The 48,393-nt window shown below is 73.4% G+C and carries 37 protein-coding genes; 29 read left to right on the top strand and 8 right to left on the bottom strand.

Translation table 11 applies throughout. From position 1 onward, the window contains the following. Window positions 1-131: 131 nt before the first annotated feature. Both ACIA5F_RS21095 and ACIA5F_RS21090 read right to left on the bottom strand, forming a co-directional pair. A complete protein-coding gene (locus ACIA5F_RS21095; RefSeq protein WP_399355144.1) occupies window positions 132-986 on the bottom strand; it encodes a glutamate ABC transporter substrate-binding protein in 855 nt (284 codons plus the stop codon). Between the two features lie 127 nt (window positions 987-1,113). After that, window positions 1,114-1,899: an amino acid ABC transporter ATP-binding protein gene (locus tag ACIA5F_RS21090; RefSeq protein WP_399355142.1), complete on the bottom strand. Its 786-nt coding sequence runs from the start codon at window positions 1,897-1,899 to the stop codon at window positions 1,114-1,116. A gap of 379 nt (window positions 1,900-2,278) precedes the next feature. Between ACIA5F_RS21090 and ACIA5F_RS21085 the strand changes: the two genes are divergently transcribed. The 3 genes from ACIA5F_RS21085 (at window position 2,279) to ACIA5F_RS21075 (ending at window position 5,502) form a co-directional block, all read left to right on the top strand. Then, the gene (locus ACIA5F_RS21085; protein ID WP_399355140.1) at window positions 2,279-2,983 is read left to right on the top strand and encodes a response regulator transcription factor; all 705 of its coding nucleotides are present in this window, start codon (window positions 2,279-2,281) and stop codon (window positions 2,981-2,983) included. Window positions 2,984-2,993: 10 nt separating this feature from the next. Then, entirely contained in the window at window positions 2,994-4,406 is a 1,413-nt protein-coding gene (locus ACIA5F_RS21080; RefSeq protein ID WP_399355138.1) for an ATP-binding protein, read from the top strand. A gap of 112 nt (window positions 4,407-4,518) precedes the next feature. Next, a complete protein-coding gene (locus ACIA5F_RS21075) occupies window positions 4,519-5,502 on the top strand; it encodes an ROK family protein (RefSeq protein ID WP_399355136.1) in 984 nt (327 codons plus the stop codon). 40 nt (window positions 5,503-5,542) lie between these two features. Here ACIA5F_RS21075 and ACIA5F_RS21070 read toward each other — a convergent pair whose 3' ends face one another. Continuing rightward, window positions 5,543-6,535 (bottom strand): TAXI family TRAP transporter solute-binding subunit, encoded by a 993-nt coding sequence (locus tag ACIA5F_RS21070; protein WP_399355134.1) that lies wholly within the window; start codon window positions 6,533-6,535, stop codon window positions 5,543-5,545. 129 nt (window positions 6,536-6,664) lie between these two features. Here ACIA5F_RS21070 and miaB point away from each other — a divergent pair, with 129 nt between their 5' ends. After that, window positions 6,665-8,188 (top strand): tRNA (N6-isopentenyl adenosine(37)-C2)-methylthiotransferase MiaB, encoded by a 1,524-nt coding sequence (gene miaB / locus ACIA5F_RS21065; protein ID WP_399355132.1) that lies wholly within the window; start codon window positions 6,665-6,667, stop codon window positions 8,186-8,188. A gap of 255 nt (window positions 8,189-8,443) precedes the next feature. After that, window positions 8,444-9,175, top strand: a complete 732-nt coding sequence (locus tag ACIA5F_RS21060; protein ID WP_399355130.1) for a hypothetical protein — start codon at window positions 8,444-8,446, stop codon at window positions 9,173-9,175. Between the two features lie 223 nt (window positions 9,176-9,398). Here the strand turns inward: ACIA5F_RS21060 and ACIA5F_RS21055 are convergent, their stop codons facing one another. After that, the gene (locus ACIA5F_RS21055) at window positions 9,399-9,644 is read right to left on the bottom strand and encodes an antitoxin (RefSeq protein WP_399355128.1); all 246 of its coding nucleotides are present in this window, start codon (window positions 9,642-9,644) and stop codon (window positions 9,399-9,401) included. A gap of 23 nt (window positions 9,645-9,667) precedes the next feature. After that, window positions 9,668-9,826, bottom strand: a complete 159-nt coding sequence (locus tag ACIA5F_RS21050) for a hypothetical protein (protein WP_399355126.1) — start codon at window positions 9,824-9,826, stop codon at window positions 9,668-9,670. Window positions 9,827-10,047: 221 nt separating this feature from the next. On the opposite strand from ACIA5F_RS21050, the gene miaA reads away from it, so the two are divergent. The 5 genes from miaA to hflX all read left to right on the top strand — a co-directional run bounded on the left by miaA (window position 10,048) and on the right by hflX (window position 17,272). After that, window positions 10,048-10,986: a tRNA (adenosine(37)-N6)-dimethylallyltransferase MiaA gene (miaA, locus tag ACIA5F_RS21045; RefSeq protein WP_399355124.1), complete on the top strand. Its 939-nt coding sequence runs from the start codon at window positions 10,048-10,050 to the stop codon at window positions 10,984-10,986. Window positions 10,987-11,111: 125 nt separating this feature from the next. Next, window positions 11,112-11,723: a hypothetical protein gene (locus ACIA5F_RS21040; RefSeq protein WP_399355122.1), complete on the top strand. Its 612-nt coding sequence runs from the start codon at window positions 11,112-11,114 to the stop codon at window positions 11,721-11,723. A 179-nt stretch (window positions 11,724-11,902) separates the two neighbouring features. Next, window positions 11,903-13,993: a RelA/SpoT family protein gene (locus ACIA5F_RS21035; RefSeq protein WP_399355120.1), complete on the top strand. Its 2,091-nt coding sequence runs from the start codon at window positions 11,903-11,905 to the stop codon at window positions 13,991-13,993. Window positions 13,994-14,113: 120 nt separating this feature from the next. After that, window positions 14,114-15,556 (top strand): M1 family metallopeptidase, encoded by a 1,443-nt coding sequence (locus ACIA5F_RS21030; RefSeq protein ID WP_399355118.1) that lies wholly within the window; start codon window positions 14,114-14,116, stop codon window positions 15,554-15,556. Window positions 15,557-15,766: 210 nt separating this feature from the next. Beyond that, window positions 15,767-17,272, top strand: coding sequence for a GTPase HflX (hflX, locus tag ACIA5F_RS21025; RefSeq protein ID WP_399355116.1), 1,506 nt, complete (start codon window positions 15,767-15,769; stop codon window positions 17,270-17,272). Between the two features lie 101 nt (window positions 17,273-17,373). Here hflX and ACIA5F_RS21020 read toward each other — a convergent pair whose 3' ends face one another. Next, complete coding sequence (locus ACIA5F_RS21020; RefSeq protein WP_399355114.1) at window positions 17,374-18,543, bottom strand: trypsin-like serine peptidase; 1,170 nt, start codon at window positions 18,541-18,543, stop codon at window positions 17,374-17,376. A gap of 534 nt (window positions 18,544-19,077) precedes the next feature. Between ACIA5F_RS21020 and ACIA5F_RS21015 the strand changes: the two genes are divergently transcribed. The 4 genes from ACIA5F_RS21015 (at window position 19,078) to ACIA5F_RS21000 (ending at window position 25,280) form a co-directional block, all read left to right on the top strand. Next, window positions 19,078-20,355: a diaminobutyrate--2-oxoglutarate transaminase family protein gene (locus ACIA5F_RS21015; protein ID WP_399355188.1), complete on the top strand. Its 1,278-nt coding sequence runs from the start codon at window positions 19,078-19,080 to the stop codon at window positions 20,353-20,355. 20 nt (window positions 20,356-20,375) lie between these two features. Beyond that, entirely contained in the window at window positions 20,376-22,562 is a 2,187-nt protein-coding gene (locus tag ACIA5F_RS21010; protein WP_399355112.1) for an IucA/IucC family protein, read from the top strand. A 32-nt stretch (window positions 22,563-22,594) separates the two neighbouring features. Beyond that, entirely contained in the window at window positions 22,595-23,233 is a 639-nt protein-coding gene (locus tag ACIA5F_RS21005; RefSeq protein ID WP_399355110.1) for a GNAT family N-acetyltransferase, read from the top strand. 76 nt (window positions 23,234-23,309) lie between these two features. Continuing rightward, complete coding sequence (locus tag ACIA5F_RS21000) at window positions 23,310-25,280, top strand: ATP-dependent DNA helicase (RefSeq protein WP_399355108.1); 1,971 nt, start codon at window positions 23,310-23,312, stop codon at window positions 25,278-25,280. Between the two features lie 173 nt (window positions 25,281-25,453). Here the strand turns inward: ACIA5F_RS21000 and lexA are convergent, their stop codons facing one another. Beyond that, window positions 25,454-26,245 carry a transcriptional repressor LexA gene (gene lexA / locus ACIA5F_RS20995; protein WP_399355106.1) on the bottom strand — a complete coding sequence of 264 codons (792 nt, stop codon included), beginning with the start codon at window positions 26,243-26,245 and terminating at the stop codon, window positions 25,454-25,456. A gap of 466 nt (window positions 26,246-26,711) precedes the next feature. Between lexA and nrdR the strand changes: the two genes are divergently transcribed. The 7 genes from nrdR (at window position 26,712) to ACIA5F_RS20960 (ending at window position 34,637) form a co-directional block, all read left to right on the top strand. After that, on the top strand, window positions 26,712-27,221 hold the full coding sequence (gene nrdR / locus ACIA5F_RS20990) for a transcriptional regulator NrdR (RefSeq protein ID WP_399355104.1): 510 nt from the start codon (window positions 26,712-26,714) through the stop codon (window positions 27,219-27,221). Between the two features lie 136 nt (window positions 27,222-27,357). Further along, window positions 27,358-30,249, top strand: a complete 2,892-nt coding sequence (locus ACIA5F_RS20985) for a vitamin B12-dependent ribonucleotide reductase (protein WP_399355102.1) — start codon at window positions 27,358-27,360, stop codon at window positions 30,247-30,249. Window positions 30,250-30,443: 194 nt separating this feature from the next. Beyond that, window positions 30,444-31,049: a YdbC family protein gene (locus tag ACIA5F_RS20980; protein WP_399355186.1), complete on the top strand. Its 606-nt coding sequence runs from the start codon at window positions 30,444-30,446 to the stop codon at window positions 31,047-31,049. Window positions 31,050-31,121: 72 nt separating this feature from the next. Then, window positions 31,122-31,781, top strand: coding sequence for a histidine phosphatase family protein (locus ACIA5F_RS20975; protein ID WP_399355100.1), 660 nt, complete (start codon window positions 31,122-31,124; stop codon window positions 31,779-31,781). A gap of 176 nt (window positions 31,782-31,957) precedes the next feature. After that, window positions 31,958-32,875: an ADP-ribosylglycohydrolase family protein gene (locus tag ACIA5F_RS20970; RefSeq protein WP_399355098.1), complete on the top strand. Its 918-nt coding sequence runs from the start codon at window positions 31,958-31,960 to the stop codon at window positions 32,873-32,875. A 343-nt stretch (window positions 32,876-33,218) separates the two neighbouring features. After that, the gene (locus ACIA5F_RS20965) at window positions 33,219-33,929 is read left to right on the top strand and encodes a ribonuclease HII (RefSeq protein WP_399355096.1); all 711 of its coding nucleotides are present in this window, start codon (window positions 33,219-33,221) and stop codon (window positions 33,927-33,929) included. 51 nt (window positions 33,930-33,980) lie between these two features. Beyond that, complete coding sequence (locus ACIA5F_RS20960) at window positions 33,981-34,637, top strand: hypothetical protein (RefSeq protein ID WP_399355185.1); 657 nt, start codon at window positions 33,981-33,983, stop codon at window positions 34,635-34,637. A gap of 124 nt (window positions 34,638-34,761) precedes the next feature. Here the strand turns inward: ACIA5F_RS20960 and ACIA5F_RS20955 are convergent, their stop codons facing one another. Next, a complete protein-coding gene (locus ACIA5F_RS20955; protein WP_399355094.1) occupies window positions 34,762-35,388 on the bottom strand; it encodes a hypothetical protein in 627 nt (208 codons plus the stop codon). A gap of 558 nt (window positions 35,389-35,946) precedes the next feature. On the opposite strand from ACIA5F_RS20955, the gene ACIA5F_RS20950 reads away from it, so the two are divergent. From ACIA5F_RS20950 to ACIA5F_RS20915, 8 genes are all read left to right on the top strand, one after another. Beyond that, complete coding sequence (locus ACIA5F_RS20950) at window positions 35,947-38,106, top strand: RecQ family ATP-dependent DNA helicase (protein ID WP_399355092.1); 2,160 nt, start codon at window positions 35,947-35,949, stop codon at window positions 38,104-38,106. 238 nt (window positions 38,107-38,344) lie between these two features. Beyond that, window positions 38,345-38,899, top strand: a complete 555-nt coding sequence (locus tag ACIA5F_RS20945) for a DUF2087 domain-containing protein (RefSeq protein WP_399355090.1) — start codon at window positions 38,345-38,347, stop codon at window positions 38,897-38,899. A gap of 989 nt (window positions 38,900-39,888) precedes the next feature. Continuing rightward, a complete protein-coding gene (locus ACIA5F_RS20940) occupies window positions 39,889-41,151 on the top strand; it encodes a DUF4192 domain-containing protein (RefSeq protein ID WP_399355088.1) in 1,263 nt (420 codons plus the stop codon). Window positions 41,152-41,293: 142 nt separating this feature from the next. After that, entirely contained in the window at window positions 41,294-42,040 is a 747-nt protein-coding gene (locus tag ACIA5F_RS20935; RefSeq protein WP_399355086.1) for an NUDIX domain-containing protein, read from the top strand. Window positions 42,041-42,368: 328 nt separating this feature from the next. Beyond that, window positions 42,369-44,174 (top strand): ATP-binding cassette domain-containing protein, encoded by a 1,806-nt coding sequence (locus tag ACIA5F_RS20930; protein WP_399355084.1) that lies wholly within the window; start codon window positions 42,369-42,371, stop codon window positions 44,172-44,174. Between the two features lie 190 nt (window positions 44,175-44,364). Next, window positions 44,365-45,252 (top strand): FadR/GntR family transcriptional regulator, encoded by an 888-nt coding sequence (locus ACIA5F_RS20925; RefSeq protein WP_399355082.1) that lies wholly within the window; start codon window positions 44,365-44,367, stop codon window positions 45,250-45,252. A 394-nt stretch (window positions 45,253-45,646) separates the two neighbouring features. Continuing rightward, window positions 45,647-47,218: an RNA polymerase sigma factor gene (locus tag ACIA5F_RS20920; RefSeq protein WP_399355080.1), complete on the top strand. Its 1,572-nt coding sequence runs from the start codon at window positions 45,647-45,649 to the stop codon at window positions 47,216-47,218. A gap of 112 nt (window positions 47,219-47,330) precedes the next feature. Then, complete coding sequence (locus ACIA5F_RS20915; RefSeq protein ID WP_399355078.1) at window positions 47,331-48,257, top strand: S1 family peptidase; 927 nt, start codon at window positions 47,331-47,333, stop codon at window positions 48,255-48,257. Window positions 48,258-48,393 lie beyond the last annotated feature (136 nt).

The raw sequence follows: 48,393 nt of genomic DNA, 5'->3' as shown, positions 1-48,393 counted from the left end.
GAGCCCGCCTCCCTGCCCCCACCCCAAAAACACAAAAACCAACAACCCGCCCCCCGCCCCCCCCCCCGGGGGGGGGGGGGGGGGGCCCCCCCGCCCCCCCGGGGGGGGGGGCCCCCCACCTCACCGGGGAATCAGCTGCCTTCGGTGATCTGCGGGGCGGGCTCGCTCTTGTAGCCGGCCGGGCCGAAGTTCTTCGTCACGGCCGCCTCCCAGGCGCCGTCCGAGGCCATCTTCTTGAGCGCGGCGTTGATCTTGGTCTGGAGTTCCTTGTCGCCCTTCTTCAGACCGATGCCGTAGTTCTCGTTGCTCAGGCTCAGCCCGGTCAGCTTGAACTTGCCCTTGTTCTTCTCCTGCGCGGCGAAACCGGCCAGGATCGAGTTGTCCGTGGTCAGCGCGTCGACGGTCTTGTTCTCCAGACCGGTCAGGCACTCCGAGTAGCCCTGGAGCTCCAGGAGGTCCGCCTCGGGGGCCAGCGTCTTCTTGACGTTCTGCGCCGAGGTGGAGCCGGTGACCGAGCAGAGCTTCTTCTTGTTCAGGTCCTCGGCCTTGGTGATGGTGCTCTCGTCGGCGCGGACCAGCAGGTCCTGGTGGGCGAGGAAGTACGGGCCGGCGAAGTCGACCTTCTCCTTGCGCTTGTCGGTGATCGAGTAGCTCGCGACGATGAACTTCACGTCACCGTTGGCGATGAGGGTCTCGCGCTGGGCGCTGATCGCCTGCTTGAACTCGATCTGGTCCGGCTGGTAGCCGAGCTCCTTGGCCACGTACGTCGCGACGTCGACGTCGAAACCGGTGAACGTGCCCTCGGGGGTCTTCAGGCCCACGCCCGGCTGGTCGAACTTGATGCCGATGACGACCTTGTCCTTCTTGGCGCCACCGGTCTCGCCGCCCTCGGCCTTGCCGCTGGTGCTGCTACCGCCACAGGCGGTCGCGGTCAGGGCCAGGGCGACGACGGCGGCCGCGACCGCACCGGTCTTGAAAACCTTCATGGTGAACTTCCCTCGGATGAGACGGTGTGGGACGACGAGCGACGAATGCGGCGAGACGCACCGCCTACGGGAACGGCCCCGGCGGTCGTCCGTCCTGTGGAACGGGAGCGACCGCCGGGCCGGGCCCTCAGTGGTGCAGGATCTTCGACAGGAAGTCCTTGGCGCGGTCACTGCGCGGGTTGCTGAAGAACTGCTCGGGCGTGGCCTGTTCGACGATCTTCCCGTCGGCCATGAAGACGACCCGGTTGGCCGCGGAGCGGGCGAAGCCCATCTCGTGCGTGACCACGACCATCGTCATGCCCTCCCGGGCGAGCTGCTGCATGACCTCCAGCACCTCGTTGATCATCTCCGGGTCGAGCGCCGAGGTGGGCTCGTCGAAGAGCATCACCTTCGGGTCCATGGCCAGCGCGCGGGCGATGGCCACGCGCTGCTGCTGGCCGCCCGAGAGCTGCGCCGGGTACTTGTCGGCCTGCGAGCCCACGCCCACCCGGTCCAGCAGCGACCGCGCCTTCTCCAGCGCCGCCGCCTGCTCCGTCCTGCGGACCTTGAGCTGGCCCAGCATCACGTTCTGCAGCACCGTCTTGTGCGCGAACAGGTTGAACGACTGGAAGACCATGCCGACATCGGCGCGCAGCCGGGCCAGCTCCTTGCCCTCCGAGGGCAGCTCCCGGCCGTCGACCGTGATGGTGCCCGAGTCGATCGTCTCCAGGCGGTTGATGGTCCGGCACAGCGTGGACTTGCCCGATCCCGAGGGACCGATCACGACGACGACCTCACCGCGGGCAATGCTCAGATCGATGTCCTGAAGCACGTGCAGCGCGCCGAAGTGCTTGTTGACGTCGCTCAGTACGACCAGGCCGTCCGCGGCACCGGCCGCGTCCTGCACGTCCTTGGTCACTGATACTCCGCTCATCGGCTTCTTGCTCCGTCCTCCTCGGTTGGGAGGACAGTAGTGACGAGGTGGGGACACCGTCACCACATCTGAGGGAGAATTGAGGATAACGATCCGGCCTCGCCCGGATACGTTCCGTACCTGCGACCCCTGTGCTCGTACCGGGTGGATAACGGAAGCCGCACCGGGCCCCGACCCCCTTGACGTGGGAGTCCGTATCGGCGTGGATGCAAGGTGGCCGGGAACGAACGGGCCGCAGGACGCCCGGGGAACGCCGGCGCGACCACGAGCGCGACGAGACACGGGCACGAGCGCGACGAGAAGAAGCCAAGAAGCGCAAGAAGTCGGCAAGCAACGACAAGCAAGAAGCAACGACGAGCAAGAACGGGAAGGGGACGCCGTGAGACTGCTGCTGGTCGAGGACGACGACCACGTCGCCGCCGCCCTGTCCGCGATCCTCGCCCGGCACGGTTTCCAGGTGACCCACGCCCGCAGCGGCGAGGAGGCCCTGCGGGCGCTGCTGCCGGCCTCCGCCCCGCCCTTCGGGGTCGTCCTCCTCGACCTCGGCCTGCCCGACCAGGACGGCTACGAGGTCTGCGGCAAGATCCGCAAGCGCACCACCACCCCCGTGATCATGGTGACCGCGCGGGCCGACGTGCGCTCCCGCATCCACGGCCTGAACATGGGCGCCGACGACTACGTCGTCAAGCCCTACGACACCGGCGAACTCCTCGCCCGCATCCACGCCGTCGCCCGCCGCACCGGCCCCTCCGAGGAGGCCGCGGCCGCCGGGACCGGCACGCCCGCCCTGGTCCGGCTCGGCCCCGTCAGCATCGAACTGCCCACCCGCCGGGTCAGCGTGCACGGCTGCGACGTGCCCCTGACCCGCAAGGAGTTCGACCTGCTGGCCCTGCTCGCCCAGCGGCCCGGCGTCGTCTTCCGCCGGGAGCAGATCATCAGCGAGGTGTGGCGCACCAGCTGGGAGGGGACCGGGCGCACCCTCGAAGTCCACGTCGCCTCGCTGCGCTCCAAGCTCGCGCTGCCCGCCCTCATCGAGACCGTCCGGGGGGTGGGCTACCGGCTCGTCACCCCGGCCGCCCGCTAGCGGTCCCGCCGTGCGCGCCCGGCTGCTCCCGCTGCTCGTCGTCCTGATGGCGGGTGCCCTGCTCGCGCTCGGTCTCCCGCTCGCCGTGAGCCTGGCCGCCGGACAGCAGCAGCACGTGGTGGTCGACCGGATCGACGACAGCGCCCGCTTCGCCGCCCTCGCCCAGTTCGTCGTCGACGCCGAGGGCTCCGGCGGGGCCGGCGCGGACGAGCGCCGCCAGACCCTCCAGCTCGAACTCGCCCGCTACCAGGAGCTGTACGGCATCCGCGTCGGCATCTTCTACCGCGACGACAACGCCATGGTCCGCTCTCCCGGCTGGTGGGGGCTGCCCGACGACGGGCAGGCCCGGCGCGCCTTCAAGGACGCGCTGGCCGGGCGGCGCAGCCACGACCCGCCCCAGGTGTGGCCCTGGCAGACCCAGGGCCGGCTCCTCGTCGCCTCACCGGTCGTCCTCGACGGGGACGTGGTCGCGGTCGTCGCCACCGAGTCGCCGACCGACCTGATGCGCGGCCGGATCCTGGAGGGCTGGCTGCTGATCGCGGGCGGGCTCGCCGCCGCCATGCTCGTCGCCTTCGGCGCCGCCCTGCGGCTCACGAGCTGGGTGCTCAAACCCGTACGGACCCTGGACGCCGCCGCCCACGGCATCGCCACCGGCCGGATGAACTCCCGGGTCGCCGCCTCCGGGGGGCCACCGGAACTGCGCCGCCTGGCCCGTTCGTTCAACGAGATGGCCGACAACGTGGAAGAGGTGCTGGAACAGCAGCGGGCGTTCGTGGCGGACGCCTCCCACCAGCTGCGCAACCCGCTCGCCGCGCTGCTCCTGCGGATCGAACTGCTCGCCCTCGAACTGCCCGAGGGCAACGAGGAGATCGCCTCCGTGCGCACCGAGGGCAAACGCCTCGCCCAGGTCCTGGACGACCTGCTGGACCTGGCGCTGGCCGAGCACGCCAGTGCTGAGATCAGCCTCACCGACATCGGGGCGCTGGCCGCCGAGCGGGTCGCCGCCTGGCGCCCGTACGCCGAGGAGAAGGGCGTCCGGCTCACCGCGACGGGCCGGGCCGCCGTCACGGGCTGGGCCGACCCCATCGCCCTCTCCAGCGCGCTCGACGCCGTGATCGACAACGCCCTCAAGTTCACCCCCGCCGGGGAGGAGGTCGAGGTCGCCGTCTCGGCGGCCGGGCGGTGCGCGCGCGTCGTCGTCGCCGACCGGGGACCCGGGCTGACCAAGGAGGAGCTGCTCCGCGTCGGCGACCGGTTCTGGCGCAGCGGCCGGCACCAGAACGTCCGGGGCTCCGGGCTCGGCCTCTCGATCTCCCGCGCCCTGCTCACCGCGGGCGGCGGCTCCCTCGCGTACGGGACGAACCCGCCGCACGGGCTGCGCGTGACGGTGTCCGTCCCGCGCACCGGCCCGCACGCCTCCTGACCCCGGGCCGGCCGGGGCGGAGCGTGCGCGCGCCTCGTCCACGGGCCGGAGTCCGGGCCCGTCCCCGCCGCCCGCACACTGGAACCCCCGACCCCTCCCCGGAGCCGCCGACGTGACCACGCACCGCCCCGACCCGCCCGCCCCGAGGGCGGCGGCCACCGGCCCGACGGTGGCGATCGACATCGGCGGCACGAAGATCGCCGGAGCCCTGGTCGGTCCCGGCGGCACGATGACGGCCACGGTCCGCCGCCCGACCCCGCGCACCACCGACGCCGAGGGGGTGATGGCGGCGGTCGCGGAGGTCGTCGCCGTCCTCGCCGCGGACCCGGCCTGGCCCTCGGCGGTCCGCTGCGGCATCGGCAGCGCGGGCCCGGTGGACACCGCCCGGGGCACGGTCAGCCCGGTCAACATCGGGGCGTGGCGGCGGTTCCCGGTCCGGGACCGGGTGGCGGCGGAGCTGGCCCGCCACGGCGCCACCCTCCCCACCGTCCTCGTGGGCGACGGCGTGGCCATGACGGCGGCGGAACACTGGCTGGGCGCGGCCCGGGGCCACGCCAACGCCCTCTGTCTGGTGGTCTCCACGGGCGTCGGCGGCGGCCTCGTCCTGGACAACCGGCTCCACACCGGCCCCACCGGCAACGCGGGGCACATCGGCCACATCAGTGTGGACTTCGACGGCGAGCCCTGCGCCTGCGGAGGCCACGGCTGCGTGGAGTCCCTGGCCTCCGGCACGGCCATCGCCCGCTGGGCCCTCGCCCACGGCTGGACCCCGGCGGACGACCCCACGGCGGCGGGCGTGGCCGCCTCGGCCCGGACGGGCGACCCGGTGGCCCTGGCCGCCTTCGACCGGGCCGGCCGCGCCCTGGCCGCCGCCGTCGCGGCCACCGCGACCCTCGTGGAGACCGACATCGCGGTCATCGGCGGCGGGGTCGCCGCCGCCGGGGAGACCCTCTTCGGTCCGGTCCGCGCCCACCTCGGACGCTATGCCGCGCTCTCCTTCGTCCAGGGGCTCCGGGTGGTCCCGGCGGCCCTGGGCACGGACGCGGGCCTGATCGGCGCCGCCGCCTCGGCGGCCGTGCTCCTGCCCGGCGGGTGACCCCGGAGGCCGGCGGCCCGGTGATCCGGCGGCCCGGCCGTCAGGGCTTGACCGACCGGTAGTAGCGGCGCGCGCCCTCGTGCAGCTCCAGCGGATCGGTGTAGATCGCCGTCCGCAGGTCCACCAGCTGCGCCGCGTGCACCTCGTCCCCGATGCCGTCCCGGCTCAGGATCACCGTCCGCGTGAACCGTTCCGTCAGCTCGTCCCCGGTGTCCTCCCGCGTCACCAGCAGGTTCGGGACGGCCAGCGTCGCCACGGCCGAGGTGTTGCGCGCCCAGGTGTACGCGTCCTGCGGCATCACCGCCGCCCGGTAGTAGCGCGCCGGGCCCCCGCCCGCCTGCAGCGGCTCGACCAGGTCACCGAGTTGCACGAGCCGTATCGCGAACCGCTCCGACAGCTCGCGCACCGCGCTCGTGGGCAGGCCGCCGGACCAGAAGAACGCGTCGATCCGCCCGGCCTCCAGCTCGGCCGGCACGGTGTCGATGCCGAGGGAGACCGGGGTGACGTCCGCGGCCGGGTCCAGCCCCGCCGCCGTCAGCAGCCGCTCCGAGATGAGCCGCACCCCCGACCCGCTCTGCCCGACCGCCACCCGCTTCCCGCGCAGGTCCCGTACCGACTGCACCGGGGACCCGGCGGGCACCACCAGCTGGATGTAGTCGTCGTAGAGCCGCGCGCAGCCGCGCAGCCGCTCGGCGCCGGGCTTGCGGTCGAGCTGGTACTGGGCGACCGCGTCCGCCGTCGCCACGGTGAAGTCCGCCTCCCCGGCGGCCACCCGCCGCAGGTTCTGCTGCGAACCCTCGCTGGTCTCCAGCCGGACGGCGACCTCCGGCATCTCCCGCGCGAGCGCCTGCTCCAGCAGCTCGCCGTACCGGTGGTAGACCCCCGTACGCACCCCCGTGCTGAAGGTCAGCGCGCCCTCGGGCCCGGGAGCCCCCAAGGGGCTCAGCCACCACAGCAGCGCCCCGAGCGCGGCCACCACGGCCACCAGGGCCCGCAGGGCACGGCGCCCGCCGCCCCGGGGTGTCCGGGGCATCCTGGATGTCCCGGACGGCCGGGGAGGGGCGAGAGGCATGGCGGCGATCCTGCCACCCGCCCGCCCTCCTGTCACGGCCCGGACGCCTGCGGGAACGGAGGGCCGCCGGCTACCGCCTACCCTTGTTCCATGACCAGCAGCAGCGACCGGAGCCGGGCAGTGGACCTTAAGGGAACTTACGAGGTGCGCACCTACGGGTGCCAGATGAACGTGCACGACTCCGAGCGGCTGTCCGGTCTGCTGGAGGACGCGGGCTACGTCCGCGCACCCGAGGGCTCCGACGGCGACGCCGACGTGGTGGTCTTCAACACCTGCGCCGTCCGTGAGAACGCCGACAACAAGCTGTACGGCAACCTCGGCCGGCTCGCCCCGATGAAGACCAGGCGCCCCGGCATGCAGATCGCCGTCGGCGGCTGCCTGGCGCAGAAGGACCGCGACACGATCGTCAAGCGGGCCCCCTGGGTCGATGTCGTCTTCGGTACGCACAACATCGGCAAGCTGCCCGTCCTGCTGGAGCGCGCCCGCGTCCAGGAGGAGGCGCAGATCGAGATCGCCGAGTCGCTGGAGGCGTTCCCCTCCACGCTGCCGACCCGGCGCGAGTCCGCCTACGCGGCCTGGGTCTCGATCTCCGTCGGCTGCAACAACACCTGCACCTTCTGCATCGTCCCGGCGCTGCGCGGCAAGGAGGAGGACCGCCGCCCCGGCGACATCCTCGCCGAGGTGGAGGCCCTGGTCGCCGAGGGCGTCTGCGAGATCACCCTGCTCGGCCAGAACGTCAACGCCTACGGCTCCGACCTCGGCGACCGGGAGGCGTTCAGCAAGCTGCTGCGGGCCTGCGGGCAGATCGAGGGCCTGGAGCGGGTCCGCTTCACCTCCCCGCACCCGCGCGACTTCACGGACGACGTGATCGCGGCGATGGCCGAGACCCCGAACGTGATGCCGCAGCTGCACATGCCGCTCCAGTCCGGTTCGGACACGGTCCTGCGGGCGATGCGCCGCTCGTACCGGCAGGAGCGTTTCCTCGGGATCATCGAGAAGGTGCGCGCCTCCATCCCGCACGCCGCGATCTCCACGGACATCATCGTCGGCTTCCCCGGCGAGACCGAGGAGGACTTCCAGCAGACCATGCACGCCGTGCGCGAGGCCCGCTTCGCGAACGCGTTCACCTTCCAGTACTCCAAGCGGCCCGGCACCCCCGCCGCCGACATGGACGGGCAGATCCCCAAGGAGGTCGTCCAGGACCGCTACATGCGCCTGGTCGCCCTCCAGGAGGAGATCTCCTGGGAGGAGAACAAGAAGCAGGTCGGCCGCATGCTGGAGGTCATGGTCGCGGAGGGCGAGGGACGCAAGGACGGCGCCACCGCCCGCCTCTCGGGCCGCGCCCCCGACAACCGCCTGGTGCACTTCACCAAGCCGCAGGCCGAGGTCCGCCCGGGTGACGTGGTCACCGTGGACATCACCTACGCCGCCCCGCACCACCTGCTGGCCGAGGGCCCGACCCTGTCCGTGCGCCGCACCCGCGCCGGGGACGCCTGGGAGAAGCGCAACGCCGCCCCGGCCCAGCCGGCCGGGGTGATGCTCGGCATCCCGACCCTCGGCGTCCCGGCCCCGCTCCCGGTCACGACGGGCGGCTGCGCGGCGCCCGCGTCCTGACCCCCGCCGCCCGTCCCGGACCCGTCCCGGCCCGCCGCCCGTCCCGGCCCGGACCCGGTCCGTGGTCCGGGCCGCGGGCCCGGGGCCGGCCGGGTGAGGCCGCCCCGGTCCACGGGCTCCGGGCGCTTGTGCCGCGTCGGGCGATGTTCTCCCGTCGAGGAGCGGCGTCCGGTGCGTGGTCCCGGTGCGGCGGGAGTGCGTGCCGGACGCCGCGACGGGGCGAACGTCGCCCGGCGCGGCGCTAGGCTGCGGATCATGCTCGTAGCCGCCGCTGTCTGCCCCGCCCCACCGCTGCTCGTGCCGGAGGTCGCCGCGGGCGCCGCCGCCGAACTCGCCGCGGCCCGTACCGCCTGCTCCGACGCGCTCGCGGTCCTCGCCGCCTCCCGCCCCGACCTGCTGGTCGTGGTCGGCGCCGCCGACCCGGACCATCAGGGCCCCTACCCGCAGGGCTCCCGCGGAAGCTTCCGGGGCTTCGGCGCGGAGACCGGCGTCCACCTGGGGGAGCCGGGCCCCGTCCAGCTCGGGGAGGGCGAGGAGGGGCCGCGCCTGCTGCCCGCCCCGCTCGCCGTGGGCGCCTGGCTGCTGCACCACGCGCGCTGGGGTTCCGCGCCCGTGGAGGGGTTCGGGGCCGGGGAGGCGCTGGAGACCGCGCGGTGCCTGGAGGCGGGCCGGGAACTCGCCGCGCGCGCGGACCGCGTCGCGCTGCTCGTGATGGGTGACGGCAGCGCCTGCCGGAGCCTGAAGGCCCCCGGCTACCTCGACGACCGCGCCGCCGCCTTCGACGCCGCCGCCGCCCGCGCCCTGGGCTCCGCGGACACCGCCGCCCTCGCCGCCCTGGAGCCCGTGCTCGCCCACGAGCTCAAGGCCGCGGGCCGGGCCCCCTGGCAGGTCCTGGCGGGCGCCGCAGAGGGCGCGGGGCTCGGCGGCCGGCTGCTGTACGAGGACGCCCCGTACGGGGTCGGCTACTTCGTCGCCACCTGGTCCTGACCGGTCCTGGGGGGGGGGGGGGGGGGGGGGCCCCCCCCCCCCCCGCCGGGGGGGGGGGGGGGGGGCGGGCGGGGGGCGGCCCCCCCCCCCCCCCCCCGGGGGGGGGCGGGCCCCCGGGCGCCGCGCGGGGGGGGGGGGGGCCGGCCCGCGCCGCCACCCACCCGCCGCCCAAGGGGGGCGGGGGCGGGGCCCCGGGGGGCCCCCCCCCCTTCCCGCGCCATGGTCAGGAAGCCGCCGGCGGCTTCGGGCCACCGGTGTCGTCCTTGTGCGCGATCTTGCCCAGGGCTTCCTTCGCCTTGCCCGTGCCGCTCGTGATCTGACCGCTGTACTTGCCCTTGGTCTTGGAGTCCACGGCCTTGGCCACCTTGTCCAGACCCTGGCCGATCTTGCCCTCGTGCTGCTGCGCGAGGTCACCGACCTTGTCCTTCGCGGGCGCGAGCTTGGCCTTCAGATTGTCCAGCAGGCCCATGGGTCACCTTCCGTTGGCGTTCGCTACGAACGGGCGTTCTCTCCGGTCCCGCTGTCCGCGGTCACCTCGGCCGACTGCTGCTTCGGGATCTCGACGGCTTCCGCCGCCAGAACCTCCGCCACAGCCGGCCCGGCCCCGGCCTCGCAAGCCGGTCCGGACTCCGCCGCGGGGGGCACGGTCACGGCCTCCTCGGCCGGAACCGCGTCCTTGCGACGAAAAAACCGATCAAAAACGCCCATGTCTACTCCCATAACGTTACTCGTGCGAGTGAAGTTCCGCCTTGGCCGGACCGGCCTCCACCGGGCCTGCGCCGGGCCGGAACCTCGCCAGGGCAACGACCCCGATCCCCTTCCGTCACGTAACCCGATCGGGTACATGCCGTGGGGTTTGCGAGACTGGGGCGGTGAGGAAAGCAGCCCCCGCCCCGCGGGTCATCGCCGTCGTCGGTCCCACCGCGGCCGGAAAGTCCGATCTGGGCGTAGCCCTGGCCCGCCATTTCGGCGGCGAGGTCGTCAACGCCGACTCCATGCAGCTCTACCGGGGGATGGACATCGGTACGGCCAAACTGACGGCCGAGGAACGCGGCGGGGTCCCCCACCACCTCCTCGACGTCTGGGACGTCACCGAGACCGCGAGCGTCGCCGAGTACCAGCGCCTCGCCCGCGCCGAGATCGACAAGCTGCTCGCCGAGGGCCGCACCCCGGTCCTCGTCGGCGGCTCCGGGCTCTACGTGCGCGGCGCCCTGGACGCCATGGAGTTCCCCGGCACCGACCCGGAGGTCCGGGCCCGGCTGGAGGAGGAGGCCACCCTGCGCGGCCCCGGCGCCCTGCACGCCCGGCTCGCCGCCGCCGACCCCGCCGCCGCCCGCGCGATCCTGCCCAGCAACGGCCGCCGGATCGTCCGCGCGCTGGAGGTCATCGAGATCACCGGGCAGCCGTACACCGCCAACCTGCCCGGCCACGACTCCGTCTACGACACGGTGCAGATCGGCGTCGACGTGGCCCGCCCCGAGCTCGACGAGCGGATCACGCTGCGGGTCGACCGGATGTGGGAGGACGGGCTGGTGGACGAGGTCCGCGCGCTGGAGGCCCAGGGGCTGCGCGAGGGGGTCACCGCCTCCCGGGCCCTGGGCTACCAGCAGGTGCTGACGGCGCTCGCGGGCGGGTGCACCGAGGACGAGGCACGGGCCGAGACGGTCCGGGCGACCAAGCGGTTCGCCCGCCGCCAGGACTCCTGGTTCCGCCGCGACCCACGCGTGCACTGGCTCAGCGGAGCCGCCGCTGACCGGCGGGAACTCCCCGGACTCGCCCGGTCGTTGGTCGAACGAGCGGTCACAGCCTGATCACGTCATGGCATCGGGACGCCCCGGGCGCCTGTCCGGGGCGTCGTGGCGTGCCATCATCAAACTTCCGCCGGTACCGTCACCGGTGGTGAACGGCGACGTACGAAGTCCGAGTGGGAGGGCGCGTGGCGATGGAGGCCGGCCCTCGTGACACCGGGCGGGGCGACCAGATCCGGCGGGAAGCCGGTCCGGTACCGCCCGGCGGTCCCGCAGGACCGCACGGTCCCGGCGCGGCGCCCGTCCGCGCCGCCCTGGACGGACCGGACGCACCGGCCGGTCCCGGCGTACCGGACGGGCTCGACGGAGCCGACGGGCTCGGGCTGCCCGCCGAGCCCGCGCGCCTGACCCCCGACGGCCCGGACGCCCCCGACCCCACCGAGGCCACGGCCGCCTCCGCGGCCGAGTTCGAGGTGGAACTGCGCCCGCAACGCCGCCTGCGCCTCTGGCAGATCGCCCCGATCGTCGGGCTGGCCGCGGCCGGCTCGCTGATGTTCGCCTTCCCCCTCGCCTTCGAGTTCGGCGACGGCGGCGCCGTCGTCGCCATGCTCGGCTTCCTCATCAGCTGCTGCGCCGGCGGCTGGGGGATGACGGCCGCGCGCCGCGTGGGCTACGCGTGGCCCGGACTCCCGCCGCGCGGGAGCGGGCGCCGCCGCGACTGGCGGACGGCCGCGCTGTACGCCCTGGCCGCCCTGGTCGTCGTCGCCCTCGCCGTCTACCGGGTCGCCCGGCTCCGCTGACCCCGTGACCCGCCCCGTGACCTGAGCGCTTCCGGCCGGGGCGTCCCTCCAATGGGTGATCCGTTTCACGCTGGACAAGAGGTGGACCGAGCCACGTGGTGGGGTCGGTAACATCAGGCACCGGCCCTGAGGGTTCACCCCATGCCCGCCACCGCCGGTCGAAGCCGCCGGAGGTGCCCATGAGTGCAGAGGCCACGAACCCCGATGCACACCCCGAAGCACGCCCCGAACTCAGCAGACGGGGCCGGACCAGGCTCGATCTGCGCCGACTCGGGCGCGCCGCCCTGCTCGGGCCGGTCTCCCGGGACCGGCTCCCGGACGCCATCGGCCACGTAGCCGAGGCGCACCGCGCCCACCATCCGGACGCCGACCTGTCCGTCCTGCGGCGGGCGTACCTCCTCGCGGAGTCCTCGCACCGCGGTCAGATGCGCAAGAGCGGCGAGCCCTACATCACCCACCCGCTCGCCGTCACCCTGATCCTCGCCGAACTCGGCGCCGAGACCACCACCTTGACGGCCTCCCTCCTCCACGACACCGTCGAGGACACCGAGGTGACGCTCGATCAGGTCCACGAGGAGTTCGGCGCCGAGGTCCGCTTCATCGTCGACGGCGTCACCAAACTCGAAAAGGTCGACTACGGCGACGCCGCGGAGCCCGAGACCTTCCGCAAGATGCTCGTCGCCACCGGCAACGACGTCCGCGTGATGTCCATCAAACTCGCCGACCGCCTCCACAACATGCGCACCCTGGGCGTGATGCGCCCCGAGAAACAGGCCCGCATCGCCAAGGTCACCCGCGACGTCCTGATCCCGCTGGCCGAACGGCTCGGCGTCCAGGCCCTCAAGACCGAACTGGAGGACCTGGTCTTCGCGATCCTCCACCCTGAGGAGTACGCGCACACCCGCGCCCTCATCGCCGCCCACTCCGGGGACCGCGACCCGCTGCCCGCCATCGCCGAGTCCGTACGGACCGTCCTGCGCGAGGCCGGCATCGCCGCCCAGGTGCAGATCCGGCCGCGGCACTTCGTCTCCGTCCACCGGATCTCCCTCAAACGCGGCGAGCTGCGCGGCTCCGACCTCGGCCGCCTCCTCGTCCTGGTCGGCGAGAACGCCGACTGCTACGGGGTGCTGGGGGAGCTGCACACCTGTTTCACCCCGGTCGTCTCGGAGTTCAAGGACTTCATCGCGGTACCGAAGTTCAACCTCTACCAGTCGCTGCACACCGCCTTCGCCACCCCCGAGGGATACGTCGCCGAGGTCATCGTGCGGACCCGGCAGATGCACCGGGTCGCCGAGGCGGGGGTGGTCGCCCTCGGCAACCCGTACGCCACCGGAGCACCGGAGGTCCCGGCCGACCCGGAGGAGGAGCGGGTCGACCCGACCCGGCCCGGCTGGCTCTCCCGGCTGCTCGACTGGCAGCAGTCCGCGCCCGACCCCGACACCTTCTGGAGCGTCCTGCGCGCGGAACTGGCCCAGGACCGGGAGATCACCGTGTTCCGGGAGGACGGCAGCGCCTCCGCCGCGATCAGCCTGCCGGCCGGGGCCAGCTGTATCGACGCCGCCTACGCCCAGTACGGCGAGGCGGCCCACGGCTGTATCGGCGCCCGGGTCAACGGGCGCCTCACCTCCCTGGCCTCCCGGCTCTCCGACGGCGACACCGTGCAGCTGCTGCTCGCCCAGGACGCCTCCTCCGGCCCCGCCGCCGAGTGGCTGGAGCACGCGCGGACCCCGGCCGCCCGGATCGCCATCAGCAGCTGGCTCCAGTCCCATCCCGACCGGGCGATGGCCACCACCACGGCCGCGCGGGCGCCGCTCTCCGTGATCGGGGCCCGCGGCGACGGGGGCAACGCGGTCGCCGACCTGCCGGACGCCCCCGTACGGCTGGCCGGATGCTGCACCCCGGTGCCGCCGGACGCGGTCGCCGGGTTCGTGGTCCGGGGCGGGGCCGTCACCGTGCACCGGGTCCAGTGCGCCGCCGTCGCCCGGATGCGCGCCGTGGGGCGCGCCCCCGTCGCCGTCCACTGGCGGGCCACCGCCGACTGCCGGGTCACCCTGCTCGCCGAATCGTTCGGCCGCCCCCACCTGCTGGCCGACCTGACCGAGGCCATCGCCCGGGAAGGCGTCGAGGTCGTCTCCGCGACCGTGGAACCGCCGGTCGAACAGCGGGTCCGGCACACGTACACCCTCCAGCTCCCCGACGCGGCGGGCCTGCCCGCGCTGATGCGGGCCATGCGGGACGTGGCGGGCGTGTACGACGTCAGCCGCGCCTGACCCGCCCCGGCCCCACGGCCCACGGGCCGCGGTGCGGGCGGCCCGGCGAAGGGCCTCGTTCGGGTGGTCCCGGCGCGCGCCGCGCGCGGGCGGGCGACGGGCGCTGGTAAGGGGTGGTGGATGCAGCTCACCCCACCCCGTCTGCGCGCCGCCCTGCTCGCCGCGGCCTCCCTCACCCTCGTCGCCGCCGTGCTCCCCCCGCCGACCCCGCTGGGCCTGGGCGACCGGCTCTTCCCGGAGCTCGGCAACCCCGGGTACGACGTCCTCTCGTACGACCTGTCCTTCACCTACAAGGACAACCGGACCCCCCTCGACGCCGTCACCGTCATCGCCGCCCGCTCGCTGGAGCCGCTGGAGCGGATCAACCTGGACTTCACCCACGGAACGGTCGCGTCCGCCGAGGTCAACGGGGAGCCCGCACGGTTCGAGAGCGCCGGGGAGGACCTCGTACTGACCCCCGCGCGGGCGGTGGCGTCCGGCGCGCCGCTGCACATCACGGTCCGGCACACCAGCGACCCGCGCGGGGCCGCCGACGGAGGCTGGGTGCCCACCGAGGACGGGCTGGCCATGGCCAACCAGGCCGATGCCGCCCACCGCGTCTTCCCCGGCAACGACCACCCCTCCGACAAGGCGTTCTTCACCTTCCGGATCACCGCCCCGGAAGGGCTCACGGCCGTCGCCAACGGAGTGCCCGCCGCCCCCGCGCTGCGCCGGGGCGCCGCGACCACCTGGACGTACCGGACCGTGCACCCGATGGCGACCGAGCTGGCCCAGGTCTCGATCGGCCACTCCGCCGTCGTCCACCGCACCGGACCGCACGGGCTGCCGCTGCGCGACGTGGTGCCCGCCGCCGACCGGGAGCGGCTGGAGCCCTGGCTGAAGAAGACCCCGGGCCACGTCGCGTGGATGGAGGAGCGGGTCGGCCGCTACCCCTTCGAGAACTACGGGGTGCTGATCGCGCGGGCGAAGACCGGTTTCGAGCTGGAGACCCAGACCCTCTCGCTCTTCGAGAACGCCCTGTTCTCGGGCCCCGGCTACCCCGAGTGGTACGTCGAGTCCGTCATGGTCCACGAGCTGGCCCACCAGTGGTTCGGCGACAGCGTCACCCCCCGGACCTGGTCCGACCTGTGGCTCAACGAGGGTCACGCCACCTGGTACGAGGCCCTGTACGCGGACGGGCTCGGCAAGTACTCCCTGGAACGGCGCATGCGCGAGGCGTACCAGCGCTCCGACCAGTGGCGGGCCGCCGGAGGCCCCCCGGCCGCCCCGAAGCCCGCCCCGCCCGGCGAGAAGGTCGGCCTCTTCCGGCCGGTGGTCTACGACGGGTCCGCGCTGATCCTGTACGCGCTGCGGCAGGAGATCGGTGTCCAGGCGTTCGACCGGGTCGAGCGCCGCTGGGTGGCCGAGCACCGGGACGCGACGGCGGGTACGGCCGACTTCGTCCGCCTGGCCTCGCAGGAGGCGGGACGGGACCTCGGGGCCTTCCTGGAGCCGTGGCTGTACGGGACGACGACCCCGGCGATGCCCGGCCACCCGGAGTGGGGCGGCCCGAAAAGGGTGTGACGGACGGAGAACGGGCATGTCACCATCGACGAGGCCGTTCGGGAATCCCCGGGCGGTGTGACACGTTGGACGTGGCAGTGTCATGGGTTATGGCACGTAGTCATCGCAGGTAGCTCTGTACGGCACGCAGTCATGTCACGTACGGCGGCAGTTCCCGGCCCTCCGGCCCACTGACCGCCGCGGACGCATCCGAATCGACGTAAGGGACCAATGACCTCCTCTTCTTCCCCTTCCCAGGAACCGCAGGACGCACAGGACACGGCGGACTCGCAGAGCTTCACCGAGAACCTTCGGGCCGATGCCCTGATGGAAGAGGACGTCGCCTGGAGCCACAAGATCGACGGAGACCGGGACGGCGAGCAGCTCGAACGCTCCGAGCGCGCGGCCCTGCGCCGGGTGGTCGGCCTCTCCACCGAACTGGAGGACGTCACCGAGGTCGAGTACCGCCAGCTCCGCCTGGAGCGCGTGGTACTCGTCGGCGTCTGGACCTCCGGCACGGTGAACGACGCGGAGAACTCCCTCGCGGAGCTCGCCGCCCTCGCCGAGACGGCCGGCGCCCTCGTGCTCGACGGCGTGATCCAGCGCCGCGACAAGCCCGACCCGGCCACCTTCATCGGCTCGGGCAAGGCCCGGGAACTGCGCGACATCGTGACCGAGACCGGCGCCGACACGGTCGTCTGCGACGGAGAACTCAGCCCCGGCCAGCTCATCGCCCTCGAAGACGTCGTCAAGGTCAAGGTGGTCGACCGGACCGCCCTCATCCTCGACATCTTCGCCCAGCACGCCAAGTCCCGCGAGGGCAAGGCCCAGGTCGCGCTCGCGCAGATGCAGTACATGCTGCCGCGGCTGCGCGGCTGGGGTGCCTCGCTGTCCCGGCAGATGGGTGGCGGCGGCGGTGGCGGCATGGCCACCCGCGGCCCCGGTGAGACCAAGATCGAGACCGACCGGCGCCGCATCCGCGAGAAGATGGCGAAGATGCGCCGGGAGATCGCGGAGATGAAGACCGGCCGCGACATCAAGCGGCAGGAACGCCGCCGCAACAAGGTCCCCTCGGTCGCCATCGCCGGATACACCAACGCCGGCAAGTCCTCCCTGCTCAACCGCCTCACCGGCGCGGGCGTCCTGGTGGAGAACTCACTGTTCGCCACCCTCGACCCCACCGTCCGCCGGGCCGAGACGCCCAGCGGCCGGGTCTACACCCTGGCCGACACGGTCGGCTTTGTACGGCACCTGCCCCACCACCTGGTCGAGGCGTTCCGCTCCACGATGGAGGAGGTCGGCGAATCCGACCTCATCCTGCACATCGTCGACGGCTCGCACCCGGCCCCGGAGGAGCAGCTCGCGGCCGTCCGCGAGGTCATCCGCGAGGTCGGCGCGGTCAACGTGCCCGAGATCGTCGTGATCAACAAGGCGGACGCCGCGGACCCGCTCGTCCTCCAGCGGCTGCTGCGGATCGAGCGGCACTCCCTCGCGGTCTCGGCCCGGACGGGCCAGGGCATCGAGGAACTCCTCGCGCTCATCGACGCCGAACTGCCGCGTCCCGAGGTCGAGGTGGAGTCGCTGGTGCCGTACACGCGCGGCTCGCTGGTCGCCCGCGCCCACGCCGAGGGCGAGGTGATCTCCGAGGAGCACACCCCGGAGGGCACCCTGCTCAAGGCCCGGGTCCACCAGGAACTGGCGGCCGACCTGGCCCCGTACGCGCTCCTCAAGCGCTGACGGGCCACCGCCGCCGACCCGGCGGCCACGGCTGACGGGTGAGGGCCCCCGCACACGCGGGGGCCCTCACGCACGCACGGGGCGCGAACGCCCCGCCGCCCCTACCTGAACTTGCCGCTGACGGCGTCGAAGACGCCCTTCGCCTCCGGACCCAGCCGGGGCCCGGCCAGCCAGCCCGCCTTGGCCGGGCCGATCGACGTGTTCGACACCAGCGCCGGCTTGCCGTCGGCACCCGCCGCGACCCAGCCGCCGCCCGAGGACCCCCCGGTCATCGTGCAGCCGATGCGGTACATCACCGGGTCGGCCGCGGCCAGCGAGAGCCGCCCCGGCCGGTCCGTGCACTGGAACGCCTTCTGCCCGTCGAACGGCGCCGCCGCCGGGTACCCCGTCGCCGTGATGCCCGCGACCTTCGGCACGGCCAGGGTGGCGAACTCGACCGGCAGCGCCGAACCGACCGTCTCCTCAAGCGACTTGCCGCCACCGTTCTCCGGGGTCACGTGCAGCACCGCGAAGTCGTACGGGGCGCCCGCGCCCCCGGTGGGACCGCCGGTCGCGATCCACTGGTCCGAGGTCTGCGCCCAGTCGCTCCACCAGACCCCGTACGGGGCCACCTGCTCGCGGGGCGCGCCCTTGAGCTCCGCACCCGGCTTGCCCGCGTTGTTGTAGGAGGGGACGAAGGCGATGTTGCGGTACCAGCCGCCCGCCTTGCCCGCGTGCACGCAGTGCCCGGCGGTCCAGACCAGGTTGGATTTGCCCGGGTGGGCCGGGTCCTTGACCACGGTCGCCGAGCAGACCATCGAGCCCCCGGGGCCGTCGAAGAAGACCTTCCCGGCCGCCGGGACGCTCTGGTGGTAGGGGGCGCGCGCTGCCTTGGCCGTCACCGCCGCCGGGGCCGGGTCGGTGACGCCCTGGTCCTTGCCCGCGTCCGGGTCGACGGCCGGGCGCTGCGGCTGCTCGGCGCCGCGCATCCGGTCCGGGTCCCACAGGCCCTCGATGATCGGGTTGATGTAGTCACCCGCCTCGCGGAGCCAGTCCTCCTTCTTCCAGTTCTTCCACGCACCGCCCTTCCACTTCTCCAGATCGATGCCGTGCTCCTTGAGCTTCTCCCGCAGCCCGTCCGGGATCTTGATCCCTTCGAGCCCGGCCGGAAGGCTCGCCGCCACGGTCGGCCCGGCGGCGCCGGCCTCCCCGTCGCCGGTTCCGCAGGCCGTGGCGGTCAGCGCGAGCGCGGCGGCGCACAGGAGCGCGGTGACCGGTCGGTTCGGTCGCATGTCGTAGATCCCCCTGGTGGTTGTGCCGGTGTGAGGCACGGTGGAGCCCCGCTGGTGCTGTGACCGGAAAGGTTCACCGGCCCGCGACGCCCGGCACGGCACCAGGCGCAACACCCCACTATGCCGCTGCCGTCGGGGACGGCGGAGCCCGGGGCGCCGGTTCCGCCACCGGGCCGGGAACGCCGTTCCGGCGGGTCCGGCGGTCCCTGCCGGAGTCCCGCCGGAGCCCCGTACCGGGCCTTCGCCGGCCCTCCGCCGGGCAAGGATCTTCGCCCCACCCGTGATCCGCCGCCGCCACCGTCGTTGGTACGGACGGGGGACGGGGGAACAGCGTCCGTGTTCGAGACGCGATCCGGAAGTGCAATCCGTGCGGGAGGACCGACACGCGTGGCGTTGACCGAACAGGCCGCAGCCGCGGCACAGATCCCGTCGCAGACCCCGGCACAAGTCCCGGTACAAGTCCCGCCACGGGGGAGCCGGGCGCAGGACCCCGGCGGACGCGACGGACCCGTCGTCCCCGTCTCGCCCGAGGGCATCCTGCGCAGGCAGGCACAGCGGGAGTCCGCCGCCCGGACGTACGCGCGCTCCCTGCCGATCGTCCCGGTGCGGGCCCGCGGGCTGACCATCGAGGGCGCGGACGGGCGCCGCTACCTCGACTGCCTTTCCGGCGCCGGAACCCTCGCCCTCGGTCACAACCACCCGGTGGTGCTCGAAGCCGTCCGGCGCGTCCTGGACTCCGGCGCCCCGCTGCACGTGCTGGACCTCGCGACCCCGGTCAAGGACGCCTTCACCACCGAGCTGTTCGCCTGTCTTCCGCCCGCGCTCGCCGCCGACGCCCGCATCCAGTTCTGCGGACCGGCGGGCACCGACGCCGTGGAGGCCGCGCTCACCCTGGTCCGCACCGCCACCGGCCGCTCCGGCCTGCTCGCCTTCACCGGGGCCTACCACGGCATGACCGCCGGGGCCCTCGACGCCTCGGGCGGCGCCCCGGGCGTCCGGGTGACCCGGCTGCCGTACCCGCAGGACCACCGCTGCCCCTTCGGCGTCGGCGGACCGGAGGGCGCCGAGCTGGGCGCCCGCTGGACGGAGAACCTCCTGGACGACCCCAAGAGCGGGGTGCCCGCACCCGCAGGCATGATCGTCGAACCCGTACAGGGCGAGGGCGGGGTCATCCCGTCCCCGGACGCGTGGCTGCGCCGGATGCGGGAGATCACCGCGGCGCGGGGGATTCCCCTGATCGCCGACGAGGTGCAGACGGGCGTCGGCCGCACCGGCGCCTTCTGGGGCGTCGACCACGCCGGGGTGGTGCCCGATGTGATGGTCCTGTCCAAGGCGATCGGCGGCAGCCTCCCCCTCGCGGTGATCGTGTACCGCTCCGGCCTGGACGTCTGGCCCCCCGGCGCGCACGCGGGCACCTTCCGCGGCAACCAGCTCGCCATGGCGGCCGGCGCCGCCACCCTCGCCCACGTACGGGAGAACGGGCTGGCCGAACGCGCCGGAGTCCTGGGGGAGCGGATGCTCACGGCCCTGCGCGGCCTGGTCCCGGCCCATCCCTGCGTCGGGGACGTCCGGGGCCGTGGCCTGATGATCGGCGTCGAGTTCGTCGACCCCGACACCGGAGCCGCCGCCCCGGCGCTCGCCGCGGCCGTGCGCCAGGAGTGCCTGGACCGGGGTCTGATCGTCGAACTCGGTGGCCGCCACTCCTGCGTCGTCCGGCTGCTGCCCCCGCTGACCCTCACCGACGAGCAGGCCACCGCGGTCCTCGACCGCTTCGCCGACGCCGTCCCGGCCGCCGCCCGCCGCTCCCGCTGACCCGCACCCCGAGGACCCCGATGACCACTCCGCCCCACCCCCCCTCCCCGGCGCCCCGCCCCACGCCCGCCGCCCACCCCCAGGCCGCCCCGCCCCCGCCGCCCCCGGCCCCGGCCGGGGAACGGTCCGCGGGGCAGGGCTCCGCCGGAGCGGGGTCCCCGGGCGCCGGGCAGCCGCCCCCGGCTCCGGCTCCGGTCCCGCCCCCGGAGCCCGGGCCCGCGCGGGTGGCGCCGGACGCCGGGGACCCGGGCGCGCGGCCCCGGACCCCGGCCGCCGGGCCCGCCGCTGCCCGGCCCCCGCTGCCCGGCGCCGGGGACCCCGGCCCGGCCGCGCCGGCCGCGCCGGAACCGGTGGTGTCCGGTCCGGTCGTCCCCGGCCCGGTGGTGCCCGTCCCGCGGCAGACGGACAGCGCGCCCGGGGCCCGTGCGACGCCCCGCGCCGACGGGTCAGGTCCCGCCGGGCCGGACCCGCTGGACCACCCCGACCCGGCCGTCGCCGCCGAGGCCGCGGCGGTGGAGAACCTGCTGCGCTGCTGGGTCCGCGAGACCGGGCTCGGCCGCCCGGACGGCCGGGCCGGGACTTCGCTGCGCGTCCCCCTCCCCGCGTCCGGCGCCGCCCTGCTCGTCGCCGTCCGCCACTGGTCCCCGGCCGGATGGCACCGCTTCGCCACACCCCGGCTCGAAGGCGTCCCCGCCGACGCCCCCGCGGTGGACGCCGTCACCCTCGCCGCGCTCCTCGCCCGCGAGGGCAACGGCCGCGGCGGCAACGACCTCGTCGGCCGGGTCGCCGACTCGGTGCGCCGCACCGCGGAATTCATCGCCGACCGGCGCGCCCACCCCACCGCCTCCGGGCCCACCACATCCGGGCCCGCCGCCACGGACCGCTTCCTCACCGCCGAACAGTCCCTCCTCCTCGGCCACCCCCTGCACCCGACCCCGAAGAGCCGTGAAGGACTCTCCGAGGCCGAGGTGCGCCGTTACTCACCCGAACTCCACGGCTCCTTCCCCCTCCACTGGTTCGCGGTCGCCCCCCGCGCGCTCGCCACCGACTCCGCCTGGACCGAGAGCGGCCGCCCGGTCCGCGCGGCCCGGCTCCTCGGCCGGCTCGCCCCCGGGCTCCCGCTGCCCGACGGGTTCGCCGCCCTCCCCCTGCACCCCTGGCAGGCCCGCGACCTGCTCCGGCGCCCCGCCGTCGCCGCCCTCCACGACGCGGGACTCCTGCGCGACCTGGGCCCGTACGGCCGCCCCTGGTACCCCACCTCCTCCATCCGCACCGTCCACCGCCCCGGCGCCCCGGCGATGCTGAAGCTCTCCCTGGGCCTGCGCATCACCAACTCCCGGCGCGAGAACCTCCGCAAGGAACTCCACCGCGGTGTCGAGGTGCACCGGCTGCTCCGCACCGGCCTCGCCGAGCACTGGCAGACGCTCCACCCCGGCTTCGACATCGTCCGAGACCCCGCCTGGGTCGCCGTCGACGCCCCGGACGGCACCCCCGTCCCCGGACTCGACGTCCTGCTGCGCCACAACCCCTTCCGCCCCGAGGACGACGCCGTCTGCGTCGCCGCGCTCACCGCACCCCGCCCCCGGCCGGGCCGGGCCACCATGGACTCCCGGCTCGCCGAGGCCGTCCGCGCCCTCGCGGCCACCACCGGACGCACCACCTCCGCCGTCTGCGCCGAGTGGTTCCTGCGCTACCTCGAACACGTCGTCCTGCCCGTGCTCGCCCTCGACTCGCTCGCCGGTGTCGCCCTCGAAGCCCACCAGCAGAACACCCTGGTCCTCCTGGACCCGGCCGGCTGGCCGGTCGGCGGCCGCTACCGCGACAACCAGGGCTACTACTTCCGCGCCTCCCGCCGCACGGAGCTGGAACACCGGCTCCCCGGTATCGGCGGCGCCAGCGAGACCTTCGTCGCCGACGCCGTCGCCGACGAACGCTTCGCCTACTACCTCGGCATCAACAACGTGTTCGGCCTCATCGGAGCCTTCGGCTCCCAGCGGCTCGCCGACGAACGTGTCCTCCTCGCCGCCTTCCGCGGTTTCCTCGGCAAGCACTGCGGCCTCGGCCCGCTCCCCGCGCTGCTGCTCGACTCACCCACCCTGCGCTGCAAGGCGAACCTGCTCACCCGCCTGGACGGCCTCGACGAGCTCGTCGGCCCCGTCGACACCCAGTCCGTCTACGTCACCGTCGCCAACCCCCTCCACGGCTGAAGCGCCCTTACCGACAGGGAGAAGAGCCCCCGATGCCCTCCACCGACGACACCGTCGAGCTACGGCTCACCGCAGAGCTGCTGCCCCTGCTCGCCGAGGCCGACCTGCTCGACTCCCCGGCCTCCTGGGGCAGCACCAGCACCCCCGCCGGGGCCTTCCGCCTCGAACCGGTACGGCTCGGCCGCGACCTGGAGCTCCTCACCGGCTGGATGAACGACCCCGAAGTGGCCGCCTACTGGGAACTGGCCGGACCCGCCGCCGTCACCGCGGCCCACCTGAGGACCCAGCTCGACGGGGACGGCCGCAGCATCCCCTGCCTCGGCCTGCTCGACGGCGCACCGATGAGCTACTGGGAGATCTACCGGGCCGATCTCGACCCGGTCGCCCGCCACTACCCGGCGCGCCCCCACGACACGGGTGTCCACCTGCTGATCGGGGACGGCGCGCACCGCGGCCGGGGCCTGGGGACCACCCTGCTGCGCGCCGTCGCCGACCTCGTGCTCGACAACCGTCCGCGCTGCACCCGGGTCATCGCCGAACCGGACCTCCGCAACACCTCCTCCGTGTCGGCCTTCCTGAACTCCGGTTTCCGCTCCTCCGCGGAGATCGCCCTCCCCGGGAAACGCGCCGCCCTGATGATCAGGGAACGGTCGCTGCGCAATCTCCTCTGACCGCCCCCCCGCACCGGCCGTGAATCCTCCGGACGCGTACGCGTTGTCAGTGGCGCCCCGTAGGGTTGGCAGTGCTATGACGAAGCCCTCCCTCCCCGACCTGCTGCACGCCGCCGTCTCCGCCGTCGGCGGCACGGAGCGTCCCGGCCAGGTGGCCATGGCCGAAGCCGTCGCCGAAGCGATCGACGACAACTCCCACCGGCTCATCCAGGCCGGTACCGGCACCGGCAAGTCCCTCGGCTACCTGGTGCCGGCCCTCGCGCACGGCGAGCGCGTGGTCGTGGCCACCGCGACCCTCGCCCTCCAGCGTCAGCTGGTCGAGCGCGACCTGCCCCGCACGGTGGAGGCCCTCCATCCGCAGCTGCGCCGCCGCCCGCAGTTCGCCATGCTCAAGGGCCGGTCCAACTATCTGTGCCTGCACCGGCTCCACGAAGGCGTCCCCCAGGACGAGGACGAAGGGCTCTTCGACCCGTTCGAGGCGGCGGCCCCCAGCAGCAAACTCGGCCAGGACCTGATCCGCCTGCGCGACTGGGCCGACGAGACGGACACCGGCGACCGGGACGCCTTGACCCCCGGTGTCTCGGACCGGGCCTGGTCACAGATCTCGGTCACCTCCCGTGAGTGTCTGGGCGCGACGAAGTGCGCGTACGGAGCCGAGTGCTTCGCCGAGGCCGCCCGGGAGCGGGCCAAGCTCGCGGACGTGGTCGTCACCAACCACGCGCTGCTCGCCATCGACGCCATCGAGGGCGCCCCGGTGCTGCCGCAGCACGAGGTGCTGATCGTCGACGAGGCCCACGAGCTGGTCTCCCGGGTGACGGGGGCCGCCACCGGCGAGCTCACTCCGGGCCAGGTGAAGCGGGCCGTGAAGCGGGCGGGCAAGCTGGTCGACGAGAGGGCGGCGGACGCCTTCGAGACCGCCGCCGATTCCTTCGAACGGGTCATGGAGCTGGCGCTCCCGGGCCGTCTGGAGGAGGTCCCCGAGGACCTCGGCTACGCGCTGGCCTCCCTGCGGGACGCCGCGCGCGAGGTGATCTCGGCGCTCGGCGGGTCCCGCGACAAGTCCGTCCAGGACGAGGACGCGGTCCGCAAGCAGGCCCTGGCCGCGGTGGAGAGCGTCCACGGCGTGGCGGAGCGGATCGTCACCGGCTCCGCGTACGACGTGGTCTGGTACGAACGGCACGACCGCTTCGGCGCCACCCTCCGGGTCGCCCCGCTCTCGGTCTCCGGCCTGCTGCGCGAGCGGCTGTTCACGGACCGCTCGGTGGTTCTGACCTCGGCGACCCTCAAGCTCGGCGGCGACTTCAACGGGATCGCGGCCTCCCTGGGCCTGGCCCCCGAGGGGGTCGAGGGGGACGACGTACCGGTCTGGAAGGGCCTGGACGTCGGCTCGCCGTTCGACTACCCCAAGCAGGGCATCCTCTACGTCGCCAAGCACCTGGCCACCCCGGGCCGTGAGGGCACCCGTGGCGACATGATCGACGAGCTCGCGGAGCTGATCGAGGCGGCCGGCGGCCGTACCCTCGGCCTCTTCTCCTCCATGCGCGGTGCCAAGGCGGCGGCCGAGGAACTGCGCGGGCGGCTGGGGAACCCGATCCTGCTCCAGGGCGAGGAGACGCTGGGCGAGCTGATCAAGATGTTCGCGGCCGATCCGAAGACCTGTCTCTTCGGGACGCTGTCGCTCTGGCAGGGCGTGGACGTGCCGGGGTCGAGCTGCCAGCTGGTGGTGATGGACCGGATTCCGTTCCCGCGCCCCGACGACCCGCTGATGAGCGCCCGGCAGAAGTCGGTCGAGGAGAACGGTGGCAACGGCTTCATGGCCGTCGCGGCCACCCACGCGGCCCTGCTGATGGCCCAGGGCGCGGGCCGGCTCGTCCGGGCCACCGGTGACCGGGGCGTCGTCGCGGTTCTCGACCCCCGGCTGGCCACGGCCCGGTACGGGAGCTTCCTGCGGGCCACGCTGCCGGACTTCTGGTACACCACGGACCGCAACCAGGCCCGCCGCTCACTGGCGGCCATCGACACGGTCGCCAGGACCGACGGCGCGTAGCCGCCGGTCACGAGGCCCACGCGAACGGGCCCACGGGTACGCGGCCACACACGGCGACGCGTACCCGTGGGCCCGCTCCCGGGACCCGACCACGGACCGGGGCAGGGGTCAGGACAGGGGACAGCCCCGGGACCCGGCGCAGTGGGTTCCGGGGCCGGCTGGGAGGCGGCGGGTCAGACCCGGCGCAGTACGGCGACGACCTTGCCCAGGATGGTCGCCTCGTCACCGGGGATCGGCTGGTAGGCGGCGTTGTGCGGGAGGAGCCAGACGTGGCCGTCCTCGCGCTTGAACCGCTTGACCGTGGCTTCGCCGTCCAGCATGGCCGCGACGATGTCGCCGTTCTCCGCGACCGGCTGGCGGCGGACCGTGACCCAGTCGCCGTCGCAGATCGCGGCTTCGATCATCGAGTCGCCGACGACCTTCAGGACGAAGAGTTCGCCGTCGCCGACGAGCTGGCGGGGGAGGGGGAAGACGTCCTCGACCGATTCCTCGGCGAGGATCGGGCCACCGGCCGCGATCCGGCCGACCAGGGGGACGTAGGAGGCGGCGGGCTGGCCGGTGGTGTCCGTGGGCTGCGAGCTCGGCTGGTCCGAGCCGCGGACCTCGTAGGCCCGGGGGCGGTGGGGGTCACGGCGCAGGAAGCCCTTGCGTTCCAGGGCCATCAGCTGGTGCGCGACCGACGAGGTGCTGGACAGGCCGACCGCCTGGCCGATCTCGCGCATCGACGGCGGGTAACCCCGCCGCTGCACCGAGTCCCGGATGACCTCGATGACCCTGCGCTGCCGGTCCGTGAGCCCGGAACTGTCGGCGCGGATGCCTGGAGGTCGACCTGGCAGTGAACGGGCGGGGCGTGCGGGCTCCGCCTCCGGGTTCAGGCTTGCGTCATTCATGGCATGCACCGGCTCAAGTCGGCTCTGGGAGCGGTTCTGGGCAGTGATGGTGGCGCTGTCTGCGGTGGTGGTCACGTCGGCCCCTCTCGAAATGGTCTCCCTAGCTGGACAACGGTAGTTGCTTTCGAAAGGTTGCGCCAAACACACGTTCGAGTGAAAAAACGCAGATCGCCCGGCGTGGGTATATCCAGAGGTGTATGGACGAGCGATATGCCGAACGCGGGTTCGGCGTCGCGTCCGGCGCTTGCGGTAGCCTTTCCGGTCGGGTGCCACCGTTGCGGAAGGCGTCCAGTGTGACACCGCGCAACTCCGTGCCGGTCCGTTGAGCGCCGCGACACGCAGGGTCACGTAAATCCACCACAACCCAAGATCTAGTGGTTGGATGTGCGCTGCCACCCAGAAGTTGTGGTCTGCGTTCGGTCAGGCTCCCGGGATCGCCTATGCTGGTGGCTGCTTCACGAGGCCCCGACAGAGCCCCGTCCCTGTCGTTCCGGGACCCCGTGAGGTGATCCAGCCGTGCCAAGAGGAGGGTGAGGGAACCATGCACTGCCCCTTCTGCAGGCACCCCGACAGCCGTGTCGTGGACAGTCGCACCACGGACGACGGCACGTCGATCCGCAGACGCCGCCAGTGCCCCGACTGCTCCCGCCGTTTCACGACGGTGGAGACGGCCTCGCTGATGGTGGTCAAGCGCAGCGGGGTGACGGAACCCTTCAGCCGCACCAAGGTCATCTCCGGCGTGCGCAAGGCGTGCCAGGGGCGGCCGGTCACCGAGGACGCGCTCGCCAAGCTCGGCCAGCGGGTCGAGGAGGCGGTGCGCGCCACCGGGAGCGCCGAGCTCACCACGCACGATGTCGGCCTGGCCATACTCGGCCCGCTGCAGGAGCTGGACCTGGTCGCGTACCTGCGGTTCGCGTCCGTGTACAAAGCGTTCGACACCCTCGAAGACTTCGAGATCGCCATCGTGGAACTGCGCGAGCGGCGGGCTCACTCCGAGTGCGGGCCCGGTGGGACCGGTTCGGTCCCCGTGCCCGCCTCCTCCGTCGACTGACCGGACGGCCGCACCGCCACCGCGTCGCGGCATGTCCGGTTCGGCCGGGCGAAGACACGTAGAAACAAGAAACAGCACCGTGCCGCGGAATAACGCTGGCACTTTAGGGCGTTTTTGCCCGCATATGGGAGGCGGCATGACAGAGACGGCGAGCAGCTCGGCACGAGGTTCCCGCGCCAAGGGGACCAAGGCCGCCAAGAGCGGCCTGCGTATCGAGCGCATCCACACCACCCCCGGCGTCCATCCCTACGACGAGGTGAGCTGGGAGCGCCGTGACGTCGTCATGACCAACTGGCGCGACGGCTCGGTCAACTTCGAGCAGCGTGGCGTCGAGTTCCCCGACTTCTGGTCGGTGAACGCGGTCAACATCGTCACCAGCAAGTACTTCCGCGGCGCGGTCGGCACCCCGCAGCGCGAGACCGGTCTGAAGCAGCTGATCGACCGGATCGTGAAGACGTACACGAAGGCCGGCGAGGACTTCGACTACTTCTCCTCGCCCGCCGACGCGGAGATCTTCGAGCACGAGCTGACCTACGCCCTCCTGCACCAGATCTTCAGCTTCAACTCGCCGGTGTGGTTCAACGTCGGCACGCCCCAGCCGCAGCAGGTCTCCGCCTGCTTCATCCTGGCCGTCGACGACTCCATGGAGTCGATCCTCGACTGGTACAAGGAAGAGGGCATGATCTTCAAGGGCGGCTCCGGCGCCGGCCTGAACCTCTCCCGCATCCGCTCCTCCAAGGAGCTCCTCTCCTCCGGCGGCAACGCCTCCGGCCCGGTCTCCTTCATGCGCGGCGCCGACGCGTCCGCCGGAACGATCAAGTCGGGCGGCGCCACCCGCCGCGCGGCCAAGATGGTCGTCCTGGACGTGGACCACCCGGACGTCGAGGACTTCATCGCCACCAAGGTGAAGGAGGAGGAGAAGATCCGCGCCCTGCGTGACGCGGGCTTCGACATGGACCTGGGCGGCGACGACATCACGTCCGTCCAGTACCAGAACGCCAACAACTCCGTCCGCGTGAACGACGAGTTCATGACAGCCGTCGAGAACGGCACCGAGTTCGGCCTGCGGGCCCGCATGACCGGCGAGGTCATCGAGACGGTCGACGCCAAGGCGCTCTTCCGCAAGCTCGCCGAGGCCGCGTGGGCCTGCGCCGACCCGGGCATCCAGTACGACGGTGTGATCAACAACTGGCACACCTGCCCCGAGTCCGGCCGCATCACCGCGTCCAACCCGTGCAGCGAGTACATGCACCTGGACAACACGTCCTGCAACCTCGCCTCGCTGAACCTGATGAAGTTCCTCGACGACGACGGCAAGGGCGACCAGTCCTTCGACGCCGAGCGCTTCGCCAAGGTCGTCGAGCTCGTCATCACCGCGATGGACATCTCCATCTGCTTCGCGGACTTCCCGACGCGGAAGATCGGCGAGAACACCCGCGCCTTCCGTCAGCTCGGCATCGGCTACGCCAACCTCGGCGCCCTGCTGATGGCCACCGGTCACGCGTACGACTCGGACGGCGGCCGGACCCTCGCCGCCTCCATCACCTCGCTGATGACCGGTACCGCGTACAAGCGCTCCGCCGAGCTGGCCGCCATCGTCGGCCCGTACGACGGCTACGCCCGCAACGCCGAGTCGCACAAGCGCGTCATGAAGCAGCACGCCGACGCCAACGCCGTCGCGCCGCGCACCGCGGACCTGGACAACTCGGTCTGGGCCGCGGCCACCGAGGCGTGGCAGGACGTGATCCGCCTCGGCGAGAAGAACGGCTTCCGCAACTCCCAGGCGTCCGTCCTCGCGCCGACCGGCACCATCGGTCTCGCGATGTCCTGCGACACCACCGGTGTCGAGCCGGACCTGGCCCTGGTCAAGTTCAAGAAGCTCGTCGGCGGCGGCTCGATGCAGATCGTCAACGGCACCGTCCCGCAGGCCCTGCGCCGCCTGGGTTACCAGGAGGAGCAGATCGAGGCGATCGTCGCCCACATCGCCGAGCACGGTGTGGTCGTCGGCGCCCCGGGCCTGAAGACCGAGCACTACTCGGTGTTCGACTGCGCCATGGGCGAGCGTTCCATCTCCGCGATGGGCCACGTCCGCATGATGGCCGCGATCCAGCCCTGGATCTCCGGCGCGATCTCCAAGACGGTCAACATGCCGGAGACGGCGACCGTCGAGGAGATCGAGGAGATCTACTTCGAGGCGTGGAAGCTGGGCGTCAAGGCGCTCGCGATCTACCGCGACAACTGCAAGGTCGGCCAGCCCCTCTCCGCCAAGAAGAAGGAAGAGGAGAAGGCCGAGGTCACGGCCAAGGCCGAGGACACGATCCGCACCGCGGTCGAGAAGGTCGTCGAGTACCGCCCGGTCCGCAAGCGCCTGCCCAAGGGCCGCCCGGGGATCACCACCTCCTTCACGGTCGGTGGCGCCGAGGGCTACATGACCGCGAACTCCTACCCCGACGACGGTCTGGGCGAGGTCTTCCTGAAGATGTCCAAGCAGGGCTCGACCCTCGCGGGCATGATGGACGCCTTCTCGATCGCCGTCTCGGTCGGTCTCCAGTACGGGGTCCCGCTGGAGACGTACGTCGCGAAGTTCACGAACATGCGTTTCGAGCCGGCCGGCATGACGGACGACCCGGACGTGCGGATGGCGCAGTCGATCGTCGACTACATCTTCCGCCGCGTGGCACTGGACTTCCTGCCCTTCGAGACCCGCTCGGCCCTCGGCATCCACTCCGCCGAGGAGCGTCAGCGCCACCTGGACACCGGCTCGTACGAGCCGCTCGACGAGGAGGAGCTCGACACGGAGTCCCTGGCCCGGTCCGCCCCGCTGACCGTGGTGCCGGTGGCGCCGAAGCCGGTGGCCGTCGCCCCGGTCCCGGCCCCGAAGACGGCGCACAGCAACGCGGAACTGGTCGAGATGCAGCTCGGCGTCTCCGCCGATGCCCCGCTCTGCTTCTCCTGCGGGACGAAGATGCAGCGCGCCGGCTCCTGCTACATCTGCGAGGGCTGCGGCTCCACCAGCGGCTGCAGCTGACACGGCCCGCCGCGCTGAGCGGCTGACGGAGCGGGGACCGGCCCAGTGCCGGTCCCCGCTCCGGCGTGTGCGGCCCCGGCCCTACCCGGTCGGGTGTCCGGACCTCGCACACCCGACCGGGCGGCGCGGAACCGGTGCGGACCTACGTCACCGAGGACCTGACCCGGGCCGCGCCGGGCCCGTACGATGACACGGTGCTGGTCAAGTGGATTCGCTGCACGGTGACGGACCGACGCGGGTTCGAGCGCGGGCAGCGCAAGTGGGCGGGGCTGCCCGGCGAACCGGGCTTCCGGGGGCAGGGCGGCGGCTGGAGCCGGGGTCGGCAGGGGGTCGCGCACGTCTTCACGTTCTGGGAGAGCCGATCCTTCTACGACTCCTTCATGGCCCGCTCGTACGACCGGCTGGCCGCGGCGCAGAACGGCACCTACACCGACGCCCGGGCCACCCTCTTCGACCACCGCTTCGACGTGAAGACCGGTTTCGAGCCACGCTTCACCGACGCCGATGTCGTCCGGGTCGCCCACACCCGGGTACGGGAGGGCCGGGTGGACCACTTCGCCCTCATGCAGGAGAAGGTGTGGAATCCCGCCATGGCGGGCTCGCCCGGCATGATCCGCGGCCTCTTCGGGGAGGCGCCCGGCCGGGAGTTCCTGGTGCTGTCCATGTGGCAGGCGGCGGCCGAACACGGAAAGTACCGGCAGGAACGGGTGGAGCGGCTCTCGCTGCGCGCCCAGCTCCAGGCCGACGTCGAGGCCCTCACCGGGGACGTCGTCGACCTCGAACCCTCCTGGACGATATGACCGTACGACGACCGTAACGGCGTCCGGCGTGCCCGGTCGGCCCGCCCGGCGGTGGCCGAATAGGGTCTGGGGATGGTTCGACCACGGCGCATCGTCCTTGTCCGGCACGGGGAATCGGAGGGGAACACCGACGACACCGTCTACGAGCGGGAGCCCGACCACGCCCTGCGCATGACCCGCAACGGTCACCAGCAGGCGGCGGCGACGGGCAAGCGGCTGCGCGAACTCTTCGGCGACGAGCACATCAGCGCGTACGTCTCCCCCTACCGCCGGACCCTGCAGACCTTCCGGGAGCTGCGGCTGAACCCCTCCCGGGTCCGGATGCGCGAGGAGCCGAGGCTGCGCGAGCAGGACTGGGGCAACTGGCAGGACCGGGACGACGTACGGCTCCAGAAGGCGTACCGGGACGCGTACGGGCACTTCTTCTACCGGTTCGCCCAGGGCGAGTCGGGGGCGGACGTGTACGACCGGGTCGGGTCCTTCCTGGAGAGCCTCTACCGCAGCTTCGAGGCCCCGGACCACCCGGAGAACGTCCTGCTCGTGACCCACGGGCTGACGATGCGGCTCTTCTGCATGCGCTGGTTCCACTGGTCGGTGGCCGAGTTCGAAGCGCTCTCCAATCCGGGGAACGGCGAGTTCCGGGTGCTCCGGCTGGGCCCCGACGACCGGTACCGGATGGACCGCCCGTTCGAGCGCTGGACCACACCCGAGCCTTATGACCTGGACGGCTAGTGCGGTGACCGGGAAGGTTTGCCGATAAGCCCGCGGCGTCCGGTGCGGCGCCTCGCAAGGCGGAGGGGCGCCCGTAGTGCTGGACGTACTCGGGTGCTCCGACAACGCGGCGAGGTGCCGTGCCGGGCGGCGCGGGCCGGTGAACCTTTCCGGTCACCGCACTAGAGTGAGCCGGGATGACCCCTGATTCCACTCCCGAACGGCGCTACGCGCGCGCCCTGGCCAGCCTTCGAGGACTGGCGCTGGGCGATGCGCTGGGCTCCCAGTACTTCGTCCCCGCGAACTATCCGCTGCTCAAGCGGCGCGAGCTGCCCACCGGCGGCGAGCCCTGGCAGTGGACGGACGACACCGAGATGGCCTGCTCGGTGGTGGCCGTGCTCGCCCGCCACGGACGTGTCGACCAGGACGCGCTCGCGGACTCCTTCGCCCGCCACCACGACTTCGACCGCGGTTACGGCCCCGCCGTGAACCGGATGCTCCGCCTCGTCCGGGAGGGCGCCGACTGGCGCACGCTGTCCGCCGAACTCTTCAACGGGCAGGGCTCGTGGGGCAACGGCGCGGCCATGCGGATCGCGCCGCTGGGAGCCTGGTACGCCGACGACCCCGAGCAGGCCACCCACCAGGCGGAGATCTCCTCCTACACCACCCACCAGCACCGTGAGGCGGTGTGCGGGGCGATGGCCGTGGCCGCCGCGGCGGCGCTGGCGGCGGCCCCGGCCGGTCCGCCGACCGCCGCCGACCTGCTGGACGGGGTGATCGCGCTGGTGCCGCGCAGCGCCGTGGGCGCCGGGCTGCGGCGGGCGCGGGGCATGCTGGACTACGACGACGCGACCACGGTCGCGGCGGTACTGGGCTGCGGACGGCGCACCAGCGCGCACGACACCGTGCCGTTCGCGCTCTGGTCGGCGGCGCGGGCGCTGGACGACTACGAGCGGGCGTTCTGGACCACCGCGCAGGTGGGCGGGGATGTCGACACGACCTGCGCGATCGTCGGCGGGGTGCTGGGCGGGCGCGGGGACGAGGCGTTGCCCGCCGCCTGGACCGCGCGGACCGAGGCGCTCCCGGCGTGGCTCCCGGAGACCGCCGCGCACTGACGGGGTCCGCCCGGCCGGCGGGTGCCAGGGTTTCCCGTACGACGGGAAACCGTGCCGCGTCGGCCTTCACGTATGCGATCCCTCGTCGTCGCATGCCGCTTCGGCGGGGCGGTCGGGGTGGGTCGTGGGAGCCGTGCGACGGCCTGCCCGAGCCCTGTGAGGTCCGGAATCCGGCGGTGTGTGTCGGGCCGGAGGGTCTGGGTGTTCCGGTCGGCGCTGCCGTTCCCGATGGTGCGGGTGCGGCGTGCGGTCGTGTGCGGGAGTAAATCGGATGGGCGGCTGGCGGTCGGGGGGCAGCCCGGGGTGGGCAGGCGGCCCGGGGCGGCGTAACCTTGCTGGCGCCATGCCGTACGAAGCACCCACCCACACCGTCGAACGCTCCCTCCGTGCGACCACCGGCGCCAAGGTCATCGCCGGGGTCGACGAAGTCGGACGAGGGGCCTGGGCCGGTCCCGTCACCGTGTGCGCGGCGGTCACCGGTCTGCGCCGCCCGCCCGCAGGGCTCACCGACTCCAAGCTGCTCACCCCCAGGCGACGCGACGCGCTCGTCGGCGTCCTGGAGGAGTGGGTCACCGCCCACGCCCTCGGGCACGCCTCCCCGGAGGAGATCGACGCCCTCGGGATGACCGCCGCCCTGCGGCTCGCCGCCGGACGCGCCCTGGAGGCCCTGCCGGTCCGGCCCGACGCGGTGATCCTCGACGGCAAGCACGACTATCTCGGCCCGCCCTGGCAGGTCCGTACGGTGATCAAGGGCGACCGGTCCTGCGTCGCCGTCGCCGCGGCCTCGGTGATCGCCAAGGTCCGGCGCGACCGGATGATGGCCGAACTCGGCGAGCGGGGCGACGGCATCGAGGACTTCGCCTTCGCCGCCAACGCCGGATACCCCTCGCCCGTCCACCGGGCGGTGCTGGAGGAGCGGGGCCCCACCCCGTACCACCGGCTCTCGTGGTCCTACCTCGACGCGCTGCCCCGGTGGCGTCACCTCAAGAAGGTGCGCCGCGGCGAGCGGGCGGCGGAGCTGGAAGACGGAGGACAGCTCGGCTTCGATTTCTGATCGCGCCCAGGCACCACCCACCGGTACGTTTCGTACTGGTGTTTGATACATATCAACTCCCGCCTCTCACCCGCCATCGAGGAGCCTCAGATTCACGAGAGTGCCCAGGGTCCCCGCGCCACGCAGGCCGCAAGCCCCACCGCGCAGCCCCCCCGCCCTGTACCCGGTCCGCGTCCCGCCGCCGTACCCCGGCCCGGACGCCCCGGTCCTTCCCCCGCAGCGGCGAGCCGCGCGGGAGACACCCCCCGACCCGCACCGCGTGCGCCGCAGGCCACCCCCGGACCTGTTCCCGCAGCTCCCGCCGGACCGTCCGCCCCGGCGCCGCAGGTGCAACTGGTCCCCGCCTCCGCCGAGGGCGCGCTGGACGCGGCCGAGGAGGCCGTGGACCTGCTGCTCGACACCGGCCGCGCGCCCGGCGACATCCTGGTGCTCACCACCGGCGACCCCCACCCGTGGGCCGCGCACGAACTGTCCTTCGGCGAGGCGTCGTACTGGGCCCAGCACGACGCCGGGGACGACGTCTTCTACGCGGACGCCGCGCGGCTCCAGCGCGCCGCGGGCCGTCCCGTCGTGGTCCTCGCGGCCAACGGCGGACCGGCCGGGGCGACGGCCGCCGCCCTGCCGGCCGCGCTCGCGCGGGCCGGTGCGCTCCTGATCGTGTGCGGCGACGCGCAGCAGGCCGACTCCGTGCCGGGTACGGGCGTCTGACGCCCCCGTACCCCTGGTGAGGCCAGAGGGGCGGGACCGGCCCCGCGCCGGTCCCGCCGCCCCCGGAGCCGGGTTCCGGGGGTCGCCGTACAGGGGCCGCCGTGCAGGAGCCGCCGTACGGGGGTCAGCGCGCGGCGGTCCGCCGCAGGGCCTCGGCCGGGCCGCCACCGGTGCGCAGCGGCAGCGGGCCGAACCCGGGCACGGTGTCGCCGAGGTGTTCGGGACGGGAGTCCGAGCCGGGCCTCCGGCCGCCCCGGCCCTCGCCCAGCACCTGCCAGCCACCGCGGGTCAGCGTGATGTACGCCCCGCAGCGCAGCCCGTGCAGGGTGCAGGCGTCCCGCAGCCCCCACATCCAGGCCCCGTCCTCCTCGGTCCACTGCCCGTCGCCTTCGCGGCAGTAGAGCAGCACCGCCGTCCGTACCGGAGTCCTGCGCCGCAGGTCGTGCGGGACGACCCGGCGCAACCGGGCGAGCAGGGCGTTGCGGTACTCCCACCCGTCGGCCGACGCCGACGGGTGCACGAACGAGGCGCTCGCCACGAGCCGCTCCTCCGGGCCGAGGACGGCGATCATCGCCATCGACGGCACCGGGCCGTGCCGGGAGTGCAGCCCGGTGACGACCTCCCGCGGATTGCGCAGGAGGGGAACCCCCGCCGCCGTCCACTCGGACGGTTCGAGCAGCCTGCCGTGACGGCCGCCGCCACCGGCCCTGGCCGGGGACGTGGTCGAGGGCGGGGCGAATCCGAAGGTCACGGTCCTCCCTTCGGATACACGCCCGGGGACGGGCACGGCTGGGTGCGGGCGCGCCGCGGCGCGGCCCGGGAGAGTACCGAGGAGCCGAGCGGGGAGCCCCCCGATTCTCGCGCGGCCCCTGAGCATGCGGCAACGAGCAATTGACGTTGCCGACCGGAATTCGCCGGTATGCCGCTCATATCCTTGCTCCACCGGACAGAAGATGACGCATTCGGCTCCCGCTGGAGCGCGCGCACCAGCGGAAACACCTCTTTCGCACCACCCGCCCGAACGGCCCGGCGGGCCGGCGAGGGTCCGCCCGCCCGCCGCGGGCCGTCCGCCAGGAGGGCCGGACCAGCCGCCCGGCCCGGGCCCGGCCGCCGGGGACCGCCACCGGGCCCTGCGCGACACCGTCCGGAATCAGCTGGTCCGGAGCGCGCGGGGCGATCGCAGGGCAAACATCGGGCGGACATCGGGCGCCGCCGGGCACCCGGCCGGAGCCCCGGCGGGCCACCCGTGAGCGGGAAGTCACGCTGGGTGAGTTGGTCGATTGTCCGTGCCATCGGGTTGCATGGGGGCATGGACACCCTGGAGCTCCGCGCCGAAGCCGATGCCATCCTCGCCGAGCTCGTCGGCGCCCCCGGGGGTCCGGCGCGGCTGCGGGAGGACCAGTGGCAGGCGGTGGCGGCCCTGGTGGAGGAGCGCCGCCGGGCCCTGGTGGTGCAGCGCACCGGCTGGGGCAAGTCGGCGGTGTACTTCGTCGCGACCGCTCTGCTGCGCCGGCGCGGCTCCGGCCCCACGGTGATCATCTCGCCGCTGCTGGCGCTGATGCGCAACCAGGTCGACGCGGCGGCGCGGGCGGGCATCCGGGCGCGGACCATCAACTCGGCCAACCCGGAGGAGTGGGACACGATCTACGGGGAGGTCGAGCGCGGCGAGACCGACGTCCTCCTCGTCAGCCCGGAACGCCTCAACTCCGTGGACTTCCGGGAACAGGTGCTGCCCAAGCTCGCGGCCACGACCGGCCTGCTGGTGGTCGACGAGGCGCACTGCATCTCCGACTGGGGACACGACTTCCGCCCCGACTACCGCCGCCTGCGGGCGATGCTCGCCGAGCTCGCCCCCGGCGTGCCCGTGCTGGCCACCACCGCGACCGCCAACGCGCGGGTCACCGCCGACGTGGCCGAGCAGCTGGGTACCGGTGCCGGAGAGGCCCTGGTGCTGCGCGGCCCGCTGGAGCGGGAGAGCCTGCGCCTGGGCGTGGTCCAGCTCCCGGACGCCGCGCACCGCCTCGCCTGGCTCGCCGAGCACCTGGACGGGCTGCAGGGCTCCGGGATCATCTACACCCTCACCGTCGCCGCCGCCGAGGAGGCCACCGCCTTCCTGCGCCAGCGCGGCTTCCGCGTGGCCTCGTACACCGGCAAGACGGAGAACGCCGACCGGCTGCAGGCCGAGAACGACCTCCAGGGCAACCGGGTCAAGGCGCTGGTGGCCACCTCGGCCCTGGGCATGGGCTTCGACAAGCCCGACCTGGGCTTCGTGATCCACCTCGGGTCGCCGTCCTCGCCGATCGCCTACTACCAGCAGGTCGGCCGCGCCGGCCGCGGGGTCGAGCACGCCGACGTCCTGCTGCTGCCCGGCAAGGAGGACGAGGCCATCTGGCGCTACTTCGCCGATACCGCCTTCCCGCCCGAGGCCCAGGTGCGTCAGACCCTCTCGGCCCTCGCCGACGCGGGACGGCCGCTGTCCGTGCCCGCCCTGGAGGCGGCGGTGGAACTCCGGCGCACCCGGCTGGAGACCATGCTCAAGGTGCTCGACGTGGACGGGGCCGTCAAGCGGGTGAAGGGAGGCTGGACCTCCACCGGCCGCCCGTGGACCTACGACTCCGAGCGGTACGCCTGGGTCGCCCGCCAGCGGGCCGCCGAACAGCAGGCCATGCGCGACTACGTGAGCACGTCCGGGTGCCGGATGGAGTTCCTGCGCCGGCAGCTCGACGACGAGGGGGCCGCCCCCTGCGGCCGGTGCGACAACTGCGCCGGCACCTGGGCCGACCCCTCCGTCTCGCAGGAGACGCTGACCGGGGCGGCACGGGAACTGGACCGCCCGGGCGTGGAGGTCGAGCCGCGCCGGATGTGGCCGACGGGGATGCCCGCACTGGGCATCGACCTCAAGGGGCGCATCCCCGCAGGCGAGCAGTGCGCCACCGGGCGCGCCCTGGGACGGCTCTCGGACATCGGCTGGGGCAACCGGCTGCGCCCGCTGCTGGCCGAGAACGCGCCCGACGGGCCGGTCTCCGACGAGGTCCTGCGAGCCGCAGTGGCCGTCCTCGCCGACTGGGCGCGCTCGCCGGGCGGCTGGGCGCCGAGTGTCCCGGACGCCTCCGCCCGGCCGGTGGGCGTCGTCGCCGTACCGTCCCTGACCCGCCCGCAGCTGGTCGGCTCCCTCGCCCGGGGGATCGCGACCGTCGGCCGCCTCCCCTTCCTGGGCACCCTGGCGTACACCGGGCCGGACGGCGCGCACTCGGCACGCCGCAGCAACTCCGCGCAACGCCTCAGGGCGCTGTCCGGCGCCTTCACCGTCCCCGAGGACCTGGCGGGCGCGCTGGCGGACGCTCCCGGCCCCGTCCTGCTCGTGGACGACCTCACCGACTCCGGGTGGACCCTCGCGGTCGCCGCCCGCCTGCTCCGCCGGGCGGGCGGCACACAGGTGCTCCCGCTGGTCCTCGCCTCGTCGGGCTGAGCCCTCCCGGGGCGGGGCGGGCCTTCCGTGCCGGGCCGAGGGGGAGCGGGGCGGACGGGCGCGGGTGGTCCACGGGTGGGCCGCCGTCGCCCGCAGGTAGCTCGCAGGCAGCTTCGGAAATCCCGGTCGACGGGGGGCAGGGCGCCGTCGGAGCATCGGAGTGCGGCGCTCCGTACCGTCGAGCGCCCCGCCCGTCCCGCCCGTCCCATCCCCGAACGAGAGAAGCGTGGACCACCCGATGAGGCCAGAAGCCGTCGTAGCGTTGCCTGCCGAGCCCACCCGGCTGCGGGTCTTCTCCACGGTCGTCCTCGGGGCGTCCTCGCCGCAGGCCGCCGCCGAGGCCGCGGGAGTCCCCGCGAAGGAGACCGCCGTCGCGCTGCGCCGCCTGCGCGCCGGCGGCCTGGTCACCGGGGCCGACGACCTGCTCGCCGCGCACACCGACCACTTCAAGGGCATCGTGCGCGACAGCCGCGTCACCGAGGAGCCCGATCACCACGGATACGCCGACGAGCAGGTCGAATCGCTGCTGCGCACCTTCGCCCGCGACGACCGGCTGGTCCGGCTGCCCTCCCACTGGGGCCGCCGCCGTATCGTCCTCCAGCACCTGACGCACCGCACGTTCGCCACCGACACCACCTACGACGAGCGTTCCGTCAACGAGAAGCTGAAGGCGTGGTGCGAGGGGGCGGGCACCGACCACGTGACGGTCCGCCGCTACCTCGTCGACCTCTGCCTCCTCGGCCGCGAGGCCGGCCGCTACTGGCTGCGCACCGATATCCAGCCCGCGCTGTAGACGACCCGGACACCGGCGCCGCGTCCCCGCGCCGTCCCGCCCCCCCTCGAAGGGCCCGCCCCGGGCAGGCCCTTCGGCATGTCCGCACCCGGGCACGGAGGCTGGGCGCCGCACCCCGCGGCCGGGCTCCGGCGACGCGCGCGAAGCTGGCGCACCCATGCCTGCCCGAGTGCCGCAAGCGCGCCCACCGGGGTGCCTAGTGCGGTGACCGGAAAGGTTCACCGGCCCGCGACGCCCGGCACGGCACCTCGCCGCACTGCACTCTCCCCCAGCTACCGCTGGGAGGTGCCCCCGCGCTCGTTTCGTCTCGGCTCCTCTTCGAGGCCCTTGGAGGCCGAGCTGTCGGGGCGCCCGAGTACATCCGGTACTACGGGCGCCCCTCCGCCTTGCGATGCGCTCGGCATCCGAAGGAAAGGCAAGAGCCGAGACGAAGTGAGCGCAGCGAACGCAGTCGCACCGGACGCCGCGGGCTCATCGGCAAACCTTTCCGGTCACCGCACTAGCCTGATACCGCGTGTGGTTCCTCAACCGGCGGGAGGGGCCGAACTCCACCCTCAAGGCCCCGCTGCCCATGCGGTTCTCCGGTCGGCTCGACCCCGCTGCCCTGGCCGCCACCTTCCTCGACGCCTTACCGCCCTGGCCACCACCCCGGACGCCCCGATCACCGACCGGGGAACACGGCAGGGGTAAGACGGAAGGGCGGCAGGGGCAGGGCGGCCGAGCACCCCCGCGACAGCCGGTCCGCCGCCGCGACCCGTGCGTGTCCCGCCCGGTGGGAGACCGGCCACGACACGGAGCGCGTCCGCCACCGGCACCGAGTTCAGTGCTTGGTGCGGAGTCGGCCGAGTACCTCAAGTCTGCGTTCATGCCCCCATGCAACCCGATGGCTCCGACATCGCGCCACCACCGCTCCAGACCTGTGGATGTTGAGCGTTCAAGAGTTATCCACAGGGGTTTCCGGATCGGATTCCGCACGGGACCTTCGGGACATGACGAACAACCACGAAGCACGCACCCCGTCCGGAGAGCCCTCCGGCACCCCGTCCGGCTCCACCACCAACCCGCAGATCACCCTGCGCAGTCCGGCCGAGCTGGCCGACGCGCTGCCCTACATGCTCGGCTTCCACCCCACCGACTCCCTCGTCATGGTGGCCGTGCACGGTGAGGGCGGACGTTTCGGGGGTCGCCTGCGCGTCGGTATCCCCACGAACCGCGCGGAATGGGAGGACACCGCCCGACAGGTCGCCGAATGCCTGGTCAGGGGCAGCGAGCGGCGCGGCGGGAAGCCGGACGGCATCGTGATCTTCCTCTGCCAGGACCCACGGGACGACGACAGCGGCCAGAGGGTGATGACCCGGCTCCGGCCGCTCGCCCAGGGCGTCAGGCTGGCCTGCGGCGCACTGGACGTACCGGTCCTGGAGGCCCTGTGCCTCTCCGGGGGCCGCTACTGGTCCTACTGCTGCCCCGACGAACGCTGCTGCCCGGCCGAGGGCAACCCGCTCGCCCTGGCCGGTACCTCGGTGATGGCCGCGGCGGCGACTTTCGCCGGACTCCAGGTCAGGGGCTCCCTCAAGGAGATCGAAGGGCGCCTGGCCCCCCTGCGCGGGGCCGCGGCCGAGGAGATGGAAGGAGCGCTGGACCGGGCCGCCGCAGCCCTGATGCCGAAGATCCTCGACGGGACCACCCGCGAGGAGATCGGCGCCGGGACCGTCGCACTGGCCCGGTCCCTGATGCGGCGCATGACCCTCGCCCCGCCCGCCGAGGGCGGTCCCCGCGCCGACGACTGGGACGACGCGCTGCTCGGCCACGACGAGGCCGCCGCACTGATCCTCGGCCTCCAGGACCGCGAGATCCGGGACATCGCGGCCGAGTGGATGGAGGGCGAGGAAGCCGCCCCCGCCCTGCGGCTGTGGCGGGCGCTGGCCCGGCGCTGTGTCGGGGTGTACGCCGAGCACGCGGCGCCGCCGCTCACCCTCGCGGGCTGGGTCTCCTGGTCCACCGGGGACGAGCCGACCGCCCGGATCGCCCTCGGAATGGCCCTGCGGGCGGACGCCGACTACCGCTTCGCCCAACTCCTCCACCACGCCTGCAGCGAAGGCATCGACCCGGAAGGGCTGCGGCACTGCCTGCGTGAGGAGCGACGACGCCGCGAACCCCGGCGCAAGCGCCCCGTGGCAGCCGTCCGCCCGCCCGGCCGTCGGAAACGGCCGGCCCGCCGCGCGCCCCGGAGCACCGCGGGGAGCGACCAGTGAGCCCATGCCCGGACCGGCGGACGCGGTCGTCATGGTGGGGGAGGGCGGTGACGCGTCCCGGCGGGGCGGCCGGTCTCCGGGCCGAGCTCCTCAAGGTCACCGAAGCTCTGTTTATCGTCAAGCAGACGACTATGATCACGGTATGTCGCCCTACGACCCGTCGGCCTTCCCGCCCTTCGCCGTCACCGTCGACCTGGTCGTGCTCACCGTGCGACGCCACGCACTCTGCGCGCTGGCCGTCCGACGAGGCGAGCAGCCGTTCCAGGGGTGCTGGGCGCTGCCCGGCGGCTTCGTGCGCGGGGACGAGGACCTCGCGGCAGCCGCGGCCCGGGAACTCTCCGAGGAGACGGGGTTGTGCGCGCACGACCCCGCCGACCCCGGTGTGGGCAACGGGGCGCATCTCGAACAGCTGGCCACCTATGGCGATCCGAAGCGCGATCCGCGGATGCGTGTCGTCAGTGTGGCGCACCTGGTGCTGGCTCCGGACCTGCCGGCGCCGAAGGCCGGCGGAGACGCCAACGGCGCACGCTGGGCCCCTGTCGACGAACTGCTGGCCGCCGCGGACGAGGCATCCGAAGGGCTCGCCTTCGACCACGACCGGATTCTCGCCGACGGCGTGGAGCGCGCCCGCTCCAAGATCGAATACTCCTCCCTCGCCACCGCCTTCTGCCCCGCCGAGTTCACCGTCGGCGAGCTGCGCCGGGTCTACGAGGCCGTCTGGGGGGTGGCCCTCGACCCGAGGAACTTCCACCGGAAGGTCACCGGAACCCCCGGGTTCCTGGTACCGGCCGGAGGGACGACGACCCGCCAGGGCGGACGCCCCGCCCAGTTGTTCCGGGCCGGCGGCGCCACCCTGCTCAACCCGCCGATGCTGCGCCCGGAAGTCTGACGCACCGCCGTCACGGCCGGCACCGTCGCCGTTGCCCTCGCCGCGCCGGGCGAGGGCAACGGGTCCGCGCGCAGCCCGGCCGTCACCACCACGACCATCACCACCACGGCCGTCCCCCGGGCGACAGCCCGGCCCGGCCGTGCCGCCGGTGCCGACACCACCGCAGGCGACCCACCCGGTCCGGCGCCAGGGAGCCCCTATCGGCCGGACGGGAGGGCCAGAACCGCGCCCCCTCGGGCCGGTTACGTCGAAAATCGGACATATCGCGCTACCTTGCGTAGGGTACTCACCCTGCCGCAGAGCGGTCTCACCCCCCGCGAGGGAAGCGATGCTCCAGGCCATCGGACTCACCAGCACGCCCCGTCCCCACGCCCCGCCCCTCGTGGACGACCTCACCTTCGAGGTCCGCCCGGGGAGCGTGACCGCCCTGCTCGGCGAGCCGGGCTCGGGCAAGACCACCGCACTGCGACTCATGCTCGAACTCGAACCGGGCCGCGGCGTGACCTACTTCCGCGGTCGCCCGCTGCACCGGACCCCGCACCCGGGCCGTGAGGTCGGCGTACTGCTCGGCGACGTCCCCGGCAACCCGTCGCGAACCGTCCGCAACCAACTGCGGATGCTCTGCGCCGCCGCCGGGGTGCCGGCCTCCCGCGCCGACACCATGCTGGAGGTCGTCGGGATCGCGGGCCTGCGGGACCAACGGCTCGGCTCGCTCTCCCTCGGAATGGAACGCAGGGTCGGGCTGGCCGCGGCGCTCCTGGCCGACCCCTGCACCCTGCTGCTGGACGAGCCCGCCGCAGGACTCTCCCCCCGTGACCGGGGCTGGCTGCACGGACTGCTGCGCGGGCACGCCTCGCTCGGCGGCGTGGTGCTCTTCACCACCGACGACGCGAAGGAGGCGGCCCGCAGCGCCGACCGGGTCGTCAGCATCGAGGCGGGGCGTCTCGTCGCCGACCAGGACGCCACCGAGTTCGCCCGGACCAGGCTGCGGCCGAGGGTCGCCGTGCGCACCCCGCACGCGGCCCGGCTGGCCGACGTACTGGGCCGGGAGGCGCGGGCGGCCCACCGGACGGTGGAGATCGTCGAGGAGAGCGGCAGCCGCCTGTCGGTGTACGGCAGCAACTGCGCCGAGGTCGGTGAAGCGGCGTTCCGGCACGGAGTCCTGGTCCACCGGCTCGCCGACGAGACCGGTGACACGGGCACGCACGCGTCACCGGTGCCACAGGCCCGCACCGGAGCGGGGTCCCCGCCCGGACCCGGCACGGAACCCGGCGGAGCACGCGGCACGCCGTCCCGGGAGGACGCGGGCGGCCGGCCCGGGTACGCCCGCGCCCAACGGCCCCCCTCGGCGGTGCGCCGCGTCGGCGGACCCTTGCGGCCCCTGCGCTACGAGCTGCTCCGGGTCTTCGGCACCGCCACCCCCGTCCTCACCGCCGTGCTGGTGCTCGCCGTGTCGGCCGGCATCGCCCTGGTGCTGGCCCGGTCCGGTCAGCCGGCCCAGGGCCGGCTGCTCACCGCCTGGCCGAAGCTGCTGCCGCTGCCGCCCGCCGCCCTCGGCGCGGGACTGCTCGGAGCCCTGGCCTTCGGTGAGGAGCACCGGTACCCCGCACTCACCGCGGACCGCGGCACCGTGCCCCGTCGGATGGGGCTGCTCACGGCCAAGCTCACCGTCGCCTCCGCCCTCGCCCTGGCGCTGGGCGCGCTGACCGTCATCACCGACGCCGCCGCCCTGGCCCTCGTGTTCGACCGGGGGCCGCTGCGCCTTCCCGCCGAGTGGCTCTCGCCGTCCGTGAGTTGGGCCGGGCTCCTCGTCGGCTGCTCCTGGGCCGGCGTCCTGGCCTCCGGTGTCTTCCGGTCCGCCACCGCGGGTCTGGCCGCGGTGCTCGCCGTACCGGTCGTGGTGGTGCCGCTGGTGCGCAAGGTGCTGGAGGGCCCGTCCATGTACCCGGCGACCGGGCTCGCGGCCCGGCTGCGCGGCCTGGCCTGGGCGCAGTGGCCCCCGGAGGTGGACCGTCTGCTCCTGGTGGCCCTGCGGGCGATGGCCCAACCCGTGGGCACCGCGCTGGCGTTGTCGCTGATGGTCCTGTTGTGCGCCTATGGGTTCACACGATTGCGCGGCCGAGTCCGTTGGTGACCGTTGCGGCGCTGGAGGCGACCCATCGGGACCGTTGTGGTCCGCATCGGGTGAAGCGGACCACAACTCCCCGCAAAAGGCCCGGTTCTTTACGATAAGTCGTCAATTGCGCAGGTGGCACCGATCACCCTTTCGTGTGCTTTTCACCAAAGACCTCAAGGGTCGTGGAGGTGCGGCCGACAAAGGATTCGTGAGTACCCTTGCGCACACCATGATGACCGCCGCCCGCCACGCCGAGTCCGGCATCGTCGGCCCGGGCGAACTCGACCGCTACCCCTACACGGAGACCCCCGGGTCCGACCGTGTCGGAGTACCCCACTGGGACGGCTCCGACGTCGAGTTGAGTCGTGTCGGCCGTCGCGCCGCAGGCAGCCGAGGCCGCGGACTCCACGGCCAACTCGTCCAGCAGCTCGGACAGATGATCGTCTCCGGCGATCTCGGCGCGGACCGCCCGCTGGTCCCCGAGGAGATCGGCCAGCGCTTCGAGGTGTCCCGCACGGTCGTCCGCGAATCGCTGCGGGTCCTGGAGGCCAAGGGCCTCGTCAGCGCCCGCCCCAACGTCGGCACCCGGGTCCGCCCGGTCGCCGACTGGAACCTCCTCGACCCCGACATCATCGAGTGGCGCGCCTTCGGCCCCCAGCGCGACGACCAGCGCCGCGAGCTCAACGAGCTCCGCTGGACCATCGAACCCCTCGCCGCCCGCCTCGCCGCCGGCCACGGCCGCCCGGACATCCAGCAGCGCCTCTCCGACATGGTCGAGATCATGGGCCACGCCCTGGGCCAGGGCGACTCGATCACCTTCGCGCGGGCCGACAACGAGTTCCACGCCCTGCTCATCCAGGTCGCGGGCAACCGCATGCTGGAGCACCTCTCCGGCATCGTCTCCGCCGCCCTCCAGGTCTCCGGCAGCCCGATCACCGCCTGCGACCGCCCCAGCGAGACCTGCGTCGCGCACCACGCGCGCATGGTCGAGGCCCTCGCCGCCGGTGACGCGTTGAGCGCCGAGAACGCCATGCGCCAGCTCCTGACGGTCCATCCGGAGGTCGAGCGAGTGGTCCCCGCCCCCCGTGAGCACTGACGGGCGGACACGCGGGGTGAGCCACCTGCCGCCGGGCCTCGCCGAGCCCGGCGAGGCCCGGCGGCAGGTGGTGCGCGGCGCCGTCCTGGGCCCCGCCGGGGTCGGCCCAGGCGTCGCCCACCGTGTCAGAACCGCCCGTACAGCCCTATGACCGGCATTGGCGCACACGGGGTGTGACTCGGGCCACGAAGATTGGGCGTAACGCTCCGCGAGGTCACGCGATGACCTTAAGAGGTGATGGCCGACGGAGGGAAGACAGCAGCCCTTGCGGGTGCTGTGCAGCTCCCCGGCCCCTGCCCGCGCCGCCGGCCCATCCCCAGTCGGTGGTCGTCGGCTCCGGTCCAGCACCAGCGCAGGGCCCGGGGTCGGAAGCCGTTTCCATCGTTCCGAGAGGTTGTTCGTGTCGGCCAGCACATCCCGTACGCTCCCGTCGGAGATCGCCGATTCCGAGTCTGTGATGGCGCTCATCGAGCGGGGCAAGGCCGAGGGGCAGATCGCCGGCGATGACGTGCGTCGGGCCTTCGAGGCTGACCAGATTCCTGCGACCCAGTGGAAGAACGTTCTGCGCAGCCTCAACCAGATCCTCGAGGAAGAGGGTGTGACGCTGATGGTCAGTGCCGCGGAGTCGCCCAAGCGCACCACCCGTAAGAGCGTCGCGGCGAAGAGCCCGGCCAAGCGGACGGCCACCAAGACCGTCACGGCGAGGACGACGGCCGCGCGACCCACCGCCGCACCGGCCCCGGCGGCCGACCCGGAGACCACGGACGACCTCGTGCAGGAGGCCGGGACCGAGCCCGCCGCGAAGAAGACCGTGGCGAGGAAGACGGCCGCGAAGAAGGCGGCTCCCGCCAAGAAGACCACCGCCAGGAAAACGGCGGCGAAGAAGACCACGGCCAAGAAGGACGCCGACGAGGCAGGCGACGAGGAGACCTCGGACGAGGGTCCCGACGCGGCCAAGCGCGAGGCCGAGGAGGAAGAGGAGGGTGGCGAGAACAAGGGTTTCGTCATCTCCGACGACGAGGACGACGCCCCCGCCCAGCAGGTCGTCGTCGCCGGCGCCACCGCCGACCCGGTCAAGGACTACCTCAAGCAGATCGGCAAGGTCCCCCTCCTCAACGCCGAACAGGAGGTGGAGCTCGCCAAGCGCATCGAGGCGGGCCTGTTCGCCGAGGACAAGCTGGCCAACTCCGACAAACTGGCGCCCAAGCTCAAGCGCGAGCTGGAGATCATCGCCGAGGACGGCCGCCGCGCCAAGAACCACCTGCTGGAGGCCAACCTCCGCCTCGTGGTCTCCCTCGCCAAGCGGTACACGGGCCGCGGCATGCTCTTCCTGGACCTGATCCAGGAAGGCAATCTGGGCCTGATCCGCGCGGTCGAGAAGTTCGACTACACCAAGGGCTACAAGTTCTCCACGTACGCGACCTGGTGGATCAGGCAGGCGATCACGCGGGCCATGGCCGACCAGGCCCGCACGATCCGCATCCCCGTGCACATGGTCGAGGTCATCAACAAGCTCGCCCGTGTGCAGCGCCAGATGCTCCAGGACCTGGGCCGCGAGCCCACCCCGGAGGAGCTGGCCAAGGAACTCGACATGACCCCCGAGAAGGTCATCGAGGTCCAGAAGTACGGCCGTGAGCCGATCTCCCTGCACACCCCGCTCGGCGAGGACGGCGACAGCGAGTTCGGCGACCTCATCGAGGACTCCGAGGCCGTGGTCCCGGCCGACGCGGTGAGCTTCACGCTCCTGCAGGAACAGCTGCACTCGGTGCTCGACACCCTGAGCGAGCGCGAGGCGGGCGTGGTCTCCATGCGCTTCGGTCTCACGGACGGCCAGCCGAAGACCCTGGACGAGATCGGCAAGGTCTACGGCGTCACGCGTGAGCGCATCCGTCAGATCGAGTCCAAGACCATGTCGAAGCTGCGCCACCCGTCGCGCTCCCAGGTACTGCGCGACTACTTGGACTGAGCGGGTCCCTTCCGGCCCGCCGGGGCCGTGTACCGGTGGCCGCGCGGGTGCGTTTGGCCGCCGGGCATTCCACTCTGTGTGGAGTCGTGCACACTCGGAGTCAGGAGTCCTCATGCGTCGTCCCCTTGCCCGTGTCCTGGCGGGCGTGCTGACCGTGGTGGCGGGAGCGGCTGCGGTACCGCTCGTCCAGGTGCCCCAGGCCGTTGCGGACAGCGTGGTGATCGGCGGGAAGCCGGTGAAGGTGGCCGACAGCCCCTGGGTCGTGGCCCTCATCAGCCGTGACCGGTTCGGGGGAACACGGGGCGGCCAGTTCTGCGGGGGCGTCCTCGTGGGCCCGGCCAAGGTGCTGACCGCGGCCCACTGCCTGGGCCGCGAGGCGCTGGGCGGCCCCCTGGAGTCCGTGCGCGACTTCCGGGTGGTCGTCGGGCGTACGGAGCTGAGGGCCGCCGAGGGTCGCGAGATCCCGGTGCGGGCGGTCCGGGTGAACCCGTCCTACGACCGGGTGAGCAATGCCGGGGACCTCGCCGTGCTGGAACTCTCCGAAGCCGTGCCGGCGCAGTACGTCCTCCCCCTGGCCGGGCCGGGGCACCCCGCCTACGCGCCGGGGACCGACGCGGCCGTGTACGGCTGGGGCGACACGAGCGGCTTCGGCGACTACGCGTACGGGCTGAGGTCCGCGCAGGTGACGGTCCTGCCGGACGAGGTGTGCGGGCGGGCCTACCCGGGGGACGCGGACGGGCAGTACCGGGCGGAGTCCATGGTGTGCGCCGGGGCGCGGGAGGGCGGCCGGGACGCCTGCCAGGGGGACAGCGGGGGGCCGCTGGTCGCCCAGGGCAGGCTCATCGGGCTGGTCTCCTGGGGCCGGGGCTGCGGGCGGGCCGACAGTCCGGGCGTGTACACCCGGATCGCCCCGCTGGCCGGGTTCGTCACAGGCCCGGAGGCGGGCGCGCAGCCCGGCGGCGATCAGGATGCCGGACCGGTGGCCCCCAGGGGCTCAGGGCCGGGCCCCCGGCCCGTACAGGGGCATCGGGGGGAGTAGGCGCGTCACCCGGAAGGGGCGGGGGGGGCCCCCGGGGGGGGGGGGGCCGCCCCGGCGGGGGTTTTGTTGGGCGGGGCCCCCCCCGGACCGGGGGGGCGGGCCGCGCCCCGCCCCCCCCGGGCGGGCGGGTCGGGTT

The organism is Streptomyces sp. NPDC051567, from assembly GCF_044454165.1.
Lineage (GTDB): Bacteria > Actinomycetota > Actinomycetes > Streptomycetales > Streptomycetaceae > Streptomyces.
Note: the sequence above shows the minus strand (reverse complement) of the source record. Positions and strands in the feature narration are given on the sequence as shown.

Coding starts and splice junctions, on each gene's coding strand:
- ACIA5F_RS21095 (WP_399355144.1), bottom strand. CDS start 986: ATGAAGGTTTTCAAGACCGGTGCGGTCGCGGCCGCCGTCGTCGCCCTG.
- ACIA5F_RS21090 (WP_399355142.1), bottom strand. CDS start 1,899: ATGAGCGGAGTATCAGTGACCAAGGACGTGCAGGACGCGGCCGGTGCC.
- ACIA5F_RS21070 (WP_399355134.1), bottom strand. CDS start 6,535: ATGCCCCGGACACCCCGGGGCGGCGGGCGCCGTGCCCTGCGGGCCCTG.
- miaB (WP_399355132.1), top strand. CDS start 6,665: ATGACCAGCAGCAGCGACCGGAGCCGGGCAGTGGACCTTAAGGGAACT.
- ACIA5F_RS21060 (WP_399355130.1), top strand. CDS start 8,444: ATGCTCGTAGCCGCCGCTGTCTGCCCCGCCCCACCGCTGCTCGTGCCG.
- ACIA5F_RS21055 (WP_399355128.1), bottom strand. CDS start 9,644: ATGGGCCTGCTGGACAATCTGAAGGCCAAGCTCGCGCCCGCGAAGGAC.
- ACIA5F_RS21035 (WP_399355120.1), top strand. CDS start 11,903: ATGAGTGCAGAGGCCACGAACCCCGATGCACACCCCGAAGCACGCCCC.
- ACIA5F_RS21030 (WP_399355118.1), top strand. CDS start 14,114: ATGCAGCTCACCCCACCCCGTCTGCGCGCCGCCCTGCTCGCCGCGGCC.
- hflX (WP_399355116.1), top strand. CDS start 15,767: ATGACCTCCTCTTCTTCCCCTTCCCAGGAACCGCAGGACGCACAGGAC.
- ACIA5F_RS21020 (WP_399355114.1), bottom strand. CDS start 18,543: ATGCGACCGAACCGACCGGTCACCGCGCTCCTGTGCGCCGCCGCGCTC.
- ACIA5F_RS21010 (WP_399355112.1), top strand. CDS start 20,376: ATGACCACTCCGCCCCACCCCCCCTCCCCGGCGCCCCGCCCCACGCCC.
- ACIA5F_RS21005 (WP_399355110.1), top strand. CDS start 22,595: ATGCCCTCCACCGACGACACCGTCGAGCTACGGCTCACCGCAGAGCTG.
- ACIA5F_RS21000 (WP_399355108.1), top strand. CDS start 23,310: ATGACGAAGCCCTCCCTCCCCGACCTGCTGCACGCCGCCGTCTCCGCC.
- nrdR (WP_399355104.1), top strand. CDS start 26,712: ATGCACTGCCCCTTCTGCAGGCACCCCGACAGCCGTGTCGTGGACAGT.
- ACIA5F_RS20985 (WP_399355102.1), top strand. CDS start 27,358: ATGACAGAGACGGCGAGCAGCTCGGCACGAGGTTCCCGCGCCAAGGGG.
- ACIA5F_RS20975 (WP_399355100.1), top strand. CDS start 31,122: ATGGTTCGACCACGGCGCATCGTCCTTGTCCGGCACGGGGAATCGGAG.
- ACIA5F_RS20970 (WP_399355098.1), top strand. CDS start 31,958: ATGACCCCTGATTCCACTCCCGAACGGCGCTACGCGCGCGCCCTGGCC.
- ACIA5F_RS20965 (WP_399355096.1), top strand. CDS start 33,219: ATGCCGTACGAAGCACCCACCCACACCGTCGAACGCTCCCTCCGTGCG.
- ACIA5F_RS20950 (WP_399355092.1), top strand. CDS start 35,947: ATGGACACCCTGGAGCTCCGCGCCGAAGCCGATGCCATCCTCGCCGAG.
- ACIA5F_RS20945 (WP_399355090.1), top strand. CDS start 38,345: ATGAGGCCAGAAGCCGTCGTAGCGTTGCCTGCCGAGCCCACCCGGCTG.
- ACIA5F_RS20940 (WP_399355088.1), top strand. CDS start 39,889: ATGACGAACAACCACGAAGCACGCACCCCGTCCGGAGAGCCCTCCGGC.
- ACIA5F_RS20935 (WP_399355086.1), top strand. CDS start 41,294: ATGTCGCCCTACGACCCGTCGGCCTTCCCGCCCTTCGCCGTCACCGTC.
- ACIA5F_RS20930 (WP_399355084.1), top strand. CDS start 42,369: ATGCTCCAGGCCATCGGACTCACCAGCACGCCCCGTCCCCACGCCCCG.
- ACIA5F_RS20915 (WP_399355078.1), top strand. CDS start 47,331: ATGCGTCGTCCCCTTGCCCGTGTCCTGGCGGGCGTGCTGACCGTGGTG.